Origin of the sequence: Yoonia rosea (assembly GCF_900156505.1) — a bacterium.
Classification (GTDB): domain Bacteria; phylum Pseudomonadota; class Alphaproteobacteria; order Rhodobacterales; family Rhodobacteraceae; genus Yoonia; species Yoonia rosea.
The window spans coordinates 455849-512147 of the sequence record NZ_FTPR01000001.1; the positions used below are offsets into that span (position 1 = coordinate 455849).

Annotated in this window: 57 protein-coding genes and 1 tRNA gene (1 of these 58 only partly in view); 26 read left to right on the plus strand and 32 right to left on the minus strand. The window is 58.5% G+C overall.

Annotation, left to right across the window (positions count from 1 at the left end; all coding sequences use genetic code 11):
* Positions 1-294 carry the 3' end of an excinuclease ABC subunit UvrA gene (gene uvrA / locus B0B09_RS02200; RefSeq protein ID WP_076658183.1) on the plus strand. It extends 2565 nt beyond the left edge of the window, so only the last 294 of its 2859 coding nucleotides appear in the window; its start codon lies beyond the left edge, outside the window; its stop codon occupies positions 292-294.
* A gap of 61 nt (positions 295-355) precedes the next feature.
* Here uvrA and mmsB read toward each other — a convergent pair whose 3' ends face one another.
* The 3 genes from mmsB to B0B09_RS02215 are packed head-to-tail and all read right to left on the minus strand — an operon-like array spanning position 356 to position 3451.
* Positions 356-1222, minus strand: a complete 867-nt coding sequence (mmsB, locus tag B0B09_RS02205; protein ID WP_076658184.1) for a 3-hydroxyisobutyrate dehydrogenase — start codon at positions 1220-1222, stop codon at positions 356-358.
* Positions 1219-2265 carry an enoyl-CoA hydratase/isomerase family protein gene (locus B0B09_RS02210; protein WP_076658185.1) on the minus strand — a complete coding sequence of 349 codons (1047 nt, stop codon included), beginning with the start codon at positions 2263-2265 and terminating at the stop codon, positions 1219-1221. Before B0B09_RS02210 ends, mmsB begins: the two co-directional genes overlap by 4 nt.
* 49 nt (positions 2266-2314) lie before the next feature.
* Positions 2315-3451: an acyl-CoA dehydrogenase family protein gene (locus tag B0B09_RS02215; protein WP_076658186.1), complete on the minus strand. Its 1137-nt coding sequence runs from the start codon at positions 3449-3451 to the stop codon at positions 2315-2317.
* An 83-nt stretch (positions 3452-3534) separates the two neighbouring features.
* Here B0B09_RS02215 and B0B09_RS02220 point away from each other — a divergent pair, with 83 nt between their 5' ends.
* The gene (locus B0B09_RS02220) at positions 3535-4521 is read left to right on the plus strand and encodes a glycosyltransferase family A protein (protein WP_076658187.1); all 987 of its coding nucleotides are present in this window, start codon (positions 3535-3537) and stop codon (positions 4519-4521) included.
* 30 nt (positions 4522-4551) lie between these two features.
* Here the strand turns inward: B0B09_RS02220 and B0B09_RS02225 are convergent, their stop codons facing one another.
* Positions 4552-6051: a CoA-acylating methylmalonate-semialdehyde dehydrogenase gene (locus B0B09_RS02225; RefSeq protein ID WP_055293346.1), complete on the minus strand. Its 1500-nt coding sequence runs from the start codon at positions 6049-6051 to the stop codon at positions 4552-4554.
* A 100-nt stretch (positions 6052-6151) separates the two neighbouring features.
* Here B0B09_RS02225 and B0B09_RS02230 point away from each other — a divergent pair, with 100 nt between their 5' ends.
* From B0B09_RS02230 to B0B09_RS02245, 4 genes are all read left to right on the plus strand, one after another.
* A complete protein-coding gene (locus B0B09_RS02230; RefSeq protein ID WP_076658188.1) occupies positions 6152-7054 on the plus strand; it encodes a LysR family transcriptional regulator in 903 nt (300 codons plus the stop codon).
* 38 nt (positions 7055-7092) lie between these two features.
* Complete coding sequence (locus B0B09_RS02235) at positions 7093-7527, plus strand: CBS domain-containing protein (protein WP_076658189.1); 435 nt, start codon at positions 7093-7095, stop codon at positions 7525-7527.
* A 68-nt stretch (positions 7528-7595) separates the two neighbouring features.
* Positions 7596-8090, plus strand: coding sequence for a pantetheine-phosphate adenylyltransferase (coaD, locus tag B0B09_RS02240; protein ID WP_076658190.1), 495 nt, complete (start codon positions 7596-7598; stop codon positions 8088-8090).
* A gap of 11 nt (positions 8091-8101) precedes the next feature.
* Positions 8102-8863, plus strand: a complete 762-nt coding sequence (locus tag B0B09_RS02245; RefSeq protein WP_076658191.1) for an alpha/beta hydrolase — start codon at positions 8102-8104, stop codon at positions 8861-8863.
* Between the two features lie 48 nt (positions 8864-8911).
* Here B0B09_RS02245 and B0B09_RS17840 read toward each other — a convergent pair whose 3' ends face one another.
* The 5 genes from B0B09_RS17840 to gap (B0B09_RS02260) form a co-directional block, all read right to left on the minus strand.
* Positions 8912-9070, minus strand: coding sequence for a hypothetical protein (locus B0B09_RS17840; RefSeq protein ID WP_165689279.1), 159 nt, complete (start codon positions 9068-9070; stop codon positions 8912-8914).
* Between the two features lie 139 nt (positions 9071-9209).
* Entirely contained in the window at positions 9210-11147 is a 1938-nt protein-coding gene (locus tag B0B09_RS02250) for an acyltransferase family protein (RefSeq protein WP_076659741.1), read from the minus strand.
* 129 nt (positions 11148-11276) lie between these two features.
* Positions 11277-12278: a type I glyceraldehyde-3-phosphate dehydrogenase gene (gene gap, locus B0B09_RS02255; RefSeq protein ID WP_076658192.1), complete on the minus strand. Its 1002-nt coding sequence runs from the start codon at positions 12276-12278 to the stop codon at positions 11277-11279.
* 71 nt (positions 12279-12349) lie between these two features.
* A complete protein-coding gene (locus B0B09_RS17845; RefSeq protein WP_055292556.1) occupies positions 12350-12493 on the minus strand; it encodes a hypothetical protein in 144 nt (47 codons plus the stop codon).
* Positions 12494-12576: 83 nt separating this feature from the next.
* Positions 12577-13578, minus strand: coding sequence for a type I glyceraldehyde-3-phosphate dehydrogenase (gap, locus tag B0B09_RS02260; RefSeq protein WP_055292557.1), 1002 nt, complete (start codon positions 13576-13578; stop codon positions 12577-12579).
* A gap of 218 nt (positions 13579-13796) precedes the next feature.
* Between gap (B0B09_RS02260) and B0B09_RS02265 the strand changes: the two genes are divergently transcribed.
* A complete protein-coding gene (locus B0B09_RS02265) occupies positions 13797-14591 on the plus strand; it encodes a phytanoyl-CoA dioxygenase family protein (RefSeq protein ID WP_076658193.1) in 795 nt (264 codons plus the stop codon).
* A gap of 107 nt (positions 14592-14698) precedes the next feature.
* On the opposite strand, the gene tkt is transcribed toward B0B09_RS02265, so the two are convergent.
* Positions 14699-16717: a transketolase gene (gene tkt / locus B0B09_RS02270; protein WP_076658194.1), complete on the minus strand. Its 2019-nt coding sequence runs from the start codon at positions 16715-16717 to the stop codon at positions 14699-14701.
* A 262-nt stretch (positions 16718-16979) separates the two neighbouring features.
* Here tkt and B0B09_RS02275 point away from each other — a divergent pair, with 262 nt between their 5' ends.
* The gene (locus tag B0B09_RS02275; RefSeq protein ID WP_076658195.1) at positions 16980-17450 is read left to right on the plus strand and encodes a hypothetical protein; all 471 of its coding nucleotides are present in this window, start codon (positions 16980-16982) and stop codon (positions 17448-17450) included.
* Positions 17437-17823, plus strand: coding sequence for a cell division protein ZapA (locus B0B09_RS02280; RefSeq protein WP_076658196.1), 387 nt, complete (start codon positions 17437-17439; stop codon positions 17821-17823). Before B0B09_RS02275 ends, B0B09_RS02280 begins: the two co-directional genes overlap by 14 nt.
* A gap of 34 nt (positions 17824-17857) precedes the next feature.
* Here B0B09_RS02280 and grxD read toward each other — a convergent pair whose 3' ends face one another.
* The 5 genes from grxD to B0B09_RS02310 form a co-directional block, all read right to left on the minus strand.
* Positions 17858-18217 carry a Grx4 family monothiol glutaredoxin gene (grxD, locus tag B0B09_RS02285; protein ID WP_076658197.1) on the minus strand — a complete coding sequence of 120 codons (360 nt, stop codon included), beginning with the start codon at positions 18215-18217 and terminating at the stop codon, positions 17858-17860.
* Positions 18214-18468 (minus strand): hypothetical protein, encoded by a 255-nt coding sequence (locus B0B09_RS02290; RefSeq protein ID WP_076658198.1) that lies wholly within the window; start codon positions 18466-18468, stop codon positions 18214-18216. Before B0B09_RS02290 ends, grxD begins: the two co-directional genes overlap by 4 nt.
* Complete coding sequence (locus B0B09_RS02295; RefSeq protein ID WP_076658199.1) at positions 18465-18701, minus strand: BolA/IbaG family iron-sulfur metabolism protein; 237 nt, start codon at positions 18699-18701, stop codon at positions 18465-18467. Before B0B09_RS02295 ends, B0B09_RS02290 begins: the two co-directional genes overlap by 4 nt.
* Before the next feature lie 98 nt (positions 18702-18799).
* On the minus strand, positions 18800-20959 hold the full coding sequence (gene purL / locus B0B09_RS02300; RefSeq protein WP_076658200.1) for a phosphoribosylformylglycinamidine synthase subunit PurL: 2160 nt from the start codon (positions 20957-20959) through the stop codon (positions 18800-18802).
* A gap of 374 nt (positions 20960-21333) precedes the next feature.
* Positions 21334-22239, minus strand: a complete 906-nt coding sequence (locus tag B0B09_RS02310) for a LysR family transcriptional regulator (protein ID WP_076659743.1) — start codon at positions 22237-22239, stop codon at positions 21334-21336.
* A 157-nt stretch (positions 22240-22396) separates the two neighbouring features.
* Between B0B09_RS02310 and B0B09_RS02315 the strand changes: the two genes are divergently transcribed.
* From B0B09_RS02315 to B0B09_RS02365, 11 genes are all read left to right on the plus strand, one after another.
* Entirely contained in the window at positions 22397-25813 is a 3417-nt protein-coding gene (locus B0B09_RS02315) for an indolepyruvate ferredoxin oxidoreductase family protein (RefSeq protein ID WP_076658202.1), read from the plus strand.
* A 42-nt stretch (positions 25814-25855) separates the two neighbouring features.
* The gene (locus B0B09_RS02320) at positions 25856-26794 is read left to right on the plus strand and encodes a lysophospholipid acyltransferase family protein (protein WP_242654323.1); all 939 of its coding nucleotides are present in this window, start codon (positions 25856-25858) and stop codon (positions 26792-26794) included.
* The gene (locus B0B09_RS02325; RefSeq protein WP_076658203.1) at positions 26772-27584 is read left to right on the plus strand and encodes a glutamate racemase; all 813 of its coding nucleotides are present in this window, start codon (positions 26772-26774) and stop codon (positions 27582-27584) included. The genes B0B09_RS02320 and B0B09_RS02325 overlap by 23 nt, the downstream gene beginning before the upstream one ends.
* A gap of 36 nt (positions 27585-27620) precedes the next feature.
* Complete coding sequence (gene argC / locus B0B09_RS02330; protein WP_076658204.1) at positions 27621-28649, plus strand: N-acetyl-gamma-glutamyl-phosphate reductase; 1029 nt, start codon at positions 27621-27623, stop codon at positions 28647-28649.
* The gene (ccmE, locus tag B0B09_RS02335; protein WP_076658205.1) at positions 28646-29116 is read left to right on the plus strand and encodes a cytochrome c maturation protein CcmE; all 471 of its coding nucleotides are present in this window, start codon (positions 28646-28648) and stop codon (positions 29114-29116) included. Before argC ends, ccmE begins: the two co-directional genes overlap by 4 nt.
* 45 nt (positions 29117-29161) lie before the next feature.
* On the plus strand, positions 29162-29773 hold the full coding sequence (locus B0B09_RS02340) for a holin-associated N-acetylmuramidase (RefSeq protein WP_076658206.1): 612 nt from the start codon (positions 29162-29164) through the stop codon (positions 29771-29773).
* Positions 29764-30264 carry a holin family protein gene (locus tag B0B09_RS02345; protein ID WP_076658207.1) on the plus strand — a complete coding sequence of 167 codons (501 nt, stop codon included), beginning with the start codon at positions 29764-29766 and terminating at the stop codon, positions 30262-30264. The genes B0B09_RS02340 and B0B09_RS02345 overlap by 10 nt, the downstream gene beginning before the upstream one ends.
* On the plus strand, positions 30254-30457 hold the full coding sequence (locus B0B09_RS02350) for a pseudouridine synthase (protein WP_055292571.1): 204 nt from the start codon (positions 30254-30256) through the stop codon (positions 30455-30457). Before B0B09_RS02345 ends, B0B09_RS02350 begins: the two co-directional genes overlap by 11 nt.
* 75 nt (positions 30458-30532) lie before the next feature.
* Entirely contained in the window at positions 30533-32509 is a 1977-nt protein-coding gene (locus tag B0B09_RS02355; RefSeq protein WP_076658208.1) for a heme lyase CcmF/NrfE family subunit, read from the plus strand.
* Entirely contained in the window at positions 32506-32946 is a 441-nt protein-coding gene (locus B0B09_RS02360; protein ID WP_076658209.1) for a cytochrome c-type biogenesis protein, read from the plus strand. The genes B0B09_RS02355 and B0B09_RS02360 overlap by 4 nt, the downstream gene beginning before the upstream one ends.
* A 69-nt stretch (positions 32947-33015) precedes the next feature.
* Positions 33016-33792, plus strand: a complete 777-nt coding sequence (locus tag B0B09_RS02365; protein ID WP_076658210.1) for an enoyl-CoA hydratase-related protein — start codon at positions 33016-33018, stop codon at positions 33790-33792.
* Here B0B09_RS02365 and B0B09_RS02370 read toward each other — a convergent pair.
* The 3 genes from B0B09_RS02370 to gltX all read right to left on the minus strand — a co-directional run bounded on the left by B0B09_RS02370 (position 33777) and on the right by gltX (position 37099).
* Positions 33777-34274: a GNAT family N-acetyltransferase gene (locus B0B09_RS02370; RefSeq protein ID WP_076658211.1), complete on the minus strand. Its 498-nt coding sequence runs from the start codon at positions 34272-34274 to the stop codon at positions 33777-33779. The genes B0B09_RS02365 and B0B09_RS02370 overlap by 16 nt on opposite strands.
* 36 nt (positions 34275-34310) lie before the next feature.
* A complete protein-coding gene (locus tag B0B09_RS02375) occupies positions 34311-35606 on the minus strand; it encodes a citrate synthase (RefSeq protein WP_055292575.1) in 1296 nt (431 codons plus the stop codon).
* 98 nt (positions 35607-35704) lie between these two features.
* On the minus strand, positions 35705-37099 hold the full coding sequence (gltX, locus tag B0B09_RS02380; protein ID WP_076658212.1) for a glutamate--tRNA ligase: 1395 nt from the start codon (positions 37097-37099) through the stop codon (positions 35705-35707).
* 83 nt (positions 37100-37182) lie between these two features.
* On the opposite strand from gltX, the gene B0B09_RS02385 reads away from it, so the two are divergent.
* Complete coding sequence (locus tag B0B09_RS02385) at positions 37183-39294, plus strand: ComEC/Rec2 family competence protein (protein WP_242654324.1); 2112 nt, start codon at positions 37183-37185, stop codon at positions 39292-39294.
* 12 nt (positions 39295-39306) lie between these two features.
* On the opposite strand, the gene lexA is transcribed toward B0B09_RS02385, so the two are convergent.
* The 7 genes from lexA to B0B09_RS02420 all read right to left on the minus strand — a co-directional run bounded on the left by lexA (position 39307) and on the right by B0B09_RS02420 (position 44808).
* On the minus strand, positions 39307-39993 hold the full coding sequence (gene lexA / locus B0B09_RS02390; RefSeq protein WP_055292578.1) for a transcriptional repressor LexA: 687 nt from the start codon (positions 39991-39993) through the stop codon (positions 39307-39309).
* Between the two features lie 131 nt (positions 39994-40124).
* Positions 40125-41297 (minus strand): molybdopterin molybdotransferase MoeA, encoded by a 1173-nt coding sequence (locus B0B09_RS02395; protein ID WP_076658213.1) that lies wholly within the window; start codon positions 41295-41297, stop codon positions 40125-40127.
* A complete protein-coding gene (gene moaC, locus B0B09_RS02400; RefSeq protein WP_076658214.1) occupies positions 41294-41770 on the minus strand; it encodes a cyclic pyranopterin monophosphate synthase MoaC in 477 nt (158 codons plus the stop codon). The genes B0B09_RS02395 and moaC overlap by 4 nt, the downstream gene beginning before the upstream one ends.
* Positions 41770-42576, minus strand: coding sequence for an indole-3-glycerol phosphate synthase TrpC (gene trpC / locus B0B09_RS02405; protein ID WP_076658215.1), 807 nt, complete (start codon positions 42574-42576; stop codon positions 41770-41772). Before trpC ends, moaC begins: the two co-directional genes overlap by 1 nt.
* Positions 42573-43214: a uracil-DNA glycosylase gene (locus B0B09_RS02410; RefSeq protein ID WP_076658216.1), complete on the minus strand. Its 642-nt coding sequence runs from the start codon at positions 43212-43214 to the stop codon at positions 42573-42575. Before B0B09_RS02410 ends, trpC begins: the two co-directional genes overlap by 4 nt.
* On the minus strand, positions 43214-44230 hold the full coding sequence (gene trpD, locus B0B09_RS02415) for an anthranilate phosphoribosyltransferase (RefSeq protein WP_076658217.1): 1017 nt from the start codon (positions 44228-44230) through the stop codon (positions 43214-43216). The genes B0B09_RS02410 and trpD overlap by 1 nt, the downstream gene beginning before the upstream one ends.
* Positions 44227-44808, minus strand: coding sequence for an anthranilate synthase component II (locus tag B0B09_RS02420; protein ID WP_055292584.1), 582 nt, complete (start codon positions 44806-44808; stop codon positions 44227-44229). The genes trpD and B0B09_RS02420 overlap by 4 nt, the downstream gene beginning before the upstream one ends.
* A gap of 123 nt (positions 44809-44931) precedes the next feature.
* On the opposite strand from B0B09_RS02420, the gene B0B09_RS02425 reads away from it, so the two are divergent.
* A complete protein-coding gene (locus B0B09_RS02425; RefSeq protein ID WP_076658218.1) occupies positions 44932-46500 on the plus strand; it encodes a divergent polysaccharide deacetylase family protein in 1569 nt (522 codons plus the stop codon).
* A gap of 21 nt (positions 46501-46521) precedes the next feature.
* Here the strand turns inward: B0B09_RS02425 and trpE are convergent, their stop codons facing one another.
* The 5 genes from trpE to fabI all read right to left on the minus strand — a co-directional run bounded on the left by trpE (position 46522) and on the right by fabI (position 52519).
* A complete protein-coding gene (trpE, locus tag B0B09_RS02430) occupies positions 46522-48030 on the minus strand; it encodes an anthranilate synthase component I (RefSeq protein WP_076658219.1) in 1509 nt (502 codons plus the stop codon).
* A gap of 9 nt (positions 48031-48039) precedes the next feature.
* Positions 48040-49875, minus strand: a complete 1836-nt coding sequence (locus tag B0B09_RS02435; RefSeq protein WP_076658220.1) for a peptidyl-prolyl cis-trans isomerase — start codon at positions 49873-49875, stop codon at positions 48040-48042.
* Positions 49876-49937: 62 nt separating this feature from the next.
* On the minus strand, positions 49938-51113 hold the full coding sequence (locus tag B0B09_RS02440) for an aminotransferase (protein WP_076658221.1): 1176 nt from the start codon (positions 51111-51113) through the stop codon (positions 49938-49940).
* An 84-nt stretch (positions 51114-51197) separates the two neighbouring features.
* Positions 51198-51701 (minus strand): xanthine phosphoribosyltransferase, encoded by a 504-nt coding sequence (gene gpt, locus B0B09_RS02445; RefSeq protein WP_055292589.1) that lies wholly within the window; start codon positions 51699-51701, stop codon positions 51198-51200.
* 11 nt (positions 51702-51712) lie between these two features.
* Positions 51713-52519: an enoyl-ACP reductase FabI gene (gene fabI, locus B0B09_RS02450; protein ID WP_076658222.1), complete on the minus strand. Its 807-nt coding sequence runs from the start codon at positions 52517-52519 to the stop codon at positions 51713-51715.
* Between the two features lie 152 nt (positions 52520-52671).
* Here fabI and pdxH point away from each other — a divergent pair, with 152 nt between their 5' ends.
* From pdxH to B0B09_RS02470, 4 genes are all read left to right on the plus strand, one after another.
* Positions 52672-53277 (plus strand): pyridoxamine 5'-phosphate oxidase, encoded by a 606-nt coding sequence (gene pdxH, locus B0B09_RS02455; RefSeq protein ID WP_076658223.1) that lies wholly within the window; start codon positions 52672-52674, stop codon positions 53275-53277.
* Positions 53278-53389: 112 nt separating this feature from the next.
* A complete protein-coding gene (locus tag B0B09_RS02460) occupies positions 53390-53917 on the plus strand; it encodes a cold-shock protein (RefSeq protein WP_055292592.1) in 528 nt (175 codons plus the stop codon).
* Between the two features lie 26 nt (positions 53918-53943).
* Positions 53944-54390: a DUF192 domain-containing protein gene (locus tag B0B09_RS02465; protein WP_076659747.1), complete on the plus strand. Its 447-nt coding sequence runs from the start codon at positions 53944-53946 to the stop codon at positions 54388-54390.
* A 44-nt stretch (positions 54391-54434) separates the two neighbouring features.
* Positions 54435-54511 (plus strand) — tRNA-Pro (locus B0B09_RS02470).
* A 92-nt stretch (positions 54512-54603) separates the two neighbouring features.
* On the opposite strand, the gene B0B09_RS02475 is transcribed toward B0B09_RS02470, so the two are convergent.
* Together B0B09_RS02475 and B0B09_RS02480 are read right to left on the minus strand one after the other, a co-directional pair.
* Positions 54604-55635: a glycosyltransferase family 2 protein gene (locus B0B09_RS02475; protein WP_076658224.1), complete on the minus strand. Its 1032-nt coding sequence runs from the start codon at positions 55633-55635 to the stop codon at positions 54604-54606.
* A 2-nt stretch (positions 55636-55637) separates the two neighbouring features.
* Positions 55638-55880 (minus strand): hypothetical protein, encoded by a 243-nt coding sequence (locus B0B09_RS02480; RefSeq protein WP_076658225.1) that lies wholly within the window; start codon positions 55878-55880, stop codon positions 55638-55640.
* Positions 55881-56299 lie beyond the last annotated feature (419 nt).

A 56299-nucleotide genomic window follows, 5' to 3' on the forward strand; every position in this document is an offset into this window, starting at 1 on the left:
ACGCTCTATATTCTGGACGAACCGACAACCGGTCTGCATTTTGAAGACGTGCGCAAGCTGTTAGAAGTGCTGCACGAATTGGTCGATCAGGGCAATTCGGTGATTGTGATCGAACACAATCTCGACGTGGTGAAAACCGCTGACCATATCATCGACATCGGCCCCGAGGGTGGTGATGGCGGTGGTCAGGTGGTCGCCACAGGCACGCCCGAGGAAGTAGCAGAGGTGCCCGAAAGTCATACGGGCCGATACCTCAAGGAAATGCTGGCGGCGCGCAAGGTCGCGGCGGAATAGGTCCCCAAAATTCAAGAATTTTGGGGATGCCTTCGGCGAAAGTTTGATTGGACGAAGAAAGTCAGGTGCGGTGCCGCTTTTCAAAGCGCGGCAGCATGGCGGAAAAGTCTTTGCCGCTTCCGCCTTCGTTTTCAACAAACTGCGCATAGAGATCGCGCGCGGCCTGTCCCATGGGCGTGTCAGCGTCGGCGGCCTCTGCCGCCATCTGGCTCAGGTTCAGGTCTTTTAGCATGAGTTCAGCCGCGAAACCCGGTTGGTAGTCGTTGTCTGCGGGGCTTTGCGGGCCTATGCCGGGGGCCGGGCAATAGGCGTTCATTGACCAGGAATAGCCTGATGACGTGCTGACCACGTCGAACATTGCCTGCCGGTCCAGCCCCAGTTTGTCGGCGAGTACGAAGGCTTCGCAGGTGGCGATCATCGTGACGCCAAGGATCATGTTGTTACAGATCTTGGCTGCTTGGCCGTTGCCTGATGGCCCGCAATGCACGGCCTTTTGTCCCATGATATCAAAAAGCGGTTTGACGGTGGCAAAGGCCGTTTCCGGCCCACCTGCCATGAAGGTGAGCGTGCCGTTGGTGGCCCCGCCGATGCCGCCTGACACGGGCGCGTCGACCGCCTGCAGCTCTGCGGCATCGGCCTGTGCCGCGACAGCGCGCGCGCTTTCAACATCAACGGTCGAACAATCAAGGTGGATGGCCCCGGCCTTCATGGCGGGGTAAATTTCGGCGGCCACCGCGCGCAGGATATCGCCGTTGGGCAGCATGGTGATCACAACATCAGCGTCTGTTGCGGCCTCTGCGGCGCTTTGCGCAAGTGTCAGACCTGCGGGTGCCGCGATCGTATCAAAGCCCACGACCGCATGCGATTTGGCGAGGTTTGCAGCCATGGGCGCGCCCATGTTGCCCAGTCCGATGAAACCGATTTTCATGTTGTTTCCTTCCATTGCAAGGCGTTTGACCCGAGGTCTTGGGTCATTGCGGCGACGTCTTCGTCTTTTACAGCGTGCCAACTGGCGTGCTGCCATTTCGGGCTGCGGTCACGGTCAATGATGGCCGCGCGGATGCCTTCGATAAAGTCGCCCTGTGCGACACAGCGATAGGTGTAGCGGAATTCGCGCTCTAAAGCCTGTTCGATGCCGGGGGTGCGGCGGGCGGCCTGTATGATCCTGACCGCGACAGCCATGCCCAACGGGGCGTTCCGGTCCATCAGCTTGCGCGCATGGGTGGTGGCAGGGCCATCCGGCACGGCCGCCATTGCGCGGTAGACGTCAGAAAGTGCAGCACCGCCAAAGCAGCTGTCGATTTCGTCTTGCCATGCGGCCAGTCGTGCGGGCGGCGGGGGTGCGGATGCGGCTTCGACCAAGGACGCGTCGCCCGTGCTGATCAGGGTCGCTTTCAGGTCCGTCCAACCCTCTTGCGGAACAAAATAGTCGGCGAAACCGGCGTAGAGGGCATCGCCTGTGTCCATACGGTCCCCGCTGAGCCCGAGGAATTCACCGCAATGCCCGGGCGCTTGCGCAAGAAGGAGCGAGCCGCCCACATCGGGGACAAGACCAATGCTGCACTCGGGCATGGCGATCTGGCTGTTTTCGCAGACGATACGGTGGGATGCATGACAGCCGACACCGACCCCGCCACCCATGGTAAAGCCGTGCAGGAAGCTGACGACGGGCTTGGGGTAGCGACGGATCTTGGCATTGAGGCGATATTCGTCGCGCCAGAAGCGGCGGCCATAGTCGAGATCGCCCTTTTGGCCAGAGGCGTACATTTCTGCGATATCACCGCCGGAACAAAAGGCGCGGTCGCCTGCGCCGTCGATGAGGATCACGGCGACCTCGGGATCTGAACGCCATGCGTCCAAGGCGGCCTCGATTGCCAGACACATGTCCCATGTCAGCGCATTCAGTGCTTGCGGACGGTTCAGCGTGATGAGGCCCGCTTTGCCGGATTTGCGGATGATGATGTCGGTCACTTCGGTGGGCCTTTGTGAGGTCCCGGATCGGGTTCCGGGACGGCGTGAGTTACTGGATCATGTGGCGCGCGGTGATCAGGCGCATGATTTCGTTGGTGCCTTCCAAAATCTGATGCACGCGCAAATCACGCACGATCTTTTCGATCCCGTAATCAGCCAGATAACCGTAGCCGCCGTGCAATTGCAGGCACTGGTCGGCGACATTGCTACCTGTTTCGGTGCAGAGCTTCTTGGCCATGGCGCAGAATTTCGTGGCGTCTGCTGCACCCGTGTCAAGCTTCCATGCCGCTTGGCGTAGAAAGGTGCGGGCCGATTGCAGGGCGATTTCCATATCGGCAAGCCGGAATTGCAGGCCTTGGAACTGGTCGATGGATTTGCCGAAGGCGCGGCGTTCGGCCATGTAGGCCACGGTTTGATCAAGGGCGGCTTGGGCGGCACCGATTGAACAGGCCGCGATATTCAGGCGTCCGCCATCAAGACCGGCCATGGCGTATTTGAAGCCTTGGCCTTCTTCGCCCAGCAGGTTCTCTGCAGGGGCGGGGCAGCTGTCCATCTGCACCTGCCGCGTGGGTTGTGACCGCCAGCCCATTTTGTCCTCTAGCCCGCCAAAGGAAAGCCCCGGTGCGCCGTCCTCAATCACGATGGCGCTGATCCCCTTGGGGCCGTCATCGCTTGTGCGCGCCATCACGATATAAGCGTCGGAATAGCCGCCACCTGAAATGAACGCTTTGGTGCCGGTCAGAAGATAGCCGGAATTGTCGCGTGCTGCTTTGGTCTTGAGTGCCGCCGCGTCCGAGCCTGACCCGGGTTCGGTCAGGCAGTAGGACAGGATCGTTTCCATGCTGAGCGCCTTTGGCAGCATGCGGTCCTTGAGCGCGTCGGTGCCATAGGCGTCAATCATGCGTGCGCACATGTTGTGGATGGACAGGAAGGCCGCGACAGAGGCGCAGGACTGTGACAGCGCCTCGAAGACCAATGTCGCATCAAGCCGCGACAGGCCGGTGCCGCCGCGCTCTTCGGACACATAGAGCCCGCCGAAACCGAGTTCTGCCAATTTCGGCCAGAGTGTTTTGGGGATGGTGCCTTCCGCTTCCCATGTGCGCGCGTGGGGCGCGATATGCTCGGCACCGAAATCGCGGGCCATGTCGAAAATGGCAGATTGTTCTTCGGTCAGGGCGAAATCCATCTTTGCAGCCTGTTTGAGTGGACAGTTGGTAGAAGGTTGGTTCTATTCCAAGGTAATTGCAATCCCGGTCCAAGAGGAAATCCGTGTCCGAAACAGAGCATGCCGCCTTGCCTTCAAAGAAGTTGCGCATCGGGCTTGGGGTCATAACCCATCGGCGTATGAATGGCCTTTTGCGACTTCTGGAAAGCTTTCGTCAGATGAAAGTGCCTGCGGATGTCGCATGTACAGTCCTGATCGCTGAGAACGACGATGCGCCTACGCTGGACGCCCATATTGCGGCGTTGCAGGCTGCGGTTCCATTTGAGGTGCAGCTTGATTTTGAAAAGACGCGTGGGATCCCATTTGCACGCAACAAAGTGCTGGATATGGCATTGGCTGGAAATTTTGATTTCCTGACATTTGTAGATGATGACCAGATTGTAGATCGTTTCTGGCTCGTGATGCTCTTTTCCTCGATGCAAGCGCGCGAGTTGGATCTTGTGGGCGGACCAAACCTCTTTATTCAAGACCCGGAGGCCACGTTGCCCTGGCAAAACAGACTTGTTTTGCAGGACTACAAACGGTCCAAGAGATATATCAACTCCTACAGATCGTCGCTGGTCCTGACAGATAGCGAGTGCGAGATACCGATCTATACCAACAACTGGATGTTGCGGATGTCAAAGCTGCGCGAGTTGGGGGTCAGATTTGACGCAGATTATGCGATCTCTGGGGGATCAGACACGAAATTTTATCACGATTCTTGTCAAGCGGGCGCGGTGACTGGCTGGGCTTCGGACGCGCATGTCTCAGAGATATGGCCAGCAAGCCGTCTCACGTTTCGTTATCTTTATAAACGGACGCGTGACCAGCGGTCTACGACGCTCCTCCGGGCGCAAGAAGAGCCAGCCCTGCCAAGAGCGCTCCTTTTTTTATGCCTCAAATGCTACAAAGCGTTTGGCTTGTTGCTCAGAAGTCCGTTCAACAATTTCAGAACATTGCCGGTCGCAATTCGGCGGGTTGCCGAAGGGGTAGGGACGGTCAGGGCGGCGCGTCGGCTCAAAAGCCAACTGTACCGCCCTTCAGATTAAGCCAGCTGCGGCCCAATCCACCGCGACAGCCTATTCCATCAAGGGGATCGAGAACTCGCCGCCTTCTTTGATGCCCGAGGGCCAGCGCGAAGTGATTGTCTTGGTCCGTGTGTAGAACTTGAAGGCATCGGGGCCGTGCTGGTTCAGATCGCCGAACATGGATTTCTTCCAGCCGCCGAAGGTGTGATAGGCCAGCGGCACGGGGATTGGCACGTTCACGCCGACCATGCCGATGTTGATGCGGTTGGCGAAATCGCGTGCTGTGTCACCGTCGCGGGTGAAGATCGCGGTACCGTTGCCGTATTCGTGGTCCATGGCAAGGCCGATGGCCTCTTCATAGGTTTTGGCGCGGATGGTCGACAGGACAGGGCCGAAGATTTCGGTCGTGTAGATGTCCATATCCTTGGTGACGTTGTCAAAGAGATGCGGGCCGACAAAGAAGCCGTCTTCATAGCCCTGGAGTTTGAAGTTACGACCATCAACGACCAGTTTCGCACCTTGGTCGATGCCGGTTTGCACCAGACGTTCGATGTTCGCTTTGGCAGCGGCTGTGACAACGGGGCCGTAGTCCACGTCATTGCCTGCGGTGTACGGGCCGACCTTCAGCGCCTCGACCTTGGGGACGAGCTTTTCAAGCAGACGATCTGCGGTCTCATCGCCCACGGCCACAGCCACCGAAATCGCCATGCAGCGTTCGCCAGCAGCACCGTAGCCTGCACCGACCAGCGCGTCGGCGGCCTGGTCCATGTCGGCGTCGGGCATGATGATCATATGGTTCTTTGCGCCACCAAAGCACTGCACGCGTTTGCCCTGCGCACAGCCGGTGCCATAGATGTATTCCGCAATCGGGGTCGAGCCGACGAAACCGACCGACTGGATCGTGTCGTCATAAAGGATCGCGTCGACCGCTTCCTTGTCGCCGTTGACGACCTGCAAGATGCCTTTGGGCAGGCCTGCTTCTTCCATCAATTCAGCCAGCATCAGCGGTACGGATGGATCACGCTCGGAGGGTTTGAGGATAAAGGCATTGCCGCAAGCGATTGCGGGCGCAAACATCCACATCGGGATCATGGCGGGGAAGTTAAAAGGCGTGATGCCGGCGGTCACACCCAAGGGCTGCTTCATCGAATACATGTCGATGCCGGGGCCTGCGCTGTCGGTGAATTCACCTTTCAGAAGCTGCGGCGCACCGATGCAGTATTCCACAACTTCGAGACCACGGATGACGTCGCCTTTGGCGTCGGGCAGGGTTTTGCCGTGTTCGCGGCTCAGAGCCTCGGCCAGTTTGTCCATATCGCGGTTCAGAAGACCCACGAAGGCCATCATCACGCGGGCGCGGCGCTGGGGGTTCACTTTGGCCCATGCGGGTTGGGCTTTCGCTGCGATTTCAACGGCTTTGGCCATTTCAGCGGCGTTTGCGAGCGGCACTTTCGCCTGCACTTCGCCGGTGGCGGGGTTGAAGACGTCGGCAAATCGGCCGGACGTGCCTTTGACGTGTTCGCCGTTGATGTAGTGGGTCAACTCTTGCATGGGATCCTCCAAATGTTGGTTTGGCGTGACTATATCCTTGCGTTTTTCCGTGTAAAAGAACCAATATCCCAAAATCATTTTGCAAAAATGCAAGGATGCTATGGAAAACTGGGATGACATGCGGGTGTTTCTGGCGGTCGCGCGGGCCGAGGGCCTGTCGGCGGCCGCACCTGTGCTGAAAATGGACCCCTCGACCTTGGGCCGCCGGATTGCGCGGCTTGAGCGCAATCTGGGGGCCGCGCTTTTTGTGAAATCACCGCAGGGCTATGCGTTGACCGATCTGGGCGAACGGATGAAGGAACGTGCCGCAGAGGCCGAGGTTCATCTGGCACGGATCGCGGATGAGGGGCAGGGGGAACGCGCGGGGCTGACGGGGCAAATCCGGATCGGGGCGCCGGACGGGGCGGCGAATTACCTTTTGCCGCAGGTTTGCGCGGCTATTCAGGAAAGGAACCCTGATCTTGAGGTGCAAATTCTGGCGCTGCCGCGTGTCGTCAACCTGTCACGGCGCGAGGCAGATATGGCGATTACCGTCAGCCCGCCTGCCGCAGGGCGGCTGACAGTGCAGAAGATCACGGACTATCAGCTGCATCTTGCGATGCGTTCGGATGCGACCCCTTTACAGAGTTTGGCCGATCTGAAGGGCCGACGGATCGTTGGGTATATTCCGGACATGATTTTTGACAAAGAGCTGGATTATCTCAGCGCGATTGATGTGGCGGGCGTACAGATGGCGTCGAATTCCGTGGCGGTGCAGTTGCAGATGATCCGGCAAGCAGGGGTCGGGATCGTGCATGATTTCGCGCTGCCCTTTGCGCCCGAGGTACAAATGGTGCTGCCGGATGCGGTGGCGCTGACGCGCTCGTTCTATCTGGTGCGGCATACATCGGACCGGCGGCTTGACCGGTTGACGCGGTTTGCACATGCGCTGCGGGCGGGAATACAGGACGAAGTTGCGCGGTTGGAACGCACAGCACGCTTGACAGCTAGGCCCCCCGTTTGACACGCTGAAAGCCCGGAGGAGAACCAAGGAGTGCACCTATGTTAGTTTCCCAGATGTTGAAGTCGAAACCTGATGTCGGTGTGATTTCAGTGACGCCCTCGTCCTCTGTTGCGGATGCCGCCAAGCTCTTGTCACAGCACCGTATCGGTACCGTTGTGGTGTCTTCTGATGGTGCGGCTCTGGATGGCATCCTGTCTGAACGTGACATTGTGCGTGAATTGGGCAAACGGGGGGCGGCCTGTCTGAGTGATCCTGTCAGTGCGCTGATGACGGCAAAGCTGACCACCTGTACCCCGACGGATTCGGCGCTTGAGGTGCTGGAAATGATGACCGCCGGGCGGTTCCGCCACCTGCCGGTCATGGATGAGGGGCGGATGGTGGGCCTGATTTCCATCGGGGACGCTGTAAAGGGCCGCTTGTCGCAACTCGCGATGGAAAAAGAGTCGCTCGAAGGCATGATCATGGGCCACTAAGGCCCGCCTTGCATTCTGCTGCGCAATAATGTTGCTTGGCGAAACTGTAGAACACCAAGAGGTTTGCCATGCGCGTTGCACTTTACCCCGGCACATTTGATCCGGTCACGCATGGTCATCTGGACATCATCCGCCGCGCTGCGACATTGGTGGACCGGTTGGTGATTGGCGTGGCAATCAACCGTGACAAAGGCCCGCTGTTCACGCTGGAAGAACGGGTTGAGATGATCGAGGCCGAGGTGAAGCAGCTCTCTCTCAAGAGCGAATGCGAAATCGTGGCCCATCCGTTCGAGAACCTGCTGATCGATTGTGCGCGTGATGTGGGCGCGTCGATGATTATTCGCGGTCTGCGTGCTGTGGCGGATTTTGAGTATGAATATCAAATGGTTGGTATGAACCGCGTGCTGGATAATTCCATCGAGACGGTGTTTCTGATGGCCGAGGCCCAACATCAGGCGATCGCCTCAAAGCTGGTGAAAGAGATCGCGCGCCTTGGGGGGGATGTGTCCAAATTCGTGACACCTGCCGTCAACGCCGCGTTGAAAGAGCGGTTTGGCGTTTGAGCTGGCTCTGGATGCTGGTTGGTACCTATCTGCTCTACGCTGCTGTGATGGTGGTTGCCCATCCGCGCATCATCTACCCGTTTGGAGCTGACGCCTTCGACAATCCCGCGTTTCGCCAAGAGGTCGTTTCAGACCGTGATGTTTCAGTTGCGATCTCTGAGGGCGATGACGATTTGGCGGTATTGTTCTTTATGGGCAACGGTGGGTCGCTGGCCTACTTTACCTATTCGCTGGATGCACATCAGGATGCGGGCAGGACCGTTGCGGCGCTGGAATATCGGGGCGGGGCCGGTATCGCGGGGCGCCCGTCTGAACAGGGTCTCAAGGCTGATGCGCTGGCCGCCTATGATTGGCTCGCAGCTCAGCATGACGGGCCGATTGTGGTGCACGGGTTTTCGCTGGGCACCGGGCTGGCTATTCATGTGGCGGCACGACGGGATGTGGCGGCGGTGTTGCTTGATGCGCCCTATACCACGCTGTGCGCATTGATGACCAAAGGGTCCTATTTGCCTGCCTGCTATCTGCCTTTCGTACAGAAATGGCGGTCGCTGGATGATGTGCCTGCGCTGAATGCACCGGTTCTGATCCAGCACGGCACGGCCGATCAACTGATCCCTATCGGCTATGGTGCGCAATTGGCGAACGCGATGGATGTGGCGGGCCTGTCTGTCACCTTCCATGAGGTCGCAGGTGCCACCCATAACAATCTGGCCGGGCAGGCGGGGTATCAGGACAGGATCAATGCGTTCCTGAACGGGTTCCCCAAAAACTAAAGCCGCACCCAAAGGCGCGGCCGGTCTTCTGTCAGTGATCGTAAGCGTTTAGCCGTAGATGCGTTTGGCTGCGATTTTCGCGGCGTCCTCACGGAACATGCCAAGGTCGATGGCTGTTTCCAGTGGCATTGAGGCCAGTTCATGCTTCAGGCGGCTATAGGCCACGCGTTTCCGGACGGCTGTGCGAACTATGTTCAATACGGTCATAGGGATGCTCCTTTACATTCACGGAGTTTGATCTCGTGAAACAAAGGTAGCAAAGCCGCGGCGCGAAACAACTGACAGTTAGCGCTAGCGGTTATGCATCTTTTGCATGGCGGTTTTTGCAAGTTGCCAAGTATTTGGGCTATCTCGCAAAAACTGTTTGCAGCCGGTTGTCGCTGCGAATGACGTCTTGGACCGCTTGCCGCGCCCCGGCCACTGTCCAATGACCATTGTCGAGAATATAAAGCTGGCCGTCCGCGGTGAGCGTCGGGCAATTCTCCTGGCAGATAGGTTGGAAGCTGGAGACATAGTGGATTGCCGTGCCGGAAAAATGGCTTTCAAGCTTACGATCAAGCTGATCATCTGACCGAAAATCGGTGTCTGCATAGAAGTTTCGCAAGTTCTCCGGATCTGTACTTCCCGCCATTGCAATATCAATGATCGGCCGAAATCGTGGACGTGGCCCCCAAAAAATGAGCGGTGCATCGCCGGTTTGAAGCTGCACCAATGTGCGCGACAGTCTCTCAATTTCGGGTGCATTGGGGCGCTCAATCCCGCCCGCTCCTCTGGCGATCAGCGACCCGCCGCTTTGCGAATAGATCACCGCGCTGATCCGCGCGGCGTTGTCAGTCAGCCAGGTTCGCCAAAATGCGATAAAGGGCGCGCAAAAGACTTTCTCCGAGACCGGTTGGGCCAGATTGCAACCGTTTCCTGTAAGCTGGACGATATTATGATCAGGGAAAACGGCGTTCAGGCCCACGTAGATATCCGCGGCATGGCTATCGCCGAGAACCACGATCAACCTGTCTGATCCTGCAGGCAGGCAGTCTGCAAAGACATCGAAATAGACTTGCCGAGAGTTTTCTGTCGCATTGCAGTTGAATTCTCCGGTGGCGTTCGTCCGTTCATCAAGCGCTGTGTCCAGTGTCGCGAATAGCGCGCGGATTTCGGGTGTATATCGTGAAGGATAGCCCCGATTTGTATGAATCTGCCAGCTGACCAGTGCGATGATCAGTCCCGCAAGAAGGCTGGTGCGCGCCAACTGACGTGACCCAATCACGAACTGGCCGCTGCGCTTATGCCGGAACGGGACTTCGATCAGGTGATACATGAGTGCGCCTGCCGCAAGAGTCAGGGCGATCAAACCCAAAACTTGCAATGACGTTTGGGCCTGGCCGAACAGAAAAATGAAATAGATGATCAAAGGCCAATGCAGGAGATAGACCGAATAGCTAATGCGTCCGATATAGCGGATCGGCGGCAAGGCTATGGCCCGGTTCATGATGGCCGTTGGGCCTGCGTAGATCATCAGTGCTGTCGCGACCACCGGGATGGCCCCGTTCAGGCCCGGAAAGGGCGCTGTCTCTTGCAGCGTTCCGGCCACAAAGAGGATGATCAAGAGCCCGCTAAGTGACGCGATATTGGCGGTGATCACATTGCGCGCCTCCCAGCCGGTGAGGGCCAGAACAGCGCCGACGCCGAAAGCAAAGATGCGGAATGGGGTGAGGTAGAACGCGGCCGATGCGTGGTCGGCCAAGAGCATCTGGCTCAGTCCGAGGCTGATAAGGCTTAGCGTAATCATTGCAGCCAGTAGGCCCGCTTTTGAAAGATAGCGTGCAGCGATAACCAGTGCGGCTGGCCAGATGAAATAGAACTGTTCCTCAACTGCCAACGACCAGGTGTGCAGAAGGGGCTTATAGGCGGCCGCGTTATCGAAGTACCCGGTTTGCTGCCAGAAAAAAATGTTGCTCACTGAAAGCAACGTCGCGAGGGCCGCTTGTGCCGTTGCCTGATAGAGCGTTGGTGGCAGAATGAACCACCCTGCGAGCAATGTCAGCGCGATCGTTACTAAAAGAGCGGGCCCCAATCGGCGCAAGCGCCGGAGGTAGAAATCCTTGAATGTGAACCGCTCTTCCGCGGTTTCGCGCAAAATGAGGCTGGTAATCAGAAAGCCGCTGATGACGAAGAAAACATCAACGCCGATGAAGCCCCCCGGCACGTTGGACAGGCGCACATGAAAGAACACGATCAAGATCACTGCAACGGCACGCAACCCATCAATGTCGTCGCGATATTGCACGCAGGTCACCTTGGTCAGTCTTCTTTCCTTATGGCTAGCATCTGGTGGAAATCGTGACAATGCTGTTGGACACGGCCATAAAAAAGCCGACCCGTCGAGGCCGGCTTTCAACAGTCTGGTTGCTGTCGTCTAGATCAGCTTGCCCATTGCCACCGCTGTGTCGGACATGCGGTTCGAGAAGCCCCATTCGTTGTCATACCACGTCAGGATCCGGACCATGTTACCGTCCAGAACCTTGGTTTGGTCGAGGTGGAAGATCGAGGAGTGAGGATCGTGGTTGAAGTCCGAGCTGACCATCGGCAGGTCGGTATAACCGAGGATGCCTTTCAATGGGCCGTCTGCGGCGGCGATGATGGCTGCGTTGACCTCTTCGACTGTCGTGGCGCGGCTGGCCTCGAATGTCAGGTCCACGACCGACACATTCGGGGTGGGAACACGGATCGCCACACCGTCAAGTTTGCCGTTCAGTTCCGGCAGCACAAGGCCCACGGCTTTGGCGGCACCGGTCGAGGTGGGGATCATGGACAGGGCGGCGGCACGGGCGCGGTAAAGGTCTTTGTGCATCGTATCCAGCGTCGGCTGGTCGCCGGTGTAGCTGTGGATTGTGGTCATGAAACCTTTGGTGATGCCGATTGCGTCGTTCAACACCTTGGCCACGGGCGACAGACAGTTCGTCGTGCAGGATGCGTTCGAGACTATGATATCATCAGCCGTCAGCATCCCGTCATTCACGCCATAGACGATTGTTTTGTCGGCATCCTTGCCGGGGGCCGAGATCAGAACACGGCTTGATCCGTTATCAAGGTGCGCTTGGCAGGCCTCTTTGCTGGTGAAGATGCCGGTACACTCCATCACAACATCCACGTTCGACCATGGCAGGTCTGCGGGGTTGCGGATGGCGGTGACCTGAATAGGTCCGCGACCCACGTCGATAGTGGTTTCGGTTGTCGTCACCGTGGCAGGGAAACGCCCGTGTACGCTGTCAAAGCGGAGCAGGTGTGCGTTGGTTTCGACCGGTCCCAGATCGTTGATCGCGACAACCTCGATGTCGGTGCGCCCGCTTTCGACGATTGCCCGCAGGACGTTGCGGCCGATGCGGCCAAATCCGTTAATAGCTACTTTGACGGCCATGGTACTCTCCTCAGGGTCAATGTTGGCGCTAACATTGCGATTTATACGAAAAGGTCAACCGTTGATCGCGCTTAGCGCCAAAACGCCATCCATTCGATAAGTCCGACAAATTTGCGCGATAGAAACAGCGCATTAGCTCCATCGTACTGCAGGTAGTCGAAACCAAGCAATGCGACCAAGAACAGACCAAGAAGAACAGCGATGGTATTTGTCATGGGCCGAGGTTTAGCCCAGATGCCACAAATGGCAAAGCCCGCACATGCGGGCTTGCAAGGTTTTGTGCTGGTCAGGGCAGAGGTTAATGCAACCGTCCCATCGTGGCCGCGACATCGGCCATACGCGCCGAAAAGCCCCATTCGTTGTCATACCACGCCAGCACGCGCACGGTGCGCCCGCCCACGACCTTGGTTTGATCCGGCGCAAAGATCGAACTTTCGGTGGTGTGGTTGAAGTCGATGCTAACCTTTGCCTCGTCGTCATAGGACATCACCATGCCCATGTAACCGGCTGCAGCCTCGGCCACGATGGCGTTGACCTCATCAACGGTGACGGATTTTCCGGCCTCGAATGTCAGGTCCACGGCACTGACATTGGGGGTGGGAACCCGCATCGCTGTGCCGTCGAGCTTGCCTGCCAGTTCCGGCAGCACTTCGCCCAGAGCTTTGGCTGCCCCGGTGGATGTGGGGATCATCGCCATGGCGGCAGCACGGGCGCGGTAAAGATCGCTGTGGCGGCGGTCCAGTGTGGGCTGATCGCCGGTATAGCTGTGGATCGTTGTCATGATGCCGCGTTCAATGCCAATGGCGTCATTGAGGACTTTGGCGAGGGGGGCCAGACAGTTGGTTGTGCAAGACCCGTTCGATACCATGTTTTCGGTGCTCAGCAGATCGCGGTGGTTTACGCCGTACACAACGGTGCGGTCCACGTTTTTGGCGGGGGCCGAAATCAGAACCTTTTTCGCACCTCGCGTCAGGTGGACGTTGGATTTCAGACCGTCGTTAAATTTGCCGGTGCATTCCAGAACGACATCGACGCCCTCCCAATCAAGCTCTTCGGGATCGTAGGTCGACATCACATCAATCGGGCCGCGGCCCAGATCCATCGTGTTGCCCTTCACAGTGATCGGGCTGCCAAAGCGGCCGTGCACACTGTCGTATTTCAGCAGATGCGCGTTGGTTTCAATCGGGCCCGTGGCGTTGATTTTGACGACTTGCACATCGTTGCGCGCGGCCTCGGTGATATGGGCCAAAGTGCAGCGCCCGATGCGTCCGAAACCGTTGATCCCGATGGTCACTGTCATAGCTGAAATTCCTTGCCGCTCTGTCCTCGTTGTAGGTTGTATACGTAGGTGTACGCCCAAGGGGAACGAAAAATGTGTTATTCATCAATATGTTAACGATAACATGCGCTGTTAGCGATAACGCGTTTGCCGACTAAAAGGATGTTACCGCAAACAATTGGTGCGGCTGTCGAATCATGTTTTGATTTACTAGTGTGGGCCAACTGAAAGGACGCCAGATGCACCCGCTCATTACACAAGACCATGTTGAGGCTTATCAGCGCGACGGGGTGGTCCTGATCAAAGGCCTTTTTGCCGATTGGGTGGAACCGCTGCGTGAAGGTATCACGACCAATATGGCAGAGCCCGGGCCCTATGCTGCCGAGAACCTGCATGATGGTGAAGCGGGGCGCTTTTTCGACGATTACTGTAACTGGAACCGGATTGCCCCGTTTGAGGATGCCGCCCGCCATTCGCCTGCCGCCGAAGTGGCCGCCGATTTGATGGGGTCGCAAACCTGCCAGCTCTTCCATGATCATGTGCTGGTCAAAGAGCCTGGCACCTCAAAGCCGACACCATGGCATCAGGACAGCCCCTATTATTTTGTGGAAGGTCAGCAGACCGTCAGTTTCTGGTCGCCGCTCGATCCCGTCCGACAGGCTTCGCTGCGCTGTGTCGCGGGATCGCACAAATGGCCCAAAGAGGTCTTGCCGACGCGGTGGCTGTCAGAGACGGATTTTTATCCCGATGACAAGGATTTCATGCCGGTGCCCGATCCCGATGCGGAAGGGATGGAGATTTTGGAATACGCGATGGAGCCAGGCGATGCGGTGGCGTTTCATTACCGCATACTGCATGGGGCACGCGGCAATGAGGCCAAGGCGCGGCGCCGTGCCTTTTCCCTGCGTCTGCTGGGCGATGATGCACGCTATGTCGCGCGTCCGGGTCCAACATCGCCACCGTTTCCGGGGCATGACATGGTGCCGGGGCAAAAACTGCGCGAAGACTGGTTTCCGGTGCTGTTCATCCGCTAATTACGGCCAATCTCACAATCTTTCCGCGCAAAGCTGCGCGCCACAGGCCTGAATGTCGCCACTGCGGTGCGGACCTTGATCCATGGCATCGCAGTGGCGGTGATTGTTTACTTGAGCAGGGATTTCACCTTGGCGGCGGTGTCTTCAGCGGTGATCCCGAACTCTTTGAAAAGCCGCTCGGCAGGGGCGGATGCGCCAAAGCCGTGCATGCCGACAAAGCCGGATTTTTCGCGCTTGCCGCGCTCGCCGAACAACCAGCGGTCCCAGCCAAAGCGGATGCCCGCCTCGATTGCGACGCGCACAGGACCACCGGGCAGGACGCGCTTGCGGTAGCTTTCCTCTTGCTCTTCGAAGAGTTCCCAGCACGGCATGGACACAACGCGGGTGCCGATCCCTTCTGCTTGCAGCAGATCGCGGGCTTCCATCGCGATAGACACTTCAGAGCCTGTGGCCAGCAGGATCGCCTGGCGTTTGCCTTCGGCATCGGCCAGCACATAGGCGCCCTGGGCGACCATGTTCTTGTTCTTATGCTCGGTGCGCACGGTGGGCAGGTTCTGACGGGTCAGGGCCAGCACGCTGGGCGTTTTCTGCGATGTGAGCGCGATTTCCCATGCTTCGGCGGTTTCCACCGTATCGGCAGGGCGGAACACGTTCATGTTGGGCGTGGCGCGCAGCATGGCGAGGTGTTCGACAGGCTGGTGTGTGGGCCCGTCTTCGCCAAGACCGATGCTGTCATGTGTCATGACATAAGTCGTCGGCACGCCCATCAGCGCGGACAGACGCATCGCGCCGCGTGCATAATCGGTAAAGCACATGAACGTCCCGCCATAAGCGCGCGCACCACCGTGCAGCGCCATGCCGTTCATGGCTGCGGCCATCCCGTGTTCGCGCACACCGTAATAGATGTAACGGCCCTTGCGGGTATCGGGGTGGAAGGTGCCCATGTCTTTGGTCAGCGTGTTGTTTGATCCTGTCAGGTCCGCCGAACCACCGATGGTTTCCTGCATGATCGGGTTGATGACCTCGAGCGTCATTTCCGAGGACTTACGGGTTGCAACCGAGGGTGCGCCTTCGCTGATCTGCTTTTTCAGCGCACGGATCGTGGCGGACAGGCGCTTTGGCGCTTCACCGGCGTAGATGCGTTTGAATTCGGCCTGCTTATTGGCCGAAAGCGCGTTGAAACGGTCGTGCCATTCTTTATGGGCCTTGGCCCCCCGTGCGCCGATCTCGGCCCATTGCTTGAGCGCGTCAGCGGCGACTTCGAAATCACCCATCGGCGCGCCATAGGCTTCTTTCGCGGCTTTCAACTGGTCGGCGTTGGTCAGGGCGCCGTGACCTTTGGACGTGTCCTGTGCTGCGTGGCCCAGTGCGATATGGGTTTTGCAGGCGATCATCGACGGGCGGGGGTCATTCTTCGCTGCCGTGATGGCCGCGTCGATGGCCTCTGGATCATGGCCGTCGATGGATTGGACGTGCCAGCCCGAGGCCTCAAACCGCATCGGCTGGTTTGTGATGTCGGCGATATCGACGGTGCCGTCGATGGTGATGTTGTTGTTGTCCCAGAACACGATCAGGTGAGACAGCTTCTGCATGCCCGCCAGCGCAATCGCTTCCTGGCTGACGCCCTCCATCAAACAACCGTCGCCGGCCATAACATAGGTGCGGTGATCGACGATCTTCTTGCCCCATGTGGCGCGCTGGATTTCCTCGGCGATGGCGAAACCGACCGAATTGGCGATCCCTTGGCCCAGCGGGCCTGTCGTGGTTTCAATCCCGCGCGCATGACCGAATTCAGGGTGGCCTGCGGTGCGGGCGCCCCATTGGCGGAAGTCCTTGATCTGCTCGAGCGGCATATCCTCGTATCCGGTCAGATACATCAGGGAATAGAGCAGCATCGAGCCGTGGCCTGCGGACAGGATAAAGCGGTCACGATCGGGCCACTCGGGCGCTTTAGGATCGAACTTGAGGTGTTTTTCAAACAGCACGGTTGCCACATCGGCCATGCCCATGGGCATGCCGGAGTGGCCAGAGTTTGCTGCGGCGACCGCATCCAGCGTCAGGGTGCGGATGGCGGTGGCTTTCATCCAGTGGTCGGGGTGTGCGGTGCGCAGGGCTGCAATATCCAAGTGATCAGGTCCTATTTACGATTGGTGAACATCAGGCGTTGGCAGCGTCATATCAGGACCGAACCCAAGATCAAGCGTGACGGCTAAGTTACTCATATTCTTGGTACGCTGTGGTTTGCGGCAGGGCCGGTGATGGCATACGCTTGAAACCAACAGGTACGATTCGGAACATTTTTGCCGCGGCAGTCGGGCGGAAAAGCAAGTGGTTACAAAGACGATGGCTAAGACGGGCACGCCCTTTGCGCCATGAAAGGACGAGCGGATGAGTGACATAAGTATATTGGAAAGCCGCATCACCGCAGCGCTAGACAGGATCAGGCAGGGTCTGGATGCCGCCGGTGGGCAAACTGCCGCCGATCCCGCGCTGCAGGCGGCCCTTGATCAGGAGCGCGCGCAAAACGCCGAACTGGTGGAACGTGTCCGTGTCCTGAAAGAGCGGCAGGATACGCAGGTGGCCAACCTGACGCTGCGTGCCGAGACACAGAGCAAGCATCTGATGAAGCTGGACGAGGAGTTGCAGCAATTGCGCGCCTCGAACGTTCAGTTGCGCGAGATGAACGCAAAGCTGCGCGAGGCTGTGACCACGGGCCTTGCGCCGGAATTGCATGATGCAGCGGTCACTGCCGAAATTGAGGCGTTAAGCGCGCAGCGTTCTGCCGATGCAGCCGAGATTGATGCCATTCTGGACGAGTTGAAGCCCCTGATCGAGGAGACATCCCATGCCGCAGGTTGAGATTGCTATCGGGGGGCGGACCTTTGAGGTCGCCTGTCAGGACGGTGAAGAGCAATTCCTGCATTCTGCCGCGGCGATGCTGGATGCGGAAGCCAGCCATCTGGCGGATCAGATTGGCCGGATGCCCGAGGGGCGCATGCTTTTGATGGCGGGTCTGATGCTGGCGGACAAGACCGCATCACTTGAAGACAAGGTGCGGCAGCTGGAAACAGAGGCTGCCAATATGCGCGCGCAGATGGAGAACCTGCAAAGCCAACCGGCACCTGCACCCGTGCGTGTCGAGGTGCCTGTGGTGCCTGCGGCTGTGACGGATGCTTTGGCAGAGATCGCGGCGCGGGCCGAAGCTTTGGCCGATCAGGTCGAGGCGCGATAGACAAAAGGCGGGCAGGGCGCCCGCCTTTGCTATTCTAGCTGTTTGCTTCGCGGATTTTTTCGGCCGCGTCTTTATCGAAGGCGACGCCGCTTTCGGTAAAGAGAGTGTCCAGTTCACCCGACAGGGTCATCTCCGTGATAATGTCGCAGCCGCCGACGAATTCGCCTTTGACGTAAAGCTGCGGGATGGTCGGCCAGTCAGAGTAGTCTTTGATCCCCTGACGGATGTCGTCATCGGCCAGCACGTTCACATCGGCATAGTCCACGCCCATGAAGTTCAACACGCCAGCGACACGGGACGAGAACCCGCACTGTGGCATGCTTTTGGTACCTTTCATGAAAAGGACGACGTCGTTGGATGTGACGGTTTCTTTGATTTGGTCTTGGGCTGTCATTTTTTGTCCGTTCTGGTTTGAGCGAAAATCTTCGCATAGTCATTAGGATCTTTTGGCACGCGGTAGGCCGACGAACTCATATCCCTGCCGCTAGAAGCGTTCGGCTGAATAAGATGATATCCTTGGCCGGGATTGCTGCCCTTGTCTTGGGTTGGCGCGTTCTTGCGGCGCTTGTCACCGAAGACCATAAGCAGCATGCCACCTACCGCGATCAGGACGAGAAGCAATATGACGATGGTCTCTCCGCTCATACGGGCGCCTTGGTTGTCAAAGCCAGCGCGTGTAACTCGCCGTTGCTGCCGTCCATCTTGCCCTTAAGGGCGGCATAGACAGCGCGTTGTTGCTGGACGCGGTTTTTGCCACGAAAGCTCTCGTCGATAACTTCGGCCGCAAAATGGGACCCGTCGTTACCCTGCACGTTGATTGTGGCGTCAGGGAAGGTTTCGCGCAGGAGGGTCTCGATCTCGAAGGCGGTGATAGGCATTTGCGGTCCTTTTGGTGCGTTTGTTTTAAGTTAGGGCCGCTTGCGCCGGGGGACAAGTGGGGATGCCTCCGGCGGGAGTATTTCGGGCAAGATGATAATCAGGCGACCGCGTTTTCAAACGCGGTGCGGAAGATCAGGCCGAGTTCTGACAGGGGTGCGCTCTGGCTGCCAAAGGTAATCTGGTCGCCGCCCACTTTGCCCACAGTCACCAGCGGAACGCCCGCCTGACTGGCGGCGATCATCAGTGCTTCGGCCTGATCGAAGTTGCAGGCGATCAGGTAGCGCGCCTGATCCTCGCCAAAGAGGGTCGGCGTGTCTTCTGCATCCAGCGTGATCCCGACCCCTGCCGCCTCGGCCAACTCGAAGGCCGCAAGGGCCAGACCGCCGTCGCTGAGGTCGGTGCAGGCCTTGATATAGGCGTGGTTGGCGCGGATGAAATCACCATGAGCTTTCTCTGCGGCAAGATCGACGGGAGGCGCATCGCCTTCGGCGCGACCGTACACTTCGGCAAGCAGCGCGGATTGGCCAAGGTGACCGGTGGTGTCGCCGAGCACCAGCAGCACATGGCCTTCGCGGATATCACCGGTGATCATGTGATCGGGGTGGTGGATGATACCGACGGCGCCGATGGTGGGCGTGGGCAGAATGCCCTTTCCGTCGGTTTCATTATAAAGTGACACGTTGCCCGACACGATCGGCATGTCGAGCGCTTTGACGGCCTCGCCGATGCCTTGGATCGCGCCCACGAATTGCCCCATGATGCGCGGCTTTTCGGGGTTGCCGAAGTTCATGTTATCGGTCGTTGCCAAGGGGGTCGCACCCACGGCGGTCAGGTTGCGGTAGGCTTCGGCGACGGCCTGTTTGCCGCCCTCAACAGGGTTGGCTTTGACATAGCGCGGGGTCACGTCCGAGGTGAAGGCCAGCGATTTATCGGTGCCGTGCACCCGTACGATGCCCGAACCCGCGCCAGGCGTGCGCGCGGTGTCGCCCATGACCTGTTGGTCATATTGCTCATAAACCCATTGTTTGCCTGCATAGTTGGGGCTGCTGATCAGCGCCTTCAGCCCGTCGATAGGATGCACACCCGGCACCTCGCCCAATGGGGCCGCAGGGGGTGTGGGTTCCCACGGGCGATCGTATTCGGGGGCAGAGCCGGAGAGGGTCGCCAAGGGCAGATCGGCCATGATCTTGCCGTTGTGCTCGATGATGAAGCGATCTTCGGCGATTGTTTCGCCGACGATCGCAAAATCGAGGTCCCATTTCTCGAACACGGCGCGGGCCTCGGCCTCAAGCGCGGGTTTGAGCACCATCAACATGCGTTCCTGGCTTTCTGAGAGCATCATTTCATAGGCGGTCATGTTCTCTTCGCGCTGTGGGACTGCATTTAGGTTGAGTTTGACACCCAAGCCGCCCTTATCGCCCATTTCCACCGCCGAACATGTCAGACCGGCAGCGCCCATATCCTGAATGGAAATCACGGCGCCGGTGGCCATCAGTTCAAGCGTGGCTTCCATCAGGCGTTTTTCGGTGAACGGATCACCGACCTGCACAGTGGGGCGCTTTTCCTCGATGGTGTCGTCGAATTCGGCGCTGGCCATCGTCGCACCACCGACACCGTCGCGGCCCGTCTTGGCGCCCAAATAAACCACGGGCATGCCAATGCCGGAGGCGGCGGAGTAGAAAATCTTGTCCGCATCCGCGAGGCCTGCGGCGAAGGCGTTCACAAGGCAGTTGCCGTTATAGGCGGGATCAAAGCGCACTTCGCCGCCCACGGTGGGCACGCCAAAGCAGTTGCCGTAGCCACCGACACCGGCGACAACGCCGTTGACCAGCTGCCGTGTTTTGGGGTGTGTCGGTTCGCCGAAGGAGAGCGAGTTCATCGCCGCAATCGGGCGCGCGCCCATGGTAAACACATCACGCAGGATACCGCCGACGCCTGTGGCCGCACCCTGATAGGGTTCAATGTAGCTGGGGTGGTTGTGGCTTTCCATTTTGAAAACCACTGCTTGCCCGTCACCGATGTCAACGACACCTGCGTTTTCTCCGGGGCCACAGATCACTTGGGGGCCAGTCGTGGGCAGGGTCCGCAGCCATTTTTTCGAGGACTTGTAAGAGCAATGCTCGTTCCACATTGCCGAAAAGATGCCGAGTTCCGTGAAGGTCGGTTCGCGGTCTATGATCTCGAGGATCCGCTGATATTCATCAGGCGAAAGCCCATGGGCTGCGATCAGGTCTTCGGTGATTGCTGGCTCTTGCATCTTGGTCCCCCGCGCTTGAGTCGCGCGTGTTTTACGGGGTTGCGCGTAGGAGGGAAAGAGAGCTGTTGATTTGTGCGCTTTAGAAACATGCCGATGCGGTATTTCTGGAATGCCGGCACGGACGGCACGGCGCCAAAAAAAATGCCGGGCACAAGGCCCGGCGAAGTCCAACAGGGAGGTGAAGGTGATGAGCGCTATCGCATCGTCGCCTTCGAGAGATCAAATAGGGTGCGTTTTTTGACCAATCAAGAAAAAATGGGTCAAATTTTCGCAATGCCGCTATGTCCGCAATGCATAGCTTGCGGCTCGGTTTACATGCGTGATGGGCTTTGGCGTTGTTTTTGAAACCAAATTCTTCTTAGGGTTGTCTCGGGCTAGATTTCGACCGCTTCACGCATTTTCCGCCGATGCGTGAAAATCTCGTCCTGCACGAAGTCGCGAAAGGCCGAGATGCGTTTGGATTGCCGCAATTCTTCGGGATATGCGAGGAAAACGGGCACTTCGCCGCTTTCCAGATCCGGCAGGACGCGGACAAGATCAGGGAAATCCTCGGTCAGGTAGTCAGGAAGGACGCCGATGCCGATATTGTTGATCACCCCCTGAAGCACCCCGAAATAGTTGTTCACGGTGAACGTGTTGGGAATGTCATAGGTCATCAGATGTTGCAGCAGTGTGGCCCCCGCTGCGACCTGAATGGAATTGAGGCTTTGACAGATCAGCCTGTGGTCAGAGATATCCGATATCTCGACTGGCGCTTTGTTGGTTTCCAGATAAGTTTTCGACGCATAGAGGCGCATTCTGACCGACATCAGCCGTTTGCGGATCAGGTCCGCCTGCGAGGGCTCTTTCATGCGGATCGCCACGTCAGCCTCGCGCATGGGGAGGTCAAGCACGCGTTCTTCCAGCATCAGGTCGATTTTCAGATCAGGGTAGAGTTCGTAGAGCTTGGGCAGGCGTGGAGCGAGCCAGAGCGTGCCAAAGCCGGTGGTCGTGGTGACGCGAAGCTCGCCAAACACTTCTTCTTCGCTGTCACGGATACGTGCTGACGCGGCCTCAAGCCGTTTGTTCATGCTTTTGGTGGCGTCGAACAACAATTCGCCCTGTTCGGTCAGGATCAGGCCGCGTGCATGGCGGTGAAACAATGTTGTGTTGAGTGATTCTTCCAGCGCACGAATCTGGCGGCTGACCGCCGATTGCGACAGGTGCAGTGTATCTCCGGCGTGCGTCAGCGATCCCGCATCCGCGACGGCGTGAAAGATTCTTAGTTTATCCCAGTCCATAACGGCCTTTTTAAAAATAATTTCTTGTATTTGATTTGCGGACATTACCCGAAACCGGTGTTTTTATGCAAACCACGATCTGATTTATTTTGTGCTTTGTAGGTCAGCAATTTTGACCTATACTTGGATGTGTAATCGACGCGCGGGGAGGTGCGGGATGTCACATCAGAATGTGTCACTCAATGATCGGTATGACCTGAAGAAACACCAGATTTTGCTGAACGGCACTCAGGCGCTTGTGCGTCTGATGTTGATGCAGCGGGCGCGTGACGCCAAGGCGGGTTTGAATACCGCAGGCTATGTGACTGGCTATCGCGGGTCGCCGCTGGGTGCCGTTGATACGCAGATGACCCGCGCCAAGGACGTGCTGGAACCCGCGCAGGTGACATTCCAGCCCGGATTGAACGAGGATCTGGCCGCGACCGCCCTTTGGGGCAGTCAGCAGGCCGAGCTTCGGGGTGAAGGCAAATATGACGGTGTCTTCGGCCTTTGGTACGGTAAAGGGCCGGGTGTGGACCGTTCGGGTGACGTGATGCGCCACGCCAATATGGCAGGGACGTCGCCACATGGCGGCGTGATCATGGCGATGGGCGATGACCATACGGGTGAAAGCTCGACCACCCTGCATCAATCGGACTGGGCGATGATTGATGCCTATATGCCGATTGTATCGCCTGCGGGTGTGCAGGAAATCCTCGATTACGGGCTCTATGCGTGGGAATTGTCGCGATATGCCGGTGTCTGGGTCGGCCTGAAGACGATGAAAGACACAATCGAGGTGACGTCCGTGGTGGACGGTGATCCTGACCGTATGTCTTTCGTCCGTCCTGATCTGGACTTGCCCGAGGGCGGTTTGAATATCCGCCTTGTTGATACGCCGCAGCTGCAAGAGGCGCGGATGATCGACCACAAACGCTTTGCCGCCGAGGCGTTTAGCCGGGCCAATAAGATGGACCAGCGTAAATGGGGCAAGCCGGGGGCCAAGATCGGGTTCGTGGCGGCGGGCAAGAACTGGCTTGATCTGCAGCACGCACTGGCGCTTTTGAATATAGACGAAGCCGAGGCCGAACGCCTTGGCATCACCACATATAAGGTGGGGCAGGTTTGGCCGCTGGATATGGCGTCGTTCCATGAATGGGCCGAAGGGCTCGATCTGATTGTGGTGGTTGAGGAAAAGCGCAAGTTGATCGAGGTGCAGGTCAAAGAGGCGTTGTTTGACGACCGTGACGGTCGACGCGTTTACGGCTGGCACAAGGGCGATGAACATTCCGAAGGGCGCCGCGAAGAGGTGTTCCAAACCAAAGCGGATCTGAACCCCATTGTGACCGCGGAAAAACTGGGCGGCATCTTGGTGGAAGAGGGCTGTGGCTCGGCAGGGGTTGAGGCAGGTCTTGCGCAACTGGCCGAGGCGCGCCGCGCCGATAACGCGCCCGAAATCGCGCAGCGCTTGCCCTATTTCTGTTCCGGCTGTCCGCATAACTCATCAACCAAAGTCCCCGAAGGATCGCGCGCCTACGCCGGCATTGGCTGTCACTATATGGTTCAGTGGATGGACCGCGAAACCGTGGGCTTTACGCAGATGGGGGGCGAGGGCGCGAACTGGGTCGGTGAGGCGCCGTTTTCGACCCGTGACCATGTGTTCCAGAATTTGGGTGATGGTACCTATAACCATTCCGGCGTGCAGGCCATTCGGTTCGCGCTCATGGCAGGCACCAATATCACCTATAAGATTTTGTATAATGACGCAGTGGCCATGACGGGTGGTCAGGGCAATGACGGCGGGCTGACCGCTGATCAGATTTGCCGCGAAATTCAGGCCATGGGGGTACGCAACGTGGCCCTTGTCTATGACGAAAAAGAAGATATCGACCTCGCACAGTTCCCAAAGGGGCTGGACGTCCATGAACGGGCCGAGATGCCATTAGTTCAGGAGAAATTCAGTAAATACAAAGGCGTATCGGCTATCGTTTACGTGCAAACCTGTGCTGCGGAAAAGAGGCGTCGCCGTAAGCGCGGACAGTTTCCTGATCCTGACAAGCGGGTGTTTATCAACACAGATATCTGTGAAGGCTGCGGCGATTGCGGGGTGCAATCCAACTGCGTGTCCATCGTGCCGGTTGAAACGGAACTGGGCCGCAAGCGTGCGATTGACCAGTCGTCGTGCAATAAGGATTTCTCCTGCGTTAAAGGGTTCTGCCCGTCTTTTGTGACGATCGAAGGCGCGAAAATCCGCAAAGAGGCGACAGCGGACGTTGATCTGCCCGACATGCCCGCGCCGATGCTGCCTGCGATCAATGGGACCCACAATGTCGTGATTACCGGTGTCGGCGGCACGGGCGTTGTCACAATCGGTGCCGTGCTGGCGATGGCCGCGCATATCGACGGCAAAGGCGCGGGCATGATGGAGATGGCGGGGCTGGCCCAAAAAGGTGGCGCTGTGCATATCCATTGCCGTATCGGCGAAAAGCCAAGCGATATCAACGCGATCCGGGTTGCGACAGGCGAATGTGACGCGTTGATTGGCGGTGATCTGGTCGTCTCTGCGGGTGCCAAAACGCTGGGCCTGATGAAAACAGGGCGCACCAAAGGTGTGGTGAACAGTCATGAGATCATCACCGGCGATTTCACCCGTAACACCGAATTCCGGCTGCCCAGTGAGGAATTGAAGGTCGCGCTCGGCGCGCGTCTGTCGGATGGATTGGCGATGTTTGATGCCTCTGATCTGGCCAAGGCGCTTTTGGGGGACAGTATCTATTCCAACATGATGGTCTTTGGGGCAGCATGGCAAATGGGTGCAATTCCAGTGGGTTATGAGGCGATCCTGCAGGCAATTAAACTCAATGGTGCCGCTGTGGATCGTAACATTCGTGCCTTTGAATTGGGCCGCTGGGCCTATCTGCATCCGGCGGATGCGGAGGCCTTGTTGACACCGAATGTTGTGGCATTGCCCAAATCCACGGCCGAGAAAATCGCGTTCCGCGAGGCGCACCTCGTCGACTATCAGGGCAAGCGGTTGGCCAAGCGGTATCGCAAAATGGTGGAGTCTTTCATGGATGAAGGAATGCGCGCCGCGGTGGCAACAGGTTATCATAAGCTCTTGGCCTATAAGGATGAATACGAAGTGGCGCGGCTGCTGACGCAGACCGAAGAAAAAGCAAAATCCGAATTTGATGGCGATCTGAAGCTGACATATCATTTGGCTCCGCCAATGCTGACGAAGACAGGCCCAGACGGGCGACCCGCGAAAAAGGAATTCGGCCAACGCATGGCGTGGGCATTTCCGAAACTTGCAAAGCTGAAATTCCTGCGCGGGACGCCTTTTGATCCATTCGGGCGCACAGCCGAGCGCCGGATGGAGCGGGCATTGATCAAGGAATATGAGGCGGACATGGCCGAGGTCCTGCAAATCATGCGTCCCGACACGCGGGATGCGGCGATTGCATTGGCGGCATTACCCGGTGAAATTCGTGGCTTTGGTCCGGTCAAAGAGGCAAATGCGCGCAAGGCTGCCAAGCGCCGTGAAGAGCTGCTCGCGGTCTTGCGGGCGGCGCCGATGCAGCAGGCGGCGGAATAGTCACTTCGTCATGATATTTTCGTATTTGCCGGGTAAACGACCATGAATCGTTTCTTGGATATTCCTGCCATGCCTGCAACCGACCTTGATGCCGCCCGTGATATTACCTATGCCTCGTCCGCCAAGCGCCGTTCCGGGCGTGCGGTCATCCGTGTCATGGAGAACGCAACGGGGCGTTTGCGGCTGATCCGGAAAGCGAAAGGCTATGACGCCGAGGTCGCGGCGGGGGCGGACTTCTGGGAGGTCATGTGCACCCGCTATGGTGTCGAGCTTGATGTCATTGGCGGGTCGCTTGAGAATATCCCGCGCACAGGGCCGCTGATTGTGGTGTCCAACCACCCCTATGGTATTCTTGATGGCTTGATGATGGGGCGTATCCTGTCGGCGCGCAGGCAGGGCGATTTTCGTGTGCTTGCGCACCGGATTTTCCGGCGCGCGGCCGATCTTGAACGCATCATCCTGCCGATTTCCTTTGATGAGACCAAAGAAGCCGCCAAGCTGAACCTGGAAACGCGCATGAGCGCGATTGCCTATCTGCAAGAGGGCGGCGCGATCGGTATTTTCCCGGGCGGGACGGTGTCCACGTCTGCCACGCCCTTTTCCAAGCCGATGGACCCCAGCTGGCGCACCTTTACCGCCAAGATGGTGGCGAAATCCGGGGCAACAGTGGTTCCGGTGTTTTTCGAAGGGCACAACAGCCGCCTGTTCCAACTGGCCAGCCACCTGCATAGCACACTGCGCACGGGCATGTTCATCCGTGAATTCAAGGCCAAGATCAACAAACCCGTCCGCGTTGTCATCGGTGAACCGATCCCGCAAGCGACCTTGGAGCGTTTCAAAAAAGACCCCAAAGGATGCATGGATTTTCTGCGTAAAGCCACGTATGAGTTGAGCACAAGCTCGGTGGACCCGACCCACCTGGGGCATGAGTTCGAAGCGAAATACAAGGTGCGCAGCAATGGCAGTGGGCATATTCGATAGTGGTCTTGGCGGGCTTACGGTGCTGGACGCTGTGGCCAAGCGCCTGCCTGATCTTCCGCTGGTCTACATGGGTGACAGTGCGCATGCGCCTTACGGTGTCCGCACGCCGGATGATATTTACAACCTGACCACCAAATCTACGCAGCGCCTTTTTGATGCGGGCTGTGATCTGGTGATCTTGGCGTGCAACACGGCCTCGGCCGCTGCTTTGCGCCGGATGCAAGAGGGCTGGGTGCCCGAAGGCAAGCGCGTGTTGGGCGTATTCGTCCCGCTGATCGAGGCCTTGACCGAACGGCAGTGGGGCGACAATTCGCCACCACGCGAAGTCGACGTCAAACATGTGGCATTGTTTGCCACACCTGCCACGGTCTCGAGCCGTGCATTCCAGCGCGAACTGGCTTTCCGCGCCATCGGCGTAGATGTCGAGGCGCAGGCTTGCGGAGGTGTTGTCGATGCCATCGAAGATGGTGATATGATCCTCGCCGAGGCGCTGGTGCGCAGCCATGTTGATGCACTCAAACGCAAGATGCCGGACCCTGATGCGGCGGTGCTGGGCTGTACCCATTACCCGCTGATGGAAGAGGCATTTCAGGCAGCCCTTGGACCCAACGTCAAGGTTTTCAGTCAGGCCAATCTGGTCGCAGAGAGCCTGGCCGATTACCTGCAGCGTCGGCCCGAGATGGTTGGCCCGGGGATGGACTCTGCCTATCTGACAACGGGCGATCCGGACCGCGTGTCCAATCGGGCGACCCAGTTTCTGCGACGGAAAATTACCTTTACCGCCGCATAACCGATTTCAAGACCTTTCATCCTGAGGGATAACCAAATGACCTATAACGTCGCTATTCTGGGCGCTTCCGGCTATACCGGTGCCGAACTTGTCCGCCTGATCGCAACACACCCCGGCCTGCAAATCGTGGGCCTGTCGGGCAACTCCAAGGCGGGCATGGCCATGGCCGATGTATTCCCGCATCTGCGCCATCTTGATCTGCCTGTGCTGACCACCATTGAAGACATGGATTTCGACGGTGTCGATCTGGTGTTCTGTGCCTTGCCACATGCCACATCGCAGGCCGTGATTGCGGAACTGCCCAAAACGCTGAAAATCGTTGATCTGTCCGCTGACTTCCGGCTGCGCGACCCTGCCGACTATGAAAAATGGTACGGCAAGGGCCATGCGGCGACCGAGATGCAAAAAGAAGCGGTTTATGGGCTGACCGAATTTTACCGTGAAGAGATCAAAGCGGCGCGGCTGGTTGCTGGCACGGGCTGCAACGCGGCCACAGGACAGTATGTGCTGCGCCCGTTGATCGAGGCAGGCGTGATTGATCTGGATCAGATCATCCTTGATCTCAAAGCGGCAGTATCGGGCGCAGGACGCAGCCTGAAGGAAAACCTGTTGCACGCAGAATTGTCAGAAGGGGCGCATGCTTATTCGGTCGGGGGGACGCACCGGCACCTTGGCGAGTTCGATCAGGAATTCTCGGCCATTGCCGGTCGGCCAGTGAAGATCCAGTTCACGCCGCATCTGATCCCTGCCAACCGCGGCATTTTGGCCACCACCTATGTGCAAGGCGATCCTGACGTTATATATGAGACGTTGAAAGCCGCTTATGCGGATGAGCCTTTTATTGAGGTACTGCCGATGGGACAACATCCATCGATCAAACATATCCGGGCATCGAATTTCTGCCATATCGGTGTCGTGGCTGACCGTATTCCGGGGCGTGCGATTGTGATTGCAGCCCTTGATAACCTGACCAAGGGTTCTTCGGGGCAGGCGATCCAGAACGCCAACCTGATGCTGGGCTTGCCGGAAACAGAGGGCCTGATGCTGGCGCCGGTGTTCCCATGACAGGTGGTCTCAAGAGCCTTAAGAAGCGCCGCCGCATTCAGGTGATGTCGATGGCGGGCGTCAGTGTCGCACTGGTTCTCGCTCTTCTCTGGTTCCTGCCTGATGACAGTTTTCAGTTCTTCCGCTCACCCTCGGAAGTGGCAGAAGCCCCGCCGCCACCCAATGAGCGTTTCCGCATTGGCGGGTTGGTCGCCGAAGGCTCGCTTGTGCGCGGACAGGGCGAACAGGTCAGCTTTTCTGTGACCGATGGCGGCGCTGTGGTGCCTGTGGTCTACACCGGCATCCTGCCTGATCTGTTTGAGGAAGGTCAGGGCATGGTCGCGCAAGGAAACTACATTAACGGCCGCTTTGAAGCTGTTGAAATTCTTGCAAAACATGATGAAACCTACATGCCTTCCGAGGTGCTCGATGCGCTGAAGGAACAGGGTCTCTACGTTGATCCGGACGGTGCTATCGTCACGAATTAACGAATTGAGAGCAGGCTTTGCCCCATCCATACGGAAGGGGCGAACATGCCGACAGTCACCGAAATTGCCACCGATATCGTGGACCGCGAAGGCGGCTATGTGAACGACCCCGATGATCCCGGCGGGCCGACAAATTATGGTGTCACAGTGCATACCATGCGCCGCTTGGGGCTTGATCTGACGAAGGATGGCCAAATTGACAGCAGCGATTTGCGGGTGCTGACACGCGCCCATGCGGTGTCGATCTTTGTAGAGCATTACTTTCGCGGACCACGCATTGACCGGTTGCCTGTGCCGCTACAGCCGAGTGTTTTCGATATGTATGTGAACGCAGGGGCCAATGCGGTGAAAATCCTGCAACGCTTGCTGTGCGATATGCGGATTGAGGTGACCATTGACGGGATCATCGGGCCCAGAACGGTTGCCGCAGCGCGGCAGGCGATGGACGCGGCCCCAGATCATCTTGTCGATGCCTACGGGATTGCGCGGCGCAACTATTACTATGATCTGGCAGACAGGCGTCCGACGAGCCGCAAATACGCGATGCGCCGCGATGGGGGTAAAGGCGGTTGGATCAAGCGGGCCGAGGAATTTATGGCCGCCCGCTATCACCTGACAGACGCACAACACAAAGCGAGGGTTGCACAATGGGTCTGATTCCAACTGTGATGTCGTTTCTCTTTGGTGATAATCGCAATGTGATCGTCGAGACGGCACAGATATTCCGTGAAAATGCGGAAAACGGGGCGGTGCGGGATGCGTCAGCGCGCAACGATAGCCTGACACAGCTTGCCGCTGAATTTGCGCGTCCGCAGCGCGGCCTTTTTGACCGGATGGTTGACGGGCTGAACCGTCTGCCGCGCCCCGCACTTGCTTTGGGGACAATCTGGCTCTTTGCGATGGCGATGCAAGATCCTGAACGGTTTGCGAAAGGGATGGAAGGCCTTGCGCTGGTGCCGGAACCGCTTTGGTGGCTGATGGGCGCGATTGTAAGTTTCTATTTTGGCGCACGGCATCAGGTGAAATCGCAGGAATTTCAACGCGCTATCGTGCAAAGCCTGAGCGTGTCAAAGGCGCTCCAAGCTCCGTCTGCACGGCCTGCCGATAATCCGGCCCTGTCCGCGTGGCAGGCCAAAAATGGAGAATAACTGGGCCAGCCAGCTCGAGCGCCGGATCGTCGCTCTTGAGATGCGTAATGCCGTGGATGAGGTGCACAGGGCCAATGTGGCCCGCCGTCTTGGCGCGATTGAAGATACGCTCAAATGGTTGGTGCGGCTGGTGATTGGTGGGCTGTTGATGGCTGGGCTGACCTATGCTGTGGGCGGTGGTCTGGCACTGTAGGCCTGCGCCAAAATGTACCGCATATGTGACTGCTCAGCTATGTTGCCTGCCACATAAATGCGTTATCTATGGTTCATGTTGATAGAACTTGGACACTTCGCTTTGATTCTGGCTTTTGGCGTTGCCATTTTCCAGATGATCGTGCCGATGATCGGCGCGCACCGTGGCAACGCAAGCTGGATGGCGATAGCCGAACCGGCGGCCACCGTACAATTCCTGCTCACCGCATTTTCGTTCGCGGTGCTGACATGGGCCTTTGTGACATCCGACTTTTCGTTGCAGCTGGTCTACCTGAACTCCCACACCGACAAACCGATGATCTACAAGATCACAGGTGTCTGGGGTAACCATGAGGGTTCGATGCTGCTCTGGATGGTGATCCTGACGCTCTTTGGCGCCTGTGCCGCGTGGTTTGGTGACGGCTTGCCAGCACGTTTGCGCGCGCGGGTGCTGTCAGTACAGGCGGCGATCGGCGTGGCGTTTTTTGCTTTCGTCCTGTTCACATCCAACCCGTTCCTGCGGCTGGAAGTTCCACCCCTGAACGGGCGTGACCTGAACCCGCTTTTGCAAGACCCCGGTTTGGCCTTTCACCCGCCGTTCCTCTACCTCGGCTATGTTGGCCTGAGCATGTCTTTCTCGTTTGCGATCGCCGCCTTGATCGAGGGACGCGTTGATGCGGCGTGGGGCCGTTGGGTCCGTCCGTGGACTTTGGCCGCCTGGATGTTCCTGACTGTCGGTATCGCGCTTGGCTCTTGGTGGGCCTATTATGAGCTGGGCTGGGGTGGGTTCTGGTTCTGGGATCCGGTCGAGAATGCCTCTTTCATGCCTTGGCTGATCGCGGCGGCGTTGCTGCACTCGGCCATCGTGGTCGAGAAACGCGAAGCGCTGAAAAGCTGGACAATCCTGCTGGCGATCATGGCTTTTGGCTTCTCGCTGCTTGGCGCGTTTATCGTGCGCTCGGGTGTGCTGACTTCGGTTCATGCCTTTGCAAACGATCCTGAACGCGGGATGCTGATCCTGATCATTCTCGCGGTCTTCTTGGGGGGCGCGCTGACACTCTTTGCGTTCCGCGCGGGGGCGATGGAATCAAAGGGCGTCTTCTCGACCGTCAGCCGTGAAAGCGCGTTGATCCTGAACAACATCCTGTTGTCAGTGAGCTGTTTTGTGGTGTTCATCGGAACGATCTGGCCACTGGTAGCCGAGATGCTGTTTGATCGCACGCTATCCGTGGGACCACCGTTCTTTGACGCGGCCTTTACACCGTTCATGGTGGCGCTGGCGATTGCATTGCCGCTCGGGTCGCTTCTGGCGTGGAAGCGCGGAAATCTGACACGGGCGTCGAAATCACTGGTGGGGTGGCTTGTGCTATCTGTCGCCATTGCGGCACTCGTCTACGCTGTACAGAGCGGCAATTCGGCCTTGGGGCCGGTTGGTGTGGCGCTTGGTGTTTGGGTCGTCGGTGGCGCACTTCTTGATCTGTGGTTGCGCAGTGGCCGTGACGGTTTGATGTCGCGCCTGCACCGCATTGCGCGCTTGCCGCGCGCGGATTGGGGCAAGGCGACGGCACATATCGGGATGGGTGTGACGATCTTTGGTATCGCCGCGATGCTGGCGTGGCAAAAGGAAGATATCCGCGTGGCCCAGATCGGCGACGCTTGGACTGTTGGCCAGTTCGAGTTCCGTCTGGATGACGTCAGCCAGCAACAAGGCCCGAACTATCTGACCACGATGGCCGATATGTCGGTCTGGCGTGGTGACAATCAGGTCGGCGATCTGCATCCTGAAAAGCGGTTCTATCCTGTTGCTAACATGCCCACAACCGAAGCCGCGATCTTGAACGGTTTTTTGCGGGATATCTATGTTGTCATCGGTGATCCGCAGGCAAATGGCGGATGGGCGGTGCGTGTCTATCTCAAACCCTTTGCGAACTGGATTTGGGGTGGCGCGATCCTGATGGCGCTTGGCGGGTGTTTCTCGCTTTCTGACCGGCGTTTGCGGGTTGGGGCGGCATCAGCCAAGAAAACCCCTGTCGGGGCGGTACCTGCGGAATGAAGCGGTTTTTGCTCATCCTGTTGCTGCTTGGCGGGCCGGTCTGGGCCGTTGACCCCAGTGAGATCCTTGCCGATCCAGTGTTGGAAGAGCGGGCGCGCGATCTCTCACAAGGGCTGCGCTGCCCTGTGTGCCGCAATGAAAACATTGATGAAAGCAACGCGGCGCTTGCCAAAGAGCTTCGGATTTTGTTGCGCGAAAGGCTGGTCGCGGGGGACACGGATGCGCAAGCGGTGGATTTCCTTGTAGCACGCTACGGTGAATTTGTCCTGCTGCGTCCAACGACGGAAGGTGCAAATATTGTGTTGTGGCTCGCTGCACCCGCGCTCTTGCTGATTGCGCTTGGCGTCGGTTGGTCCACGATCCGCGCCAGACGCGACACAACCGAGGCCTTGTCCGAGCACGAGAAAGCGGAATTGGAGAAAATACTGCGGTCGTGACGTGCAGTAGTCCTTTCCTAAACGGATCAGTTCACTAGAGTGTCGGGAAACTATTAGGGGATCCCGCTCATGGACTATCAGGCCATTCACTTCGCCATTCGCAATTCTGTCGCTGAAATTACGCTGAACCGTCCCGACATGATGAATGCGCTTAACACGCAGATGCGCGCCGAGATCACCCATGCTTTCAAAGCCGCTGAAAAAGATGCGCGGGTGGTTGTCCTGACAGGGGCGGGCAGGGCGTTCTGTTCCGGTCAGGATCTTGGCGATGGCGGTAGTGCGGCGACGCTTGATCTGGAACGCACCCTGCGCGATGAATATGTGCCGATGCTGAAGGCGATCTTCGATTGCCGTGTCCCGACAATCGCGGCGGTGAACGGTCCCGCAGCCGGGGCCGGGGCGAACCTCGCACTGGCGGCTGATGTGGTCATTGCATCCGAGGATGCGTATTTCATTCAGGCGTTCACCCGCATCGGCCTGATCCCTGATGCCGGTGGCACCTATTGGTTGCCGCGCCAGATGGGTGCTGCCAAAGCGATGGGGGCGGCCCTTTTTGCCGACAAGATCAGTGCGCAACAGGCCGAGCAATGGGGGATGATCTATGAGACCGCCCCTGCGTCAACATTCAAAGACCATGTGGCCACACGTGCCGCCCATCTGGCGCAGGGTCCGACGGTGGCTTACCGGCAGCTGAAAAAGGCGATCCGTGGGTCGTTCGAGAACTCATTGGACGAGCAACTGGCGCTTGAGGCAAAACTGCAAGGGCGCTGCGGCGAGACGCGCGATTTTCAGGAAGGTGTCGTCGCGTTCCTGGAAAAGCGCAAAGCGGTCTACGAAGGCCGCTGAAGTGCGAAATACACGCTGTCTGACCATTCGCCGTTGATGCAGAATGTCCGCTCGGCCCTGTGGGTTTCCTTGAACCCCAGTGATTTGAGGATACCAACAGAAGCTGCATTTCGGGGGTCTGCTTCCGCGGTGAGTTGCGCGTGATCCGTGATGGCAAAGAGGTGCGGAATGATCGCGCCCATGGCCTCGGATATGATGCCTTGCCGCCAATAATCCGGATGCAGGATAAAGCCCACCTCGTTGGCTTGATGCATGCCTGCGGTCCCGATCACGCGCCCGTCCTTTTCAATCACGAAATAGGTCAGCAACCCGTCGGCATGGGCGATCAAACGGTCAAGGTTTTTCTGCGTGCGTGCGGGGCTGTCATGGGGTGGTGTCGACCAATAGCGCATCGCGCGCGGATCACTGAAGATCGCATAGAGATCCGTCAGGTCCTCTTGCCGCGCGGCGCGCAGCACCAAGCGTTTGGTCACTAGGGGCATGATTGAAAAGGGCCGCCCGAAGGCAGCCCCAAAGTCTTAGCGTTTTTCGATATCGACATATTTGCGTTCCATCTCGCCCAGATAAAGCTGGCGCGGACGGCCGATCTTCAACTGTGGATCGGCAAGCTGTTCGGCCCACTGCGAAATCCAGCCCACGGTACGGGCAACGGCAAAGATCGGTGTGAACATCGAGGTCGGGAAACCCATCGCCTCAAGGATGATACCGGAATAGAAGTCCACATTCGGGAACAGCTTTTTATCGGCAAAATACGGATCGGCCAGCGCTTGTTTCTCAAGCTCTTTTGCGACTTGCAGAACAGGGTTGTTTTCAACACCCAAAAGTTCCAGCACCTCATCGGCGCTTTGCTTCATCACAGTCGCGCGTGGGTCAAAGTTCTTGTAAACGCGGTGGCCAAAGCCCATCAGACGGTAAGGGTCGTTCTTGTCCTTGGCGCGTGCAATGAACTCCGGAATACGGTCAACGGTGCCGATTTCCTTGAGCATTTCAAGACAGGCCTGGTTCGCACCGCCATGCGCAGGGCCCCAAAGACAGGCGATACCGGCGGCGATACAGGCAAACGGATTGGCGCCAGAGGAAGAAGCAAGACGCACGGTCGAGGTCGAGGCGTTTTGCTCGTGATCGGCGTGCAGCGTGAAAATACGGTCCATCGCGCGGGCCAGGATTGGATCAACGTGGTATTCCTGCGCGGGTACAGCAAAGCACATGTGCAGGAAATTCGCGGCGTAATCCAGATCATTGCGTGGATACACGAACGGCTGGCCGATGGAGTATTTATAGGCCATCGCGGCAACGGTCGGCATCTTGGCGATCAAACGGATCGTGGCCACCTCGCGCTGGTGCGGGTCATTGATGTCGGTGCTGTCGTGATAGAATGCAGACATCGCGCCAACAACACCCACCATCGTGGCCATCGGGTGCGCATCGCGGCGGAAACCACGGAAGAAGTTGTGCATCTGTTCGTGGATCATCGTGTGATTGGTCACGAGGGATTCGAACTTTTCCAATTCTGTGGAAGAAGGCAGCTCGCCATAAAGCAGCAGGTAGCAGACTTCGAGGTAGTGCGACTGTGACGCCAGCTGGTCGATCGGGTAGCCACGGTGCAGCAGCACGCCTTCTTCGCCATCAATAAATGTGATGGTGCTGTCGCAGGCTGCTGTAGACGTAAAGCCGGGGTCATAGGTGAACACATCGGCTTGGGCGTAAAGCTTGCGGATATCAATCACGTCTGGTCCGCCCGTGGGGGAGTAGACGGGCAATTCGTAAGTCTTGCCTTTGAGCGTCAGCTTCGCGGTATCGGTAGTCTCAGCCATATTTCATTCCCTTTCGGTCCTGCGACCAATCCAGTCGCAGCAGCAGCATCAATCAACATTGGCTACCAGCGGATAATCACGCGTCTATGACGCAGATATCAGCGGCTGGCATCCTGCAGGCGGGCGATGGTTTCATCTTGCCCGAGGACCAACATCATGTCGAACACACTCGGTGAGACCGCGCGTCCAGCGAGAGCCGCCCGTAAAGGTCCGGCCAGCTTGCCTAGTTTCATGTCATGAGCTTCGGCAGTGGATGCGACGACCCCTTCCAGGATGTCACGAGACCAGCTAGCATTTTGCAACTGCGGCGTCAATTCTCCCAGTATACCACGGAATACATCAGTCAGATGGGCCGCGGCCTTCTCGTCCGGCGCAATCGGGCGTGATGTCAGAACAAAGTGAGCCTTTTCAATCAGTTCCGGAAAGGTCTTGGCCCGTTCTTTAAGGCAGTACATCGCTTTCAGCATGCCATCTTTTTGTGCCTCGGTGAACGGTTCAGCCCCTGTTGCCGCAAGGTAACCCTGCATTTCTTGCAGCAGTGCAGCATCGTCTGCGACGGCAATATGCTGACCGCAGATGTTCTCGAGCTTTTTGAAATCGAACCGGGCCGGTGATTTGCCGATTCCGTTCAGATCGAACCATTCCTTGGCCTGTGCGTCGGTGAAGAACTCGTCATCCCCGTGGCTCCACCCCAGACGCGCCAGATAGTTGCGCATTCCGGCCGCAGGATACCCCAGCGCCTGATATTCGGCAGCACCCGTCGCCCCGTGGCGTTTTGACAGCTTTTTGCCGTCAGGGCCGAAGATCAGCGGAATATGCGCCAGCACAGGTTTCGGCCATCCCATCGCCTCGTAGATCATGTTTTGCCGGAAGGCGTTGGCAAGGTGGTCGTCACCACGGATCACATGGGTCACGCCCATGTCGTGATCGTCCACCACGACCGCCAGCATATAGACAGGTGTGCCGTCCGAGCGCAGCAGGATCATGTCGTCCAACTGGTTATTGGCGAATGTCACATCGCTTTGCACCTCATCGTGCAGCGTTGTCTGCCCGTCGCGCGGGGCCTTGATGCGGATCACGTAGGGCGCATCAGGATGGTCCGCTGCGGCCACATCCCGCCATGGTGACCGGAACAGGGTGGATGTTTTCTCTTCGCGGGCCTTTTCACGGAAGGCTTCGATTTCATCCTGGGTGCTGAAGCATTTATAGGCCGCGCCTTTGGCCAGCAGTTCATGCGCAACAGCCGCGTGACGGTCGGCGTTCGCGGCCTGGCTGGTCGGTTCGCCATCCCAATCAAGGCCCAGCCATGTCAGACCATCAAGGATCGCCTGGCGGTTTTCGTCTGTGGAACGCGCCCTGTCTGTATCCTCGATCCGCAGCAGGAATGTGCCACCGTGTCCGCGGGCATAAAGCCAGTTAAACAAGGCCGTGCGCGCACCCCCGATGTGCAGGGCACCGGTGGGTGACGGGGCGAAGCGTGTGACAACAGACATGGGTATATTAACCTTTCGCTAACCAGCTTTCCGGTAAGATCCCGGCTTGGACGTGGGATAGAAGACTGCGGGGTGAAGGACAAGTGCGTGCGCGGATCGAAGACGCGCTTCTGGCGCAACGCGGGCAATTGATCGGCTGGGTGCCTGTGTGTCTCGGCGTTGGTATTGGCACCTATTTTGCACTGTCTTTTGAACCTGATGTCCTGCTTATGGCCGGTTTCACCATTGCTGCGGCCTGTTTGCTGATTGCGTCACGTCTGGTGCCCACGGCATTTGCGCCTTTGCTGATGGCTCTGGTTCTGGTGGTCGCAGGGGCAGGCATTGCCAAGCTCCGCGTGGCGGCGGTCGAGACCCCGATCCTGACCTTTCGCTATTATGGCGCAATCGAGGGCCGGATCGTGAATATCGACCGTTCGGCCAGCGATGCGGTGCGGTTGACGCTGGACCGCGTTGTTCTTGAACGCATGTCACCGGCCCGTACACCGCGCCATGTGCGCGTGTCGGTGCATGGCCAACAGCCGCTTGCTGTCTTTACCCCCGGTGATGTGATTATCCTGACGGGGCATCTGTCACCGCCCGCAGGCCCAGCCGAGCCGGGCGGTTTCGATTTTCAACGCCATGCATGGTTCATGGAACTGGGCGCCGTAGGCTATACGCGTACGCCCGTCCTGCGGTTGATCGCGGCCGATAATACCACCGTTGCCGCACGCCTTTTTGCGCTGCGCATGGCGGTGTCGCGTGCGGTGCAAGCCGCGATCCCGGGCGAAGCGGGGGCCTTTGCCGCCGCCATCATGACCGGTGACCGGTCCGGTATGGGGCAAGAGACGTTGCGCGATTTGCGTACTTCCAATCTTGCGCATCTTCTGGCCATTTCCGGACTGCATATGGGGCTTTTGACGGGCTTTATCTTTGCAGTCGTCCGGTATGGTTTGGCATCGATCCCCGGCATCGCCTTGCGTTGGCCCACCAAGAAGATCGCCGCAGTCTGTGCGCTGGCCGTGGGGGCTTTCTATCTGGCCTTGTCGGGGGGCAGTGTTTCCACCGAGCGCGCCTATATCATGGTTGCGGTCATGCTGGTTGCGGTCTTGCTTGGGCGGAAGGCACTGACACTCCGGGCCGTTGCGATTGCTGCAATTCTCGTGCTGGTGTGGCAACCCGAGGCCCTGATCGGGCCGGGGTTCCAGATGTCATTTGCGGCCACAACGGCTCTCGTCGTGGCGTTCGGGGCACTCCGAAAGGTTGATCTGCACCGCCTGCCGCGATGGGCGCGAGCGGTCCTGTCCGTGATCCTGTCATCGTTTATTGCCGGGATTGCGACAGCACCTTTCGCTGCGGCACATTTCAACCAGATTGCCCATTACGGCTTGATTGCCAATGTCCTGAGCGTGCCTTTGATGGGTGTTCTGGTGATGCCTGCGGCGGTGCTGGCGGTCTGCCTTGCGCCCTTGGGGCTGTGGTGGATCGGGCTTGGGTTGATGGACATCGGGCTGCGCTGGATCTTGTTGGTGGCGCGCACCGTATCCGCGCAAGAGGGCGCGCTGGGGCATGTTATTGCGCCGGATTGGTTTGTTTTGCCGCTTTTGGCATTTGGGCTTCTGGCATGCGTGCTGATTGTGGGGCGGGGGCGGTTGATCGGGGTTGCTGTCGTCTTGTTGGCCGCTGTGCTTTGGCAACAGACTTCGCGCGCCACACTGCTTGTCGCTGATAGCGGCGCGCTGATCGGGCTCAATGGAACGGATGGGCGGGCGCTCTCCAAGCCCTCTGGCAACAGCTTTGTTGCGGACATCTGGCTTGAAAATGATGGTGCGCCCGTCGCCCAAGAGGTGGCCGCCGCGCGTGACGGGCTCTTGATCGAGGGGCGTGTCACACGGGCCGATCTGGGGGAATGGCAGGTGTTGCAGGTGTCTGGCAAAACAGCCCTTGTGGCATTGCGGGACTGTGATGGGGCCGACGTGCTGATCAGCAATCAGATTGATGCAGGGCCACGCCCCTGCGCGGTCTATGATGTGACACGCCTGCGCAACACGGGCGCTTTGGCGCTGGATGTGGCGGGGAATGGTGATTTGCGGATCACAACGGCACATCAGATGACAGGGCAGCGCCCATGGAACAGTTGGCAAGGCCCGTGGCCTGCGCCCGTCACGCTGTCTTATGCGCAACAAAAAAGGGCCGCCGAAGCGACCCTTCCGAGATAAATTGGAACAACCCTAATAGGTCCGGATCAGGCCGACCAATCGGCCTTGGACCTTGACCTGATCATCACGGAATACCCGTGTTTCATAAGCAGGGTTCGCGGCCTCAAGCGCGATGGCCGCGCCGTTGCGGCGGAACCGTTTCAGCGTGGCTTCATGGCCTTCAACAAGGGCCACGACGATATCACCATTGTTGGCCACTGATGTTTCGCGGATCACCACGACATCGCCGTCGTTGATGCCTGCCTCGATCATCGAATCGCCTTTAACTTCAAGCGCGTAGTGATCACCGCTGCCCAGCATCGATTGTGGCACTGAAACATTGTGCGACACTTCGCTGATTGCCTCAATCGGGACACCGGCCGCAATCCGGCCCATCATCGGCAGGTCAACCGATCCGCTTTCAACGGCTATGGCGGCGGCAGGGGTGCTGTCCGGTTTGTCACCGTCAATCACGCGTGGCTGAAAACCGGTCTTGCCCTGCATTGCATCGGGCAGTTTCACGATCTCAAGCGCGCGGGCGCGATGCGCCAAACGCCGGATGAAACCCCGTTCTTCCAAAGCGGTGATCAGGCGGTGGATACCGGACTTGGAGCGCAGGTCGAGCGCTTCTTTCATTTCATCGAAACTGGGCGGGACACCATCGCGCTGGACGCGCTTGTGAATGAACTCCAGAAGATCGAGCTGTTTTTTCGTCAACATATGACTGCTCCGTTACCACGTTTTGCATATGTTCTATGCATGTTCTTGTTTTGTGTCAACTGGCGGCTGATTCATACGCAGAACACGGGATGCCTCCGGCGGAAGTTTGATGGGACATGGAAAGTCCAAGTTCAGAGGCGGATAATGTCGATCTGGTCGCCGGTGTTGCGGGCGGGATCGTTGATCGGGCGCACGGCAAGGCAATTGGACGCGGCCAGCACAGTGAGCAGCGCGCTGTCCTGTCGGTCAAAAATCGTCACACCCTCAGGGCCGAGATGCGCGCGCATATAGTGTTCGCGGGGACCGTTGGCGGGGGCGGGTTTGGCGAGAGCGTGGGTTTCGCGCAGGGCAGGCTGTGCGCCGAGCCCCAGCATTTTGCGGATCACGGGGGCGAGAAACACATGCCCGCAGACCATCGCAGAGACAGGGTTGCCGGGGAGGCCGATCATTGTCGTCCGGCCGATGCGCCCGGCCATCAGCGGTTTGCCGGGGCGCATGGCGACTTTGTAAAAGGCGCGGTCCATGCCTTTGTCGGCGGCGACTTCACCCACCAGATCATGGTCACCGACGGACGCACCGCCGATTGTAACAATGAGGTCGGCATCCGCGGCCAGATCAAAGGCCAGTGCGAGCGACGCGCGGGTGTCGCGCGCAATCGGAAGCAAGCGCGGGTCAGCGCCAAGCTGGCGGATGAGCGCTGCGAGCCCGTAGCTGTTCGAGGCGATGATCTGATCGGGCCCCGGTGTCTCGCCCGGTTGGACGAGTTCATCGCCCGTTGCGATAATGGCGACCGATGGCCTGCGGGTGACAGACAAGGTCGCGATGTTCATCGACGCGAGCAGGGCGATATCGGACGGGGTGAGCACACGCGGCGCGCGGATGGCATCGCCCGCTTTGAAATCGGTACCGGCAGGCCGCACGAAGGGGGTGTCATTGGCGCTGTCATCCAGGGTGATTGTGTCGCCCGCGCGCGTGACGTTTTCCTGAATAATGACGTGATCGGTTCCTTCGGGTAAGGGCGCGCCGGTGAAGATACGCACAGCCTGCGCCGGACCAACCTGACCTTGCCATGCATGGCCGGCGGCAGCCTCGCCGATGACTTCATAGGTCTGGCCGGTTTTGATGGATGTGGCGTCCACTGCATAACCATCCATTGCGGAGGCGGTGAAAGGAGGCTGGTTGCGCGTGGCATGTACGTCTTTTGCAAGCACGCGGCCATGCGCCTTGATCAGCGGAACGTCTTCGGCGTCCAGCGGTGAGGTGAGCGCGAAGAGATGGGAAAGGGCCTCATCGACCGAAATCATGGGTTTTCGAACCGTCCCGATTTGCCGCCGTCCTTGAAGGTGAGCCGCACACCGCCGATTTCCATATCTTTTTGTACGGCTTTGACCATGTCGTAAACGGTCAGGGCTGCGATGTTGACGGCTGTGAGCGCCTCCATCTCGACACCGGTTTGACCGCCGGTTTTGACGGTAGCGGTAATCCGGATGCCGGGCAGAGTGGTGTCCGGGGTCAGATCAAGCGCGACCTTTGTAATCGGCAAAGGGTGGCAGAGCGGGATCAGATCGGCGGTTTTCTTGGCGCCCATGATCCCTGCGATCCGCGCGATGCCCAGCACATCACCTTTGTCGGCGCGGCCTTCGGTGATCAGAGCGAGCGTCGCGGGCGTCATCCTGATATAGCCTTCCGCAATCGCCGTGCGCGCGGTCACGGGTTTGTCCGAGACATCAACCATATGCGCTTTGCCGTCGGAATCGAAATGCGAAAGCCCCGACATCACAGGCGCCCTGTGGCGGGATTGGCAAGCAGGGTGCGGGTGGCTGTGGCCACGTGATCCTGCCGCATCAGGCTTTCACCGATCAGGAACGCACGCGCCCCGTAGCGGGCCATATCAGCCAGTTCCTCGGGTGTGTTCAGGCCGCTTTCACAGACGATCATGCGGTCTGCGGGCACCATTTTGGACAGGGTGCGGGTAGTATCAAGCGTGGTTTCAAAGGTTTTGAGGTTGCGGTTGTTGATCCCCATCAGCGGTGACTTCAGCAGCGTGGCCCGTTCCAGTTCTGCCGCGTCATGCACTTCGATCAGCACATCCATATCCCATGCAAAGGCGGCCTCTTCCAACTCTTGCGCCTGGGCGTCGCTGACGCTCGCCATGATGATCAGGATGCAGTCGGCGTGCAGGGCGCGGGCTTCGGCGACCTGATAGGTGTCATACATGAAATCCTTGCGCAGCGCGGGTAGATCGACAGCGCTACGGGCGGCGGTCAGATAGCTGTCGTCGCCCTGGAAAGAGGGGCCGTCGGTCAGAACGGACAGGCAGGTGGCGCCCCCTTCGGCATAAGCTTTGGCGAGCGCGGGCGGATCGAAATCGGCACGGATCAAGCCCTTGGATGGGCTGGCTTTCTTGATCTCGGCAATCAGCCCGTACCCTTCGCGCACCGCATCCGCCAGCGCATCAGCAAAACCGCGAGTGGGAGGGGCCGCCTTGGCGCGGGCTTCGACCTCTGCGAGAGGAACCGCTGCTTTGCGCGCGGCCACATCGGCGAGTTTGTAGGTTTTGATCTTTTCGAGAATATCGCTCATGGGTCCGCCCAGTTGATTGGCTCTTGGCCTTGTTCAATAAGCCACTGGTTCACCTTTGAAAATGGGCGCGACCCGAAAAACCCGCGATGTACGGAAAGAGGAGACGGGTGCGGTGCACGCAGAATCAGGTGATCGGGGCCAAGGTGCTTGGCATAGGCCTGTGCAGGTGCGCCCCACAGGATAAAGGCACGGGGACGGTCGTCGAGACGTTTCAGCGCTTGGGTGACCAGCGTTGACCAGCCCAGTCTGGCATGCGCTTTGGGTTGGCCCGGTGGCACGGTAAGGGCCGTGTTGAGCAGCAAAACACCCTGATCTGCCCAATCCTGAAGGCCAGTCTTCGTGCGCGCATGGCCTGTATCGCTCTGAATTTCTTTGAAAATATTGCCCAGACTGTCAAGGCGTCCGCCAAAGCCATCTGGAATAGAAAACGCCAGTCCATCGGCTTTGCCGGGGGTGTGATAGGGGTCCTGGCCGAGGATCACGACACGGGTCTCATCGGGTTGGGTGCGTTTGAGGGCTGCAAAGGTCAGCGTGGGGGGCGGCAGGAAATCCTCGTCAATCTGTGCTGCAATGTCCGGAAGGTCGTGGGCAAAAAACGGCAGATCGCCCCATGCGCCAAGATCCGTCAGATCAAACATCACGCCGCAGACGTAATCCGTGCGAGTGTTTCGAGCGCCTTTTTGGCCTTGCCGCTGTCGATGCTGTCGCGGGCGATTGCAACCCCTTCTTTGAGATCGCCTGCTTTGTCGGCCACGACCAAGGCGGCAGCGGCGTTTAAGAGCACGGCGTCCCGGTAAGCGCCTGTCGCGCCGTCCAGCAATGCGGACAGGGCGGCCGCATTTTCCGTGGGCGTGCCCCCGATAATATCGCGGAAACTATGGACCGGCAGGCCCGCATCCTCGGGGTGGATTTCGCGGGACCTGATCTTGCCGTCCTCAAGGGCCGCAACAGCCGTGGGGCCGCAGATCGTGATCTCGTCGGTGCCGTCGCTCCCGTGCACAAGCCACGCTTTTTCGGTGCCAAGCTGTTGCAGGGTTTCAGCCATCGGGAAGATCAGATCGGGGGCGAAAGCGCCGGTTAGCTGGCGCTTCACGCCTGCTGGATTAGTCAATGGTCCCAGTATGTTGAAGATCGTTTTTGACCCTAATTCGACGCGGATGGGTCCCACATGCTTCATGGCCGGATGGTGCATCGGGGCCATCATAAAACCAATGCCCGCTTCTGCGATTGCTTTCTCTACCACCTCAGGGCCAACCATGACATTTATGCCGAGCGCGCTCTGTACGTCTGCGGTGCCCGATTTCGATGACAGGTTGCGGTTGCCGTGTTTCGCCACTGGCACGCCGGCACCAGCCACCACAAACGCGGTCGCGGTCGAGATATTCAGCGTGTGTTTGCCATCACCACCCGTGCCAACGATATCCATGGCACCTTCGGGGGCTTTGACGGGGATGCAATGCGCGCGCATGACGGCGGCGGCAGCGGCGTATTCAGAGACAGATTCGCCGCGTGCGCGCAGCGCCATCAAAAACCCGCCAATTTGCGCAGGGGTTGCGGCCCCTTCAAACAGATAGCCGAAGGCCTCTTCCGCCTGCGACCGCGACAGCGGACCCTCGGAGGCTGCGAAAATCAGGGGCTTCATTGCGTCACTCATGCGGGCACCTTCGTGTTGGCGAGAAAGTTTTGGAGAAGCTGATGGCCGTGTTCGGAGCGGATGCTTTCGGGATGGAACTGCACGCCATGGATGGGCAGGTCGCGGTGTTGCAGGCCCATGATGGTGCCGTCTTCCAGCTCCGCCGTGATCTCAAGGCAATCGGGTAGGGTGGCGCGGTCGACCACCAGCGAATGATAGCGCGTGGCCTCAAACGGGCTTGGCAATCCGGCAAAGAGCCCTTTGCCGGTATGATGCATCGCACCCATTTTGCCGTGGACGATTTCATGGCACCGCACGACATTGCCGCCGAAGGCCTCGCCGATTGCCTGATGTCCAAGGCAGACACCCATCAGAGGCATCTTCACCTCAGCTGCGGCATGCACGAGCGCGAGACAAATCCCCGCTTGGGCCGGATCACAAGGGCCGGGCGACAGCATGATTGCTTCGGGGCGCATGGCCATCGCTTCTTGTACATCAAGCGCGTCATTGCGTTTGACCACGACATCTGCACCAAGCTCGCCAAGGTAGTGAACCAGGTTATAGGTAAAGCTGTCATAGTTATCGATCAGAAGCAGCATAGTAAAAACCCGCGCATGTAACAAAAAGGGCTACCGTTCCCCGGTAAGAGAACGGTATAAGCCCGCCATACATGGGCCGGGACGCAAGGGCACGTCAAGGTCGAAGAAAAAAGGTATGGGCAGATGAAGGGCTATGTAAAGGGCAGTCTCTGGGGGCTGATTTTGGGCGGCGTCGGACTGAGTGGCATCTCGCTTGCCAACAAGCAGCCGGATTTTGCAACTGGCCCTGCCGAACCGCAGCTGGCTTCGCCTGAATTGGTCCCTGCTGTAACCACTACGCAGCTCCCCGTGCCACTACCTAGCAGCCCTGAAGATGTGCCGAGTTTCGTAGATTCTGTCCCGCTGAGCGTTGCAACGCCAGAGAGCGAGACGCCGCCGGAAGTGTCGACGGAAACCGCCGAATTACCCGTGGTAGCGGCCGTGGAAGAGCCCGCGCCGCAAGCGACAACGACGGCCACAGTACCTTTTCTGGGAGAGGATGCCGTTGAGGCTCTGGACGTGGCACCGGCTGTGACTGCCGGACAGGATGACATACCAGTCGCCGTTGCGCCGCCTGTGATTGTTGTTGAGGATCAAGCGGAAGCGGTTGCTGCGGATGCTGAGACCACAGCGCCAGCGGCAGAGCCTGCGCCCGAACCGCAAGAGGCGGCACCGACAGCAGAGGACACCCCGCAAAGCGAAGTTGCCGCGGTTCCGCAGGACACGCCGATGGAAGTCACCGCGGCGGATGAACCTGTCAGCGAAGCAGCAGTTGAGGCCGTGCAGCCTCCTGTTGCCGCCGAGACGGTTGTGGCGACGCCGGAAGAAACACCTGTGCCCGCGCAAGAAAACACTGCCCCAGAGCAAGAAACAGCCGTGCCAGAGCAAGCGCCCGCTACTTCGGACCAGCCGGTCGTTGTCGCGCAAGCATTGCCGCAAGCGTCAGGCGGGGTGCGGATTAACCGCCCCGGTGCGGAGCCTGCTGAGGCCGAAGACGCAGCACCTGCGACCGCCGAGGCTGATGAATTTCCAGCTGATGCGCCCGCATTGATGCGCTTTGCAGCACCTTTTGAGAACGGCAACGGTCTGCCAAAGATCGCCGTTGTGCTCGTCGATACCGATGCGATGGCGGACGCGGCTCCTGCACTCACGACGCTGGGTTTTGCACCGACGGTTGCAATTAACGCGCTGGCCGACGGAGCAGGCGAGAAGATGGCGGCTTATCGCGCGGCGGGGCTTGAGGTGGCACTTCAGGCTGATCTGCCGTCGGGCGCGCGCCCTGCGGATGTGGAAGTGGCCTTCGAGGCCGCGTTCCAGCTTTTGCCCGAAGCCGCGATGCTGTTTTCATTGGGCGCGGGCGCGATTCAGGACCGGTCTGTCAACACGCAGGTGATGCAGATTTTGGCGGCTGACGGCCTTGGCTTTGTCACCGTCCAGCGTGGGCTGAGCGATGCGACACGCGCGGCGGAACAGGCCGGAGTTCCTGCCGTGACGATCCTGCGTGATCTTGATGGCGAGAACGAAGACAGCGGCGCAATTGCGCGCGCGCTGGATCAGTCCGCATTTCGTGCGCGCCAGACCGGTGATGTTGTGATCATGGGGCGGATGACGCCGGAAACACTCGCAGCGCTGCGCGATTGGGCGGGTCAGCTTGACCAGTCGACACTTGCGATTGTGCCGGTCTCGGCGATCCTGCTTTCACAGGGCGAATAAGCGCAAAAAGCCGTTAAGGCGCTAGTTGCCACTGCCGCGAAACATTGTGGCGTCGGCGGCGGCCTTGCGGATGGCGTTCGATTTATGCACGGTTTCCTGATATTCCGCCTCGGGGTCGCTGTCGTAGACCACACCGCCACCGGCCTGAATATATAGCTTTTCGTCCTGCAACACGGCGGTGCGCAGCGCGATACACATATCCATATCGCCGTTGGCGCTGAAGTATCCGCACCCGCCGCCGTAGACGCCGCGTTTTTCGGGTTCCAGCTCATCGATGATCTCCATCGCGCGGACCTTGGGCGCGCCCGAAACGGTGCCGGCAGGCATACCGGCAAAGAAGGCGCTGAGGGCGTCCTGATCATCGGCCAGCTCGCCCACCACGTTGGACACGATGTGCATGACGTGGCTGTAGCGCTCGACGATGAATTGCTCGGTCGGGCGGACGGTGCCAATTTTGCTGACCTTGCCGGTGTCATTGCGGCCCAGATCAAGCAGCATCAAATGTTCGGCCAGCTCTTTCTGGTCGGCCATGAGGTCGGCTTCGTTCGCGTTGTCTTCTTCGGGGGTCGCACCGCGCGGGCGGGTGCCTGCGATAGGGCGGATCGTGACCTCTTTGCCGAAGACACGGACAAGAATTTCAGGGCTGGCCCCGATCACCTGAAAGCCACCGAAATTAAAAAAGAACATGAAAGGCGACGGGTTTGTGCGCCGCAGTGACCGGTAAAGCGCGAAAGGTGGCTCCACAAAATCCTGCGTCCAGCGCTGGGACGGGACCACCTGAAAGATGTCACCGGCACGGATGTATTCTTTGGCCTTCTCAACAGCGGCGAGATAGGCCTCATGCGCGAAATTCGACACAGGCGGTGCGACCTGCGCCGGTTCGGCCAGATCACGTGCTTCGCTGGGCATCGGGCGCTCAAGGGCGCGCTGTGCGTCCATCACACGCTCTGCTGCTTGCGCATAGGCCGCGCGGGCGGACACGCCCGGCGTCACATAAGCGGGCGCCACAAGGATCACATCGCCTTTGACCCCGTCCAGCACCGCAACAACCGAAGGGCGCAGCATCATCGCATCCGGCAGGCCAAGGGGGTCGGGGTTCACATCGGGAAGATGCTCGACCAGACGGATCATGTCATAGCCCAAATACCCGAATAGCCCCGCAGATGCCGCAGGCAGGCCGTCAGGCAGATCAATGCGCGATTCGGCGATCAATGCCCGCAGGGCGGTCAGCGGGTCTTCGGCCATGTCTTCGAATGCATCGTCATCAAAGCGGGCAGAGCGGTTGACCCGCGATGTGGTGCCGCGACATTCCCAGACCAGATCGGGGTTCATGCCAACGATGGAATAGCGTCCGCGGACTTCGCCGCCCGTCACGCTTTCGAGCATGAAGGCGTCTTTGCCCGCGCCGGACAGTTTCAGCATCAAAGAGACAGGCGTGTCCAGATCGGCAGCGATCCGTGTGTAAACCACCTGACTGGCGCCCGCGTCATATTGTGCGGCGAAACTGTTGTAATCGGGCAAGAGTGCCATAGGGCCGCCTTAGAATTGCGCGTTGACCGCGTTGATGGTTTGCTGGTTCAGCGATGTCTCGGTGCGTTGCTGCACTGACGTTGCATAAGCGTCAAAGATATCCTGTGCGATCCCGGCACGCGCGTTTTCGGCCAGCGCATCGCGCTGTGCGATGACTGACGGATCAGTCAGGTCAGGGGCTGCGATATTGTCCAGACGGACGATCAGGGCGCGATCAAAGGCGTCCACGACGCGAACCTCGCCAATCGACATGTCGAACAGCACATCATTGAAGTTAGGCGGTGTGCCCTCCACAAAGCTCCGGCGTGTCAGACCTTGCTCGATCACAGGGTCAAGGCCCAGCGTGTCAAAGCCTGTCAGGGGCAGGATATCAGCGGCAATCTCCTCGGCTCTTGCAAGGATTGCCTCCTGGCGGGCCTGGGCCTCCCACGCTTGCGCGACCGCTTCGCGTACATCCTCAAGCGGTTGCAGTGTCGGCGGGGTGATGCCGTCTAGTGTCAGCGCGAAAATACCGCCATCCGCAAGGTCGATGATTTCGGGGAAAGCACCTTCCTGCACGGTGGCCGCAGCATCGCGGAAGGCGTCATAGGCGGCAATCCCGTCAATCGTGTCCGGTGTCCAGTTCACGGAGCCAAGTTCCATTTCCGTGCGTTCGGCCAGATCGGCCATGGACGCGCCGCCCGCCAACAGGTCGATGATCGCATCGGTGCGGTCGTTGATATAGTCACGTGCGGCATCTGCGGCCAATTCCTCGCGCAGATCCGGTGTCGCCTCTTCCAATGTCGTCACTTGCTCGGACAGGACGGCATTCATGCGGAACAGCGCAGGGCCGAGGCGCGAGTTGAACGGCCCCACGACCTCACCGGTATCGGCGGCAAAGACGGCGTCACCTGCGGCGCGCAGATCTTCCTTGCTCACATCGCCAAGGTCGACGTCTGTGAGCGACAGGCCACGCTCTGCGACCAGTTCCTCAAAGGTGGCTTCGCCTGCGTTGAGCCGTGCCATTGCTTCCTCGGCACGGTCGGCATCCAGATAGACCAGACGCTCGACCAGACGGCGCTCGGGCTGGACGAATTCGGCAATCCGTTCATTGTACAGACGCTCCACCGCTTCATCTGGAACGACCATCTCGTCCAGAATCATCGTGGGCGTCAGCCACGCGTAGGTAATGTTGCGGGCCTCGGGCAGGGTGAATTCGGCGGGGTTTGCGTCATAGTATTCCTGCTGTGCGGCTTCCGTCGCACCCGGCACTGGCGCGGTCAGGTCTTCGGCGTCCACGACGGCCCAAGTGATATCACGGCTTTCGCTGATATATTGCACCATGGCATCTGCATAGGCCTGCGGTGCAGGCACGCCGCTGACGACAGCGCCTTGCAGCAGGGTGCGTGCGGTTTCTTCGCGGATGCCGGCTTCGAATTCGGCTGCGGACTGGCCGGATTGCTGAAGTGCAAGGCGATAGGTCTCGCGGTTAAAGCCACCGGAACCCTGAAAAGACGGGATCGCCCGCAGGCGTTCAAACACGCGTTCGTCGCCAACCGAAATACCCAGCTGGTCTGCTTCATTATCAAGGGTACGCAGCAAAACAACCTGACTAAGCGCAAGCTGGTCGATGCCAAAGGCCTGCGCCTGCTGGAAGGTAATCTGCTGGCCAAACTGGGCCGATACCGCGCGAATTTGATCGTTCAGGGCGCGCTGGTAAGAGGCAACACTCACCTCTTTCTCACCCACTGTCCCGATGTTGCGGATGTTCCCGCTCAGGCCGCCCGAGCCAAAGCCTGCAAGGCCCACAAGAATGACGCCGACAATGATCCATGCGCCATAACGAGGTTTGTCTTTTTTAGCCATTTGTTGCCGCTCCACCCGCTGGTTTGCGTCTGAATAAGGGGCCGGACGCGGGGGTGCAAGGGCTAGAGTTCCAGCAGTGACAGCCTGTTGAACAGGGTTTCCACACCGGCGCGGTCGATGTTGGCAAAAGCGATCCGCAACTGGCTGTCGCCGCCCGCGATATCATCGGGCATGAACATGGTGCCTGGCAGCAAAAGAATGCCTGCCTCTTTCACCAAAAGAGGTGCCAGATCAGCGGAGGACATGGCGAAAGGATGCCGCACATAGGCAAAATATGCGCCACAGCCGAGCAATTCCCAGCCTTTGTCCGCCAGCAGAGGGAAATTCCCTTCAATGGCCGCGCGCCGGTCGAGGATTTCGAGGCGCTCGTCGGCCAGCCATGTGCCGAGGTTCTGCATCCCCCACAAAGCGGCACGTTGGCCCAGTTGGTTGGGGCAGATCGTGACGGTATCAAGAAATTTTTCGATTTCGGCCAAGCGGGCGGGGCTGGCAACAACGGCACCAACACGGTGGCCGGTCAACCGGTAAGCCTTTGAAAAGGAGTAAAGCTGGATCAGCGTATCATCCCAAGCGGGATCCGCGAACAAATCATGTGGCGCACCCGTGCGGCTATCGAAATCGCGGTAGGTTTCATCGACAATCAGGGCGATGCCATGTGCACGCGCCAGATCGCGGAAGGCATGCAGGACAGCGGCGGGGTATTCCACACCGCAAGGGTTGTTGGGGCTGACCAAGGCAATGGCGCGGGTTTTGGTGGTGATCAGTTTCGCGGCATCGGCTGCTTGGGGAATCATCCCCGCGCCTGCGGGCAATGGCACGGTCGTGACGCCCGACATATCGAGCCACATACGGTGGTTGAAGTAGTAGGGGACGGGGACGATGACCTCATCGCCCTCGGTGCAGAGTGTCGCGATGGTTGCGGCAAAAGCCTGATTGCAGCCTGACGTGATCGCGACCTGATCGGGGGTCACTGTGCCGCCATAACCGGTGCTCCACTGTGCGGCGACTTCTGCGCGCAGTGCAGGCAGGCCGAGGACAGGCCCGTAAAGATGCGCATCGGCGTCGTTCAGCACGATGTCCGCCATCGCTTCGCGCAAAGGCGCTGGGGGCGGATCGACAGGGGCCGCTTGGCTGACGTTTAAAAGCGGGCGGTCCGCAGGATGCGTGACATCCGACAACCAGCGCCGTGCCTCCATGACAGGAGGCGGAAAGGTGTTTGCTGTGCGGCTGTCAGGCATGGTTCACCAAAACTGGGCGGTGGCACGCGGTCGAGATGGCGGAGCCTCCGGCGGGGATATTTTCAGGCCGATAATAACACGGGATCAGTCTTTGCCGCGATAGGGTTCAACATATTGCAGCGCCATGTCCCATGGAAAGAAGATCCATGTGTCCTGGCTGACTTCGGTGATGAATGTGTCAACCTGCGGACGGCCCTTTGGTTTGGCATAGACCGTGGCGAAATGTGCTTTGGGGTACATTTTGCGCACCAGTTCAAGTGTCTTGCCGCTATCCACCAGATCATCAATGATCAGAATACCGGTGCCATCACCCATCAGTTCCGCATCGGGGGCTTTCAGTACGCTGGCCTCGGATTGATCCTGATGGTCATAGCTTTTCACACTGATGGTATCGACAGTGCGGATATCCAATTCGCGGGCCGCAATCATCGCGGGGGCCATGCCGCCGCGCGTGATGGCAACAACGGCGCGCCATGCGCCATCGTCGGGACCTTTGCCGTCAAGGCGCCATGCCAAGGCACGACTGTCACGGTGGATCTGGTCCCAACTGATGTGGAACCCTTTTTCATGCGGCAAGCGGTCGGTCATAGCGCGCGCTCCTATTCTTTGGTAATATCGGGGGCGTCAACGGCCTTCATGCCGACGACATGATACCCCGCATCAACATGCAGTACTTCGCCCGTCACAGCGCTGCCCAAATCTGACAAAAGATAAAGCGCGGAATTGCCCACTTCCTCTTGTGTGACGGTGCGGCGCAGGGGCGAGTTATACTCGTTCCACTTCATGATCAGACGGAAATCACCGATCCCGGACGCTGCGAGCGTTTTGATCGTTCCCGCACTGATTGCGTTCACGCGAATCTTATCCTTACCCAGATCTTCGGCCAGATAGCGGACCGAAGCCTCAAGTGCGGCTTTGGCCACGCCCATAACGTTGTAATGTGGCATCACTTTTTCTGCGCCATAATAGGTCAGCGTCAGGCAGGACCCGCCATCTGTCATCATCTTTTCTGCGCGCTGTACGACCGCAGTGAAGGAGTAAACGGAGATATCCATGGATGTCAGAAAGTTTCCGCGGGTCGTATCGACATAGCGACCACGCAACTCGTTTTTATCCGAGAAACCAATAGCGTGTACGATGAAGTCCAACTTGCCCCAGCGCTCTTCCAAGGCTTCAAAAAGCGCGTCGATCGAGCCTTCATCACCCACGTCACAAGGCAGGACGATGTCAGAACCAACCGAAGCCGCCAGCGGGTCGACACGCTTTTTCAGCGCCTCGCCCTGATAAGAAAACGCAAGTTCCGCGCCGGCATCCGCACAGGCTTTGGCAATGCCCCAGGCAATTGATTTGTCGTTGGCGAGGCCCATGATCAGGCCACGTTTGCCTTTCATCAGTTCCGATGTCATTGCGCGAATTCCTTTGTTGTTTGCCTCTGGCTTCTTTCCCGTTTAGGCGATTGCGTGCGGGCCAGCAAGTATCTGAACAATGATGCAAAATGCTTGCCACTGTGTCTATTTACCCATAGCCTGCACGTGGGGGTTTTGTTTGGGGATCAGCGATGTCTGACCGTGACGGCATTTTTGCGGGAGCAAACCCGTTTGTTATTGCGCAGGAATGGCTTGACGCTGCTGCTGAATCGGAACCCAGTGACCCGAACGCGATTGCACTCTCTTCAGTCGATCAAAACGGCATGCCGAACGTGCGCATGGTGCTTTTGAAAGACATCGAAGTAGACGCGTTCGTATTTTACACTAATTATGAAAGTCAGAAAGCGCAGGAAATCGCGCAATCTGGCAAGGCCGCGTTCGTTTTGCATTGGAAATCACTCGCAAGGCAGATACGGGTGCGGGGGCTTGTCTCGAAAGAGGATGGCCCAATAGCGGATGCCTATTACAAATCGCGCTCCTTAAAGAGTCGAGTTGGAGCATGGGCATCACAACAGTCTCGCCCTTTGGCGTCGCGTGCGGCGTTGATGGCCGAGGTTGCAAAAGTAACGATACAAAAAGGTGCGGACCCGGAACGGCCACCTTTTTGGGGCGGTTTCCGGATTGTGCCTCTGGAAATCGAGTTTTGGTCTGATGGCGCATTTCGTTTGCACGACCGGTTTCGGTGGTCGCGCAGTGAAGTTGACCAAGATTGGGAGATTACCCGACTGTCACCGTAGTGTCTTGGAAGAAGGCTTATGGGCTAGTCTGGTGGTCTTGATGTCTCGGTTGGGGCGATAGACAAATACGGATAGCGGCAAGGCAATTGCCGCTGTTCTAAAGGAAAACATTATGGAAATGCAGGATACCGGTACGCCACGTAAGGTACTGGGCCAGGTGAAATGGTTCGATCCCACCAAGGGCTTTGGGTTTGTTATCTCTGAAGAGGGTGGACCTGATATTTTGCTGCATGCGAATGTGTTGCGAAATTTCGGTCAGGGGTCTGTTGTAGACGGCTCTGAAATTACAATCATGGTGCAGGATACCCAGCGGGGATTGCAGGCAACGGAAGTGCTTTCAATTACTCCGCCAGCGAGTGAAGAAGCTTTGCCGCTACGGGATATGGTCGAGTTTACGGCGGAAGATATCGCCAACCGACCGATCGAACCGGCGCGGGTCAAGTGGTTTGACAAGGGCAAGGGTTTTGGTTTCGCAAATGTGTTTGGCAAGAACGAGGATGTTTTTGTGCATGTCGAAGTGTTACGGCGCTCCGGTCTGTCCGACCTGCAATCAGGTGAGGCAGTTGGTTTGCGTATGGTAGATGGCGAACGTGGCCGCATGGCTATCCAGGTGATCGGCTGGGAGGCTGTAGCCAAGTGAAGCTCGCCAGTTTTGTGGGGGTGTTCATGGTGGCGGCAGCGCCGCTGTGGGCGACATGTGCTGACGACCGCATCACGATCAAGGGCGATTTTGGTCAGGCGACGTTTACCATCGACGTGGCCGATGACGCGCGCGAACGCGCGCAGGGGCTCATGTTCGTGGAACAGATGCCTTTGCTCTCGGGGATGCTCTTTGTCTACGAGCGGCCCCAAACCGTAAGCTTCTGGATGAAGAACACGCTGATTCCTCTTGATATGCTGTTTGCAAGCCCGAGAGGTGAAATCCTGCATATCCATGAAAATGCGATTCCCGGAGACACGACGTCGATCACGGGGGGCGACGGTGTGCAGATGGTTTTAGAGATCAATGGCGGCCTTTCAACGCGTCTGGGCATCGCTGTGGGGGACGTGATGCAACACCCCAGCTTTGGGAATGACGCTATTTTGCCTTGTGTGCAAAACGGCGGCAATTAGGGCTTTTCAAATCAGTTTCGGGGGGCTAAAGACACGCCATGGTTCGGGGCGTAGCGCAGCCTGGTAGCGCATCTGTTTTGGGAACAGAGGGTCGGGAGTTCGAATCTCTCCGCCCCGACCACTTTTCAGGAAATAGTCAAACGTTTGTGAAACCGCGGTGCGGCAAGGCGCTTGTTGTTCGGCATCCCTGATCGGGAATCACGGGCGAGGGCTTTAATTGGTGCCTTGCGTCGCCGTGTTACCGTAGCGCCGGTACTTTTTTCCAAGGATATACGGGACCACCGCAAAAGCGCGTGTCACGTCTGACAATCCCATTCCGATCGTTTGTTGTGCGGCGGTGCGCGCATATGGAAGCTTTGCAATGCCTGACCCCAAACGCAGGAAACCTGAGACCAGATTTTTGACTGTACGTCGTGTGAGCATAAGCGCGAGTGGCGCTGGCTTGTCCATCAGCCTATCGCGTCTGTGAAGTGCCGCAATGTAATAGGCATTCATCTGTGTGCAGAGCGTGCGATTCAGGTGATAACGAAGTGTGCCGCGGTGTCCGTTTTGCGCTTCAGTTACGAGCGCCGATGGCCAGCCACCCGTTGCGTAGCCATGTTGTCGTTTTGCCCTCAGGAAGAATTCAGCGTCCTCGCCGCCGATATGGTTGAAGGCGGGGTGATAGCGCAAAGCCAGCCCCTTAGATTGCGAAAAAACGCGCTGCGAAACGGCATAGTTCGTTGTTGCAAGCACCCTTGGCTCTTTGCCAACTTCAGGATTTGAAAACGGGCGTCGCGAGAGATAGGGGCTCGCACCCGCGTGAAACTTCAGTTTTACAGAGCCGATCAGGATGTCAGTGCGTGCAGCGTTCAGTCCCCTGATCCACTCAGACAACCAGTCCGGTTCAGCGATCACATCATCATCAACCCCGATCAGCCAATCGACGCCGGATTCTTCGGCCAAGTCAAAAAGCCGGTTGCGGGCATGAACAAGGCCTGTGTGCGGTTCATGCACGACCTTGACACTGTAAGGGGTGCTGTTCCGCACGCAATCGAGCGGGACCGAAGGTATTGGATTGTTGTCGACGATGAGAATGACAATGTCGGCATCAATCTGGCCTGTCTGGGCGCCGATTGATTCAAGCAGCTCAATCAAGGGTTCATTGCGCTTGAAAGTGCAAATCCCGATCGAAAGAAAGGGCCGCGAAGAAAACCGCGCGGCCCTGTCAGTGTACTTGGTTACGTTCGCACTCAATGTGCGCAAGATTAGAGCGGTTGTTGGTAGGGGTCGCGACCGTCGTCGTCGTCATCATCGTCGTTTGATGCAACGGCGACACCGATGAGCACAGCGATGATTGCGGCAGGGATGACCCAGCTCGGCACGCTTGATCCGGCTGCGGCAGGTTCGGCCATCGGAGCAGTTTCGGTAATCGCATCGGCGAGGCCGCCCGCGTAGGCAGATACACCAGCTACAAGCAGCGCACCCAGAATGATCCAGAATTTGTTCATTTGTCGTCTCCCAATCAAAGTGTTGTTCGCGGCGCAGCGCCAAGAGCAAATACCCGCGATTAACTCTGCAAAACTATAGGCGTGCTGTTCAGTCAATGGGTTTCGCTGGCTGTTCGCACAAGATGTTGCCTTCTGTGTTGCGAAGAGCACGTTTTGAAGTTGAGGAATTGATGCGCAATCCGCTGGCCTGCCAGCGCGTTGGATCGTGCTCTTGGCTGAACAACCCGCGCAGCGTGGCCAACGTGCAACGCAGGGTCTGGTGCCGCCGCTGCTGGGTCGATTCTTTCCATTCCCATCCGGAGACAGTTGACACTTTGCTTGAAGCGGAATGGCTAAGGTTGCGAAGTAAAACAGTTTCTGCTGACGCGGCTTTCGGCAGACATCTGTGGACAAGTTTGTGAGTGAATCACTCACCCAAA

Excerpts from the sequence above, each read along its gene's own strand:
- mmsB (WP_076658184.1), bottom strand. The coding sequence starts at position 1,222 with ATGAAAATCGGTTTCATCGGACTGGGCAACATGGGCGCGCCCATGGCT.
- B0B09_RS02215 (WP_076658186.1), bottom strand. The coding sequence starts at position 3,451 with ATGGATTTCGCCCTGACCGAAGAACAATCTGCCATTTTCGACATGGCC.
- B0B09_RS02225 (WP_055293346.1), bottom strand. The coding sequence starts at position 6,051 with ATGCAAGAGTTGACCCACTACATCAACGGCGAACACGTCAAAGGCACG.
- B0B09_RS02230 (WP_076658188.1), top strand. The coding sequence starts at position 6,152 with ATGGAAAACTGGGATGACATGCGGGTGTTTCTGGCGGTCGCGCGGGCC.
- B0B09_RS02235 (WP_076658189.1), top strand. The coding sequence starts at position 7,093 with ATGTTAGTTTCCCAGATGTTGAAGTCGAAACCTGATGTCGGTGTGATT.
- coaD (WP_076658190.1), top strand. The coding sequence starts at position 7,596 with ATGCGCGTTGCACTTTACCCCGGCACATTTGATCCGGTCACGCATGGT.
- B0B09_RS02245 (WP_076658191.1), top strand. The coding sequence starts at position 8,102 with ATGCTGGTTGGTACCTATCTGCTCTACGCTGCTGTGATGGTGGTTGCC.
- B0B09_RS17840 (WP_165689279.1), bottom strand. The coding sequence starts at position 9,070 with ATGACCGTATTGAACATAGTTCGCACAGCCGTCCGGAAACGCGTGGCC.
- gap (WP_076658192.1), bottom strand. The coding sequence starts at position 12,278 with ATGGCCGTCAAAGTAGCTATTAACGGATTTGGCCGCATCGGCCGCAAC.
- B0B09_RS17845 (WP_055292556.1), bottom strand. The coding sequence starts at position 12,493 with ATGACAAATACCATCGCTGTTCTTCTTGGTCTGTTCTTGGTCGCATTG.
- gap (WP_055292557.1), bottom strand. The coding sequence starts at position 13,578 with ATGACAGTGACCATCGGGATCAACGGTTTCGGACGCATCGGGCGCTGC.
- B0B09_RS02265 (WP_076658193.1), top strand. The coding sequence starts at position 13,797 with ATGCACCCGCTCATTACACAAGACCATGTTGAGGCTTATCAGCGCGAC.
- B0B09_RS02275 (WP_076658195.1), top strand. The coding sequence starts at position 16,980 with ATGAGTGACATAAGTATATTGGAAAGCCGCATCACCGCAGCGCTAGAC.
- B0B09_RS02280 (WP_076658196.1), top strand. The coding sequence starts at position 17,437 with ATGCCGCAGGTTGAGATTGCTATCGGGGGGCGGACCTTTGAGGTCGCC.
- grxD (WP_076658197.1), bottom strand. The coding sequence starts at position 18,217 with ATGACAGCCCAAGACCAAATCAAAGAAACCGTCACATCCAACGACGTC.
- B0B09_RS02290 (WP_076658198.1), bottom strand. The coding sequence starts at position 18,468 with ATGAGCGGAGAGACCATCGTCATATTGCTTCTCGTCCTGATCGCGGTA.
- B0B09_RS02295 (WP_076658199.1), bottom strand. The coding sequence starts at position 18,701 with ATGCCTATCACCGCCTTCGAGATCGAGACCCTCCTGCGCGAAACCTTC.
- purL (WP_076658200.1), bottom strand. The coding sequence starts at position 20,959 with ATGCAAGAGCCAGCAATCACCGAAGACCTGATCGCAGCCCATGGGCTT.
- B0B09_RS02310 (WP_076659743.1), bottom strand. The coding sequence starts at position 22,239 with ATGGACTGGGATAAACTAAGAATCTTTCACGCCGTCGCGGATGCGGGA.
- B0B09_RS02315 (WP_076658202.1), top strand. The coding sequence starts at position 22,397 with ATGTCACATCAGAATGTGTCACTCAATGATCGGTATGACCTGAAGAAA.
- B0B09_RS02320 (WP_242654323.1), top strand. The coding sequence starts at position 25,856 with ATGAATCGTTTCTTGGATATTCCTGCCATGCCTGCAACCGACCTTGAT.
- B0B09_RS02325 (WP_076658203.1), top strand. The coding sequence starts at position 26,772 with ATGGCAGTGGGCATATTCGATAGTGGTCTTGGCGGGCTTACGGTGCTG.
- argC (WP_076658204.1), top strand. The coding sequence starts at position 27,621 with ATGACCTATAACGTCGCTATTCTGGGCGCTTCCGGCTATACCGGTGCC.
- ccmE (WP_076658205.1), top strand. The coding sequence starts at position 28,646 with ATGACAGGTGGTCTCAAGAGCCTTAAGAAGCGCCGCCGCATTCAGGTG.
- B0B09_RS02340 (WP_076658206.1), top strand. The coding sequence starts at position 29,162 with ATGCCGACAGTCACCGAAATTGCCACCGATATCGTGGACCGCGAAGGC.
- B0B09_RS02345 (WP_076658207.1), top strand. The coding sequence starts at position 29,764 with ATGGGTCTGATTCCAACTGTGATGTCGTTTCTCTTTGGTGATAATCGC.
- B0B09_RS02350 (WP_055292571.1), top strand. The coding sequence starts at position 30,254 with ATGGAGAATAACTGGGCCAGCCAGCTCGAGCGCCGGATCGTCGCTCTT.
- B0B09_RS02355 (WP_076658208.1), top strand. The coding sequence starts at position 30,533 with ATGTTGATAGAACTTGGACACTTCGCTTTGATTCTGGCTTTTGGCGTT.
- B0B09_RS02360 (WP_076658209.1), top strand. The coding sequence starts at position 32,506 with ATGAAGCGGTTTTTGCTCATCCTGTTGCTGCTTGGCGGGCCGGTCTGG.
- B0B09_RS02365 (WP_076658210.1), top strand. The coding sequence starts at position 33,016 with ATGGACTATCAGGCCATTCACTTCGCCATTCGCAATTCTGTCGCTGAA.
- B0B09_RS02370 (WP_076658211.1), bottom strand. The coding sequence starts at position 34,274 with ATGCCCCTAGTGACCAAACGCTTGGTGCTGCGCGCCGCGCGGCAAGAG.
- B0B09_RS02375 (WP_055292575.1), bottom strand. The coding sequence starts at position 35,606 with ATGGCTGAGACTACCGATACCGCGAAGCTGACGCTCAAAGGCAAGACT.
- gltX (WP_076658212.1), bottom strand. The coding sequence starts at position 37,099 with ATGTCTGTTGTCACACGCTTCGCCCCGTCACCCACCGGTGCCCTGCAC.
- lexA (WP_055292578.1), bottom strand. The coding sequence starts at position 39,993 with ATGTTGACGAAAAAACAGCTCGATCTTCTGGAGTTCATTCACAAGCGC.
- B0B09_RS02395 (WP_076658213.1), bottom strand. The coding sequence starts at position 41,297 with ATGATTTCGGTCGATGAGGCCCTTTCCCATCTCTTCGCGCTCACCTCA.
- moaC (WP_076658214.1), bottom strand. The coding sequence starts at position 41,770 with ATGTCGGGGCTTTCGCATTTCGATTCCGACGGCAAAGCGCATATGGTT.
- trpC (WP_076658215.1), bottom strand. The coding sequence starts at position 42,576 with ATGAGCGATATTCTCGAAAAGATCAAAACCTACAAACTCGCCGATGTG.
- B0B09_RS02410 (WP_076658216.1), bottom strand. The coding sequence starts at position 43,214 with ATGTTTGATCTGACGGATCTTGGCGCATGGGGCGATCTGCCGTTTTTT.
- trpD (WP_076658217.1), bottom strand. The coding sequence starts at position 44,230 with ATGAGTGACGCAATGAAGCCCCTGATTTTCGCAGCCTCCGAGGGTCCG.
- B0B09_RS02420 (WP_055292584.1), bottom strand. The coding sequence starts at position 44,808 with ATGCTGCTTCTGATCGATAACTATGACAGCTTTACCTATAACCTGGTT.
- B0B09_RS02425 (WP_076658218.1), top strand. The coding sequence starts at position 44,932 with ATGAAGGGCTATGTAAAGGGCAGTCTCTGGGGGCTGATTTTGGGCGGC.
- trpE (WP_076658219.1), bottom strand. The coding sequence starts at position 48,030 with ATGGCACTCTTGCCCGATTACAACAGTTTCGCCGCACAATATGACGCG.
- B0B09_RS02435 (WP_076658220.1), bottom strand. The coding sequence starts at position 49,875 with ATGGCTAAAAAAGACAAACCTCGTTATGGCGCATGGATCATTGTCGGC.
- B0B09_RS02440 (WP_076658221.1), bottom strand. The coding sequence starts at position 51,113 with ATGCCTGACAGCCGCACAGCAAACACCTTTCCGCCTCCTGTCATGGAG.
- gpt (WP_055292589.1), bottom strand. The coding sequence starts at position 51,701 with ATGACCGACCGCTTGCCGCATGAAAAAGGGTTCCACATCAGTTGGGAC.
- fabI (WP_076658222.1), bottom strand. The coding sequence starts at position 52,519 with ATGACATCGGAACTGATGAAAGGCAAACGTGGCCTGATCATGGGCCTC.
- pdxH (WP_076658223.1), top strand. The coding sequence starts at position 52,672 with ATGTCTGACCGTGACGGCATTTTTGCGGGAGCAAACCCGTTTGTTATT.
- B0B09_RS02460 (WP_055292592.1), top strand. The coding sequence starts at position 53,390 with ATGGAAATGCAGGATACCGGTACGCCACGTAAGGTACTGGGCCAGGTG.
- B0B09_RS02465 (WP_076659747.1), top strand. The coding sequence starts at position 53,944 with ATGGTGGCGGCAGCGCCGCTGTGGGCGACATGTGCTGACGACCGCATC.
- B0B09_RS02480 (WP_076658225.1), bottom strand. The coding sequence starts at position 55,880 with ATGAACAAATTCTGGATCATTCTGGGTGCGCTGCTTGTAGCTGGTGTA.